This window comes from Levilinea saccharolytica (genome assembly GCF_001306035.1).
GTDB classification, from domain to species: Bacteria; Chloroflexota; Anaerolineae; order Anaerolineales; family Anaerolineaceae; genus Levilinea; species Levilinea saccharolytica.
On the sequence record NZ_LGCM01000047.1, the window covers coordinates 1 to 56,780 of the forward strand.

Consider the following 56,780-nt stretch of genomic DNA (forward strand, 5'->3'; position numbering starts at 1 on the left):
AGCCCAGCTCACGGCGGGCGCGCTGGTTGCTGATTTCCGAATTGCTCTGCACCGTCTCCAGCGAATAGGGCGTAAAGCGCGGGCGGGTATGCGTCAGGCGGTAATACCAGGGGGTCAAATGCGCCGCCGAAAGTCTGCGCGGGCTGCAAATCACCTTCATGCACCCGTTTTACGCCGATTCCGCGGCGGCCCTGGCGTCCCTGACGGATGAATTTAACCAGACCAACGTCTGGGGGCTGCATGTCAAACTCCAGGCCCCCGGCAGCGCAGGGCTGATGAATCAGGCCGCGGCCGAAGCCCGCCAGGACGGCTCCCTGCCTCAAATTTTGGCCGCCGAAAGCGCGCAGTTGGCCGCCTGGGAAGCCGCCCAGCCTACCTTCGCCGACCTCAACGACTACATGCAAGATCCCAATTGGGGCCTGACCGCCGAGGAACGCGCCAGCTTCTTCCCCAATTTTTGGGAAGCAGACTCCGCCGCGGACGGTACGCGCCAACTGGCTCTGCCCGCCCTGCGCACCACCCGCCTGATGGTCTACAACCAGACCTGGGCCGAAGAACTGGGCTTTGCCGCTCCGCCTGCCAATGAAAAAGAGCTGGAGCTCCAGCTGTGCGCCGCCCTGCAGGCCAATTTGGCCGACGCCGACCGTGCCAATGACGGCACCGGCGGCTGGATTGTGGACAACGACCCCTATACCATCCTCACTTTCCTGGCCGCTTTTGGTGAAGACCCCGCCCAGATGGGCGGCCGCGCCTATTCCTTTAACACCGCTTCCAACCGCGACGCCTTCGCCTACCTGCGCGGCCTGTTTGACCGCACCTGCGCCTGGAACAGCCGCCAGCCGGAACCGCAGGAATATTTCAGCACCCGCCGTACCCTGCTCTACACGGCTTCCCTGCAGGATCTGCCCCGTCAGGAGCGCATTCAGACCCGCCTGAACCCCAACGACAGCTGGACGGTGCTGCCCTTCCCTGCTGTCGCCGCTGACCCGCTGGTGATCGCCTCCGGCCACTCCTACGCCGTCAGCCTGGCCAAGCCCGAAGAGCAGTTGGGCGCCTGGCTCTTCATCCGCTGGCTCAGCCTGCCCCGCCACCAGGCGCGCCTGGCCCAAACCGCAGCCGCCTGGCCGGTTTCGCAGGCCGCCCTCGACCTGATGCAGGATTACGCCGCCAGCCATCCCCAATGGGCCGCCGCCGCACAATGGATCCCCCAGGCTCGCCCCGCCCCCCGCTCCGGCGATTGGGCACGCACCCAGTTCGTATTGCAGGACGCCGCCTGGCAGCTTTTCCAGGCTAACCTCACCGCCGAGCAGATCCCCGACTTGCTCTCCCAGTTGGATGACACCATCCCTGACGTGCTGCAGCCCACGCCCTAAGAACAAAAACGGGGCAGCCGGTGCGAAAAATCACCTCGGCTGCCCCGCTCTTTTTTCCCTGTTTCGACTAACGATTGTCCATCCAGCGCGCAGGGCCCCCGCTCTGCCAGCCGCAGCTGGGGCAAGGCTCAGCGCTGTCGGCCCGCCGCATGGCTTCAATCAGCACCCGCCCCACCCGCGGCGCGTTGTGATTATAAAACTCGCGCAGCTGCGCCTCCGGCCAGTCCGAGCCGGAGTCTTCCGCCAGGTACGCCACCAGATTCAGCACCGCGATGCACGCGCCGATGGCCCGCGCATAGGTCACGTCCGGTGTCACGCTCTGCCCCACGATATCCCCGCCCCAGGCGCGCAGCATGTGCACTTCGGCGCGGGTGGCAAAACGCGGCCCCTCCGTCACCACCGTGGTGCCCCGCCGCATCACCCGCGGGAACACCTTGCGCGCCTCTTCCAAAAGCGCCTCGCGCAGCCCGCCGCAGAAAGGCGCGCCCATGCGCATATCCTGGCCGCCAAAGGTTTCCGCTCGCCGCGTGCGCGCCTCAATGAAGTCGTCCGGCAGGATCACATCCCCAATTTCCAGCAGCGGGTTCAGGCCACCCACCCCCGCATCCGAGAGGATCTTCTTCACGCCTGCTTCGCGCATCAGCCAGAACACCTGATCGCTGCTCTGCTGGTGGGTAATGTGCGGCGCGTTCAGGTGCCAGCCGTGCATGGGGATCACCAGGGCGTCCTTGGGCTTCTCACCGCCCAACCGCACCACTTTCAGCGGCACGGTCTTGCCGTAGGGCGTGTCAAACACCGCGCCCTCTGCAAGCACCTCCACGCCTTCCACGCCGCAGTCCTCTGGAAAACGGCAGGCCCAGGTCGCCGATCCGTTCAAAAACGCATAGGCTGCCCGCGGTATCTTGGTTGCCATGTCTCCTCGCTTTCCCGGCCTACCCTAGAGCACACGCAAAACAGGCAGTCCGGCCTCCTCCAGTGCGTCTCCCGCCCCCATCACCACCACCGGCGTGTCCGCCAGGGCCTGTTCCAACAGCGCGCCAAACGCCTGGAAATCCTGCGGACTGCTGTTCAGCAGCCCGTCGCGGATGCGCTGACGCAGTTCATCGCTCACCCCCAGCAAATGCCGCACCAGGCCGGTGTAGCCTTTGGCGTCCGGCAGTTGGTACGCGTCCAAATCCCCTGCCGCCCCAATGATGGCCTTCACCCGCTCGGCCTCGTCCAACGCCAAATTTTTCAAGAACTCCGGCGTGCGCCGGTAGATATCCAAAGTGGCCTTGAGATTAGGATCGCGGTAGGAAAGCAGCGAGAACACCCCCGAATAGGGGTCAAAGGAGGCAAAGCCGCCGTAGGCCCCGCCCTGCACGCGCACCTTTTCCCACATCCAGGTGGCGTTGAGGTACTGCAGCACCGCCAGGGTGGAACCTTGCCAGGTGTAGCCGTGCGCAAACAGGTTTGCCGCCGCACCCACATAGTTCACCTGAGCCGGAATGGCCAGGCCCTCGTTGGCCGGATACACCGGCGGCTGCCAGCTTTCCGCGCGTAATTCGCGCAGCGGCAGCCCATTCAGGAAATCTTCCACCGCCGGGCGCAGCCCGCCCCAGCGCGCCGCTTCCAGGGTCACGTTGCTCATCATGCCCCGCCCGTGCAGCAGCCGTTCGCGCATGCCTTCCAACACCGCCAACACGCCCGTCCAGTCGCGCTCCAGCCGTTCGGTCAGCTCGCGCAGGAAGAACAGCCAGCTCACGCCCCCTATCGTCTCTGAAACCCAGCCCGCTTCATCAAAACGCGCCCGCAGGCGGGAATTCACCACGCGGTGGCCCACATCCGCCAGCCGCCCCTCCAGCGAAGCCCGCGCCTCCAGCACCATCTGACGGAAACGCTCGCGGTTGTCAAAATTGACCTCGGTGAGCACATCCCGCAAAATATCCAGCAGCTCGGCGCTGCGTTCGGCCATCACCTTGCCGCGCAGGAACAGCCAGGCTGCCGCCGGGCCGCCCCCAGGCCGCGCCGAAAGCAGCACCTGGGTGTGCACGCCGCCGGTGCTGCGTCCAATGCGCTGCAAGAGCTGCACATAGCTCTCGCGTTGGGTACCCATCTCGGTCAGCGCCCGCCCAAACAGCGGCACAAACGGCAGCCATTCCTGCGGCAGCTGGTGCAGATCAAAACCCACGTCAAAATACAAAATGCCGTTGGTGAACAGGTCGTGGTACAGCAGCTGCCCCTCGCCCACCGCGCTCAGCTCGCCGGGGATCTTCTTGGCCAGCGGCTCCAGGTCGCTCAATTTCAGGGTGGGGATGGCCGCCAGCGCCTCGGGGCTGTCGGGGGTCTCCTGACGGCGCTGCAATTCCTCCGCCGCGGCCGCAACCGCCGCCAGCGCATCCGCGTCCATGCCCGCCGCCGCCCGGTCCAACCGCGCGCGTTCATCCTGCGCGCGGCGATCTGCCAGATGGGCGTCCGGTTCCAAAATCACCGTCACGCGGTGGGGGTTATCCACGAACAATTCCCGCGTCAGGCCTTCCAGCACACGCTCCCCCTGCGCCAGCCGCGCCTTGAGGGCTGCCAGCGGAGCTTCCAGCCGCAGCGCCCCAAAGGGGTCTTCCCCATACAGCCACAGATCCATCGCGCGCAGCATCACCGCCAATCCGCGCGGATAGGAGCCGGTGTTGTTTTCACGCAGCGCAAATTCCACGCTGTTCAAGGCCGCACCCACGGTATCAGCATCAAAACCCTCTTCTGCCAACCGGCGCAGCGTATCCAAAATCAACGTCTCCACTGCATCCACATTTTCGGCGCTGACCCCTTTCAGCCCTACCGAATAAAACGGCTGGCGCAGGCCCATGTCCAGCCCGCGGCCGGTCAAATCTTCGCCTAAGCCCGATTCGATCAAAGCGCGGTAGAGCGGGTCGGCGGGGGTGCCGGTCAGCGCCCGCTCCAACACGGCCAAATCCACCATGCCCTGCGGCGTTTTCAGCGCCTCCGGCAGCATCCAGTTCACCGTCAGCATGCGTTTGTTTTCATCCTCGGCAGCCTCATAGCCCTGCACCAGCCGTCGGGGCTGTGCAAAGCGCGTCTGCGGGGCAATCTGGCTGTCCACAGCCTGCCAATCAAACTCGTTCAAAAACTCAGCTAGTTTTTCCAGACGGCGCTCTTCGGGGTCGTCGCCGTAAAAGAAAATGCGCGCGTTGGATGGGTGGTAAAAGCGCCGGTGAAAGCCCTCAAACTGTTCCCAGGTCAGCCCAGGGATGGCCGTCGGGTCGCCGCCGCTGTCGAAGCCGTAAATAGCCTCCGGAAAAACCGCATGCTGGCTGACCTCGTCCAACACCCCATCCGGGGACGAATAGGCCCCCTTCATCTCGTTGAACACCACCCCCTTATAGCTCAGCGTGCCGTCCTCTTCCACCTCATAATGCCAGCCCTCCTGCATCAGCGTGGACGGAGTTAAGTTTGGGAAGAGCACCGCGTCCAGATACACATCCACCAGATTGTAAAAATCCTGCAAATTGGCGCTGGCCACCGGATAGGTGGTTTTGTCGGGGTAGGTCATGGCGTTCAGAAAGGTGTTCAGCGAGCCTTTCATCAATTCCACAAACGGCTCCCGCACCGCGTACTTGCGCGAACCGCACAGCACCGAATGTTCCATGATGTGCGCTACCCCGCTCGAATCCGGCGGCGGCGTGCGAAAGGTGATGCCAAACACCTTGTTCTCGTCATCGTTTTGAATCGTCAGCACTTCCGCGCCCGTTTTAATATGACGGTAAAATCGCCCCACGGCGTTCAATTCTTCAATCGCTTCTTCTCGCAGCAGCTCAAAACCGTGCGTATGGGTCATTTGCGCTTGCCTCCCAAAAAAAGAATACCTGCTTCACAGGCTTGATTATACCCCGCCGGCCTGCGGATGCAAAATCGGCCGCCCTTCCCATCATTTGCGATACAATAAACCCATCCCCGCTTGAACCCCGGTGCGCTCCCATGATTCCAAACCCTCCCCCCACATCCTGGCTCGAAATTGACCTGTCCGCCGTGGCCCACAACACCCGCGTCATCGCTCAGGCGGCCGGGGTTCCTCTGATGGCCGTGATCAAAAGTGACGGCTACGGTCACGGGGCGGTGCCCGTGGCGGAAACCTTCCTCAAGTCCGGCGGCCTGTGGCTGGGCGTGGTGCGTGTAGAAGAGGCCCTGGTTCTGCGCCGCGCCGGAATCCAGGCCCCCATTCTGCTGGTGGGCAGCCTCATCCCGGAACAGTTAGACGCCGCCATCGCCGCCCAGGTCACCATCGCCGTCGGCAGCCTGGAACTGCTCCAGGCCGCCCAGCAGCGCGCCGCCGCCCTGCAAACCCCCGCCCTCGTCCACCTGAAGGTGGATACGGGTATGGGCCGCCTGGGCGTTTTTCCCCACGAGGCCGGGGCATTTGCCGCCCTTGCCCAGGGGTCGCCCTGGGTGCGTTTGGACGGCGTGTTCAGCCATCTGGCCAGCGCCGGGGATGACCCCGCCCTCACCAACCTGCAAATCAGCCGCTTCGAGGCCGCTGTGGCCGCCGTGCGCGCCGCAGGGGCCAACCCCACCTGGATTCACCTCTCCAACTCCGCTGCCATCGCCCTGGTTCCCGAAGCTCGCTTCAATCTGGTGCGCGCGGGCGGCATCCTCTACGGTATCACCCAGGAACTCCCTGCCCCGTGGATCGCCTCCCTGCGCCCCGCCATGACCTGGAAAGCCCGCCTGCTGTCGGTCAAAACCATGCCAGCCGGTTGGACGGTCTCTTACGGCGCGCGCTACCGGTGTTCTGAAGGCGAACGCATCGGCGTGCTGCCCGTGGGCCACGGCGACGGCTACCGCCGTTCGGAGGATAATCAGGTGTTGGTCGGCGGTCGGCGCGCCCGCGTGGTGGGCCTCAACTGTATGGATCTCTCCATGGTCTCCCTGCCCGCCCCCGCAGCCGCCGGGGATGAGGTCGTGCTGCTGGGCCGGCAAGGTTCGGAGCAAATCACCGTGGAAGAGCTGCGCAACCGTTGGCGTTCCAGCTATTCCGGCGTGTGCCTGATCCACCCGCGCATCCCGCGCGTCTATTTCCCCGCCGGGGATTAGGCCGTTTCTCGCTCTGGGGCGCGCCGCCCCAGCAGGGCCTTCACCCGCGGCCAAAAGAGTTCATACAACCGCAGCACCCGCCAAAACGCCACCGCCGCCATCCCGTGCGCCAAGACGGCGAAAAACGGCGGGGTTTGCCGGGTGTAATACGTCCAGCATTCGCGCGTGGTGCCCCAGCGCTCCAAAAAGTAACCCAAGCCCGCCCCCGCCGCGAACACCAGCACCATCGCGCGCCGGTCTACCGGCGTGAGGATCAGGAACACGCACAGCACCAGGGCCATCACCGTCAGCGAACGATTTAGGGTGGGCGCTACAAAGATCACCATCAGCCCCAGGAAAATGCCAAACACCGCCCAATAGCCCCAGCGGAACACACCCTCCGGCCAATTCTTCGTCCAGCGCGCCAGCAGGCGGTACAGCCGGTCAATAGACAGGCTGGCGATCGGCCAGGCCGGGATAATCCACAGCGGCGGACGCTCCGCCGTGTAATACGTCCACAGGCTGGTCTGCGTCCCCCAGCTTTCAATCACCAACCCGCCCGCCAACCCAATGGCAAAGATAGGGAAATCCTTGCCCAAATGCGCGTTGGCCATGATCAGCAACGTCATCGCCAGGAAAATCCCCAGCAGCAGCCAGTCGAACTGCACCCAAAACGGATAATCGGGATTGTAGGTGTCCAGATAGGCCTGCAGCAGCGGCCACCACACATACCCTATCAAGAAAATGAGCACCATAAACACGCTCAACAGGGCATAGCTGGCGCGCGTCCAGCCCAGCCGCGCCCCCAGGCTGCGCTTGCGCGGTTTTTCTTCTTCAGCCGCTTTCTCCATGCCTTCCGCCGCCCTTTCGCTCCTGCCGATAAAAGCGCAGGCGTGTTTTCGCACGCCCGCGGTGAATTTTGATGCTATATTTTAATCACAATTACGGTGCGCCATGCAAATTCAGGTCGTTCTTCATGCCGTCTTACGTGAAAAGCTGCCCCCCCAGGCGCGCGGTCGGGCTGTGCTGACCCTTCCCGAAGGCGCAGCTCTCCGCGATGTTTTGGCCCAGCTGAACTTAGACCGCCATGTCACCTGCGCCGTTAATGGGCGCGTCCAACGCGATCTATCAACCCCTCTGCGCGACGGCGATGAGGTGCACTGCTTCCGCGCCGCGGGCGGGGGCTGTTTGTCCCTCTAAGGCGCGGTCTTAATCACCCGCACCCCGCTGACATTCGAAAGTTCTTCCGCCACCTCATCCAACTGTTTGCCGTCTTTCAGCTTGAACACAGTTTCGATCTTTATGCGTTTGGTGCGCACATGCTTGCTGATGGTGAACGGCTCGTTGCCGGTTGCAAAGTGCGTTAAGATCGCCCGAATTTCCTGCTCAATCCCCGGGCGGTAATCCACCGTCAGGGTCAGCGCCACCACCAACCGCGGGCGCACGAAACGCGTCTCAAACACGTTTAACAGGGAGAGCACCACCAAAAGAGTCACCGTGGCTCCCAGCGCTGGGATATAATACCCCGCGCCCACCACCAGGCCCACAATCGCCATGGTCCACAGCGACGCCGCCGTGGTCAGCCCTTTCACCGAGGCTCCAAAACGCAGAATGGCCCCCGCTCCCAAAAAGCCGATACCCGAAATCACCTGCGCTGCCAGCCGTGCCGGGTCGCCGTTGGGCGCAAATTCACGAAACTGCATAGCCAGGTTGATCGAAAGACTCATCGCCAGCGAAGCGCCCATCACCACCACAATATGGGTGCGCAGCCCCGCCGGCTGGTTTTGCCGCTCGCGTTCAAACCCCACCAACGCCCCCAACCCTGCTGCTGCCAGTAAGCGCAAAACAATCTCAATATCAGCAACCATCTGTGCCCTTCTTTCATGGATAATTGGTCCTCCAAACGTCAGTTTCAGGCGTTCAGAGAAAATTCCTGGTATTCATTCTCACACGGGTTGCCCCAGGTAGCGTACATCTTCAATTCCGTCAGATCCATAATCAAGGCCGTGATCGTTTTTTCACGGTCTAAAGGGTCCAACGCTGTATCATCATGATTACAGATTGAATCCGGATAATTCACATGATCGCGCTGGATGGCTTTCAGCGTCTCCAGCGTGTGCTGTTCCGTTTCGTGCAGCAGCCGCCATGCGCGGTGATAACGCACCCGCGTGGCCACCAGTTCGTCCGGTTCGCTCTCCACCTGCTGCATTTCCCAGGTCAAAAAATGGTTGGTATGCACCATCGACCCATCTTCGCCGTACAACAGGGCGAATTTTCTTGCCGAAACTTCCACGCTGTACAGTTCTCCGTTCGCATCCGCCAGCAGGTGATTATACCCCGCAGCGCGGTGCGGAACCAGCGTGCGGCGGATGGCTTCACCGGGGGTTTGTGCCGCCAGTACCGCCCGCGAAGCCACAATTCTGGGGATGCCGATGCGCGAATCGGTGGGATAGACCGAATCACAGCACTGTGCGATCCCATAAGCGTTAAAACCAATATTCGGCAGCAGCCCCCCATAGGTCATGGCCAGCATCGGCGGCTCATCATCCGTGGTCACATGGATAATTGCCAAATCATCTTCGTCTTCAGGAACCCAGTCTTCATTATGAGCCACCAACACATGCCCATTGGCCGTGCGCCGTTGATTCACGGCCAGACTGGTGCATTTGGTTAAATGCAGCGCGTCAACCGTCACCGCCTCCATCGCGTTCAGCACCACGATATCGTCAAAAGACACATTGGCCCCTTCTGCAATCCCGCGCATTTCGTCCACATACTGCCGGAAGCGTTCTTCTGCAAAGGGCAAATATTTGCGCGATTGGTTGATCGCCCCTGTCCAAGAGAGCTGCAGCTGATCGTAGGCTTCTTGCAGCAGGTGATGAGCATTTTCAATGCTGTGGGCCACCTGTTCCCGCCGGGCCTCCCCCATCTGCCGCCCGATTTCAAAATGGGAGCCTTTTAAGACCAGCATTTCCAGTTGTCGCATTGGTTTTTTTAATTCTTTGCGGATCATGGTTTTCTCCTGCGCTTTTCTGTCCTGCGCCGGTGTTGCTCTAAAATTTCACACACATGCTGCACCTTTTCGGCCGCGGCAGCCTCCAACCACAGCCGCCCTTTCTCGGCGGTGCCCAAACTGCCGGCCCCATAAGCGCCCGTGGCGGTGTCATCCTCCCAGGGTGGATTGGCGATCAGCGCGCCGCCCTCCACCCAGTCCATCCGGTACGATTCGGTTTCAATAAAATCTACCTCATCCACCACCCGTTCCATGTGCACATCCGTCGGGTTCAAATACAGGTACAGCGAGGTTTCCAACTCACAGGCATGCCCCATGCCCCCCGGCCGCGACTGGCGATGGCGTTCCAGCTCAGCAATGCCCTGCGGACCGGATAAATACAGCCAGGCCGTGGCGGCAAACCCATTGGGGTGGCGTTCGCCCACCGCCTTGACTGCGTTCACCAGGTAAGAACAGCTGCCGCCGTGCCCGCTGAGGAAATACAGAGTCTCAAACCCGCGTGCGTTCAGCACATCCGCCGCCGCAATGCAGAAATCTTCAAAGGCGCGCCCGCCGCAGTTCAGTGTACCCGCGAAGCTGCTGCGGTGCGTGCTGACCCCATACGGCACCACAGGCAGGCAGGCTGCCAGCTCCGGCACAGCCGCTGCCGTGCGTTCGGCCACGGCTTCAATCAAACGCGTGTCCACGTCCAGCGGCAGGTGATAACCGTGCTGCTCGGTGTGTCCGAAGGGGATCAAAATCACCTTGCCGCGCTGCGCATCCTCCGGCAGCGGGCGGGCGGGTTCGCGCGGCGTTTTCAGGTACAAGCCGTACTCGCCCACATCCACGCCGCAGCCCGCCGGAAGCAGAGCATAGGCGCGAGTAAAGCCGTCCTCACGCAAACTGCCCACCAGGTTGCGCACCACCTCCCCCAAAACCGCCGCTGGCAGTTCCAGCCCGCTGCCGCGCCAGCCGTAGGGAAAAATCGGCAGCAGCCCCACCCGCGCAGGGTAGCCCAGCGCCTCGGCCAGCCGCTCCAGCGGATACCCGCCCCCCAAAGGCAGCACCAGCGGCGTATCCCGCGCCAGATCCGCCGCCTCCGGCCAGGTCAGGCGTTCGTAGGGGAAGAACAGGGTCAGCATGGATTCAAAGTAGCGCTCCTGAAAATCCACCGCCTGCAAAATTTCTTCCGCCGTCAGCCGCGCCGCCGCGGGCGTCACCACCAGCTTGTCTTCCACATCGTCCAGGCGGTGAATTACCCCCACACACACGCCCTCAAAGTGCTCCAGGGGTTCTTCCACCCCCAGCACATAAGCGTCCAGCGCATCCCCATCCGGGGCCAGCGTTCCCGGCACATAACCGTAATTCACCGGGTACAGAAAACCGTGCTGCGGGTGGTGTGAACCTTTCGGGCGGTCAATTTCCACCCGCACCGCGCGCCCCAGGCTGCTGCTGTCGATCCGCATCTTCATCCGCCCACCTCACCTTCAGGGTTTTGGCATCAGCCACCAATCTAAAAAGCGTTCAATGCGCTGCCCCACATCCATCAGCACCTCCCACTTGAGAAACCCGTGGGATTCTCCCGCGTAAGTTTTGTATTCAAAGGTCTTGCCCGCCGCCCGCAGCGCCTCTACCCACTCCTGTGAAGCCTGCGGGGGCACAACCTCATCCTCCAGCCCGTGCAGAATCAGCACCGGCTTCTGCACCTGGTTCACCTGCAAAATGGGTGAGCCAGCGCGGTACACCTCCCGGTTCAGCGCCGGATGGCCCAACTGCATCTCGGTATACAGGCGCGTGCCGCGTTCACACAACGCCCACGAGCTAAAAATGTCCGCGTCGCCGTACAGACACACTCCGCAGGCGAAGCGGTGCTCTGGGTCGCGCGACAGACTGCACACGGTCATATAGCCGCCGTAGCTGCCCCCCATGATGCCGATGCGCTCCGCGTCCACCCCAGTCAACCCGCTCAGGTATCGCGCTCCATACAGGCAGTCCTGGGTGTCGCCGATGCCCCAACTGTCCTGATTGAGCAGCTCAAATTCGCGCCCATAGCCGCTGCCGCCGCGGTAGTTGATCGCCAGATAGGTGTAACCTTTGGCCACCAGATACTGCACAAAGGGGTCCCAATCATACACGTATTGGTCTCGCGGCCCGCCGTGCGGGTGCAAAATGGCTGCGCCGTTAGGTTTTTCCGGGCGGAACAAAAGGGCCGGGATGCGCAGCCCGTCAAAACTGGGGTAACTCACCGCCTCCGGCATCACCCGTTTCAGCCCCTCCATCGCCTCCGGCAGCGAAACGGTCAGCGCCCGCACGGTCCCGGCCTCCAAGCGTCCCTCGGCCCCCGCTCGCAGGGTCATACGGTAAATATCCGGCGGGGTGAGCGGATCCGTGTATTCAAAGGTCAAAAAATCGCCCTTCGGGCCCCACTGCGGGTGCAGGTGGCAGCCCAGCCGTTCGCGCAGCAGGTGCAGCCCGCCGCTGACCGCATCCACCAGCCCCAGGTGAAACGCCCCATTATCGTTCACCGTCACCGCCAGCCAGCGCCCATCCGGCGACCAGGCCAGATCCGCCAGGTCCTTGCCCGCCTGGGTCAGGCACGTCGCCGGGCCGCCCGCGCTATCCGCTGTCCAAACCTCATAAAACCCGCTGCGGTTGGATAAAAAGGCAATTCGCCCCCCATCCGGCGACCAGCGCGGTGAGGCGTCGCGCGTACCGGGCTGGCCTTCAATGCGCCGCTCATGCCCGCCCCCCAAATTCACCAGGCGTAGCTCCCAGCGGTTTAGATCGGCCAGGGGTGCAAACACCGCCGCCGCCCATTTTCCGTCGGGCGAAGGCCGCACCTCCAGATAATCCCCTGCGCCGCTGGCCGCCAGCCGCGGCCAGCCCCCCTGCCGGTCGCCCAGTACAATCTGGGTCATTTCGTCTCGCTCCACGCTCATCAGCAGGCCAAAGCTGTCCGGCATCCACACGGGCGAGCCGGCCCGTGCAGTGAAATCGCTCACCGGTTTGGCCAAAGCTCCGCGCGCCGCCACCTGCACCACGCCGTCTACGGTGAAAGCCAGATATTGGCTGTCCGGCGACCAGCGCGGGGTCTCTTCCCACCAATACTGATAGGCTGGCCGTCCCACGCTGACCCGCTGCGGCCACCCCCCAGCAGCAGGCATGCTGTACACTTCGGTAAAGCCGTCCCGATCCCATAGGAAGGCAACGGTCTTCCCATCTGGCGACAGGCTGTGATTGTAAATCCGGTTAACGCTGTGCACCAATCCCAGGCTCCACCCCGGCGGCGGCTTCAAATCTGGCCGCGGCAAAGACGGCCAGCCGCTGCGCTCATCCGTCACATTCACCTGCGGACGATCGTTTTTCATACATCCTTCCTTTCACTCATCCGAACCGCCCCCCGAAACCAGCCAGCAGGCTGCCTGGTGGCTGCCCGCCCCCACAGCCGCCAAAACCGGATCTTCCACCCGGCAGCGCTCCATCACCTTGGGACAGCGCGGATGAAAACGGCAGCCCGCGGGCACATGCACCGGGTTAGGCGGCTGCCCTTGCAGAATGATCCGCTCGCGCCGCTTGCGCGGATTCGGCACCGGAATCACCGACAGCAGCGCCTGGGTATAGGGGTGCGCCGGGCTTTCCAGCACCGCCTGCGTCTCCCCCAGTTCCACAATGCGCCCCAAATACATCACCGCCACCCGGTCTGCCAGGTAGGCCGAAGTGGCCAGGTCGTGGGTGATCAGCAGCACGCTGATGCCGCGCCGCTCGCGCAGCTCGGCCAACAGATTCAATATCTCCGCGCGGATGCTCACATCCAGCATGGACACCGGCTCATCCGCCAGCAGCACTTCCGGCTCCAACACCAAAGCCGCCGCAATCACCACGCGCTGCCGCTGCCCGCCGGAAAGCTCATGCGGCAGGCGGTTCATAAAGATGTGGGCGGGCTTCAGCCCAGCCTCTTCCAGAGCTTTTTCCACCCGCCCCCGGCGCTCTTCGCGGTTCTGCGCCAACCGGTGCACATCCAGCGGCTCCGCCACGATTTCGCCGATGGTCATCAGCGGGTTCAAGGATTCATACGGGTCCTGAAACACCATCTGAATCTGGCGGCACAGACGCTGCCGTCCGGCGCGGCTCTGGCGGGTGACATCCTCACCTTCGAACCAGATCGTCCCCTGGGTGGGTTTTTCCAGGCCCATCAGGGTCAGCGCCAGGGTAGATTTTCCGCAGCCGCTTTCCCCCGCCAGAGCCAGGATTTCGCCTTTTTCCAGGCGCAAATCCACCCCATCCAGCGCATGCACAAATTCACTGGTGCGCGCCCAAATGCCGCTCCGCCCAGCGGGGAAAAGTTTACGTAAATTGCGCAGTTCCAAAACCGCAGCCGTCTCGCTCATACCTTGCCCTCCACTAAAAAACAGCGCGCCGTATGTCCCTCTTCAACCGTATACAGCCCCGGCGTTTCCTGATGGCAGCGCTCAAAAGCCGCCGGGCAGCGCGGCGAAAAGCGGCAGCCGGAGGGTAGAGCGTCCAGGCGCGGCGGGTAACCTGGAATGGAAATCAGCCGCGCATTGGGCTGGCTCAGGTCGGGGAAGGCTTTCAGCAGATTCTGCGTATATGGGTGAACAGCGTGGTTATACACGCGATCCACATCAGAATATTCCGCCGTCATGCCCCCATACATCACCAAAACCGTGTCGCAAATTTCTGCCACCACGCCCAGGTCGTGCGTCACCAGAATCACCGCCAGCCCCAGCCGCTCGCGCAGTTCCAGCAGCAGTTCCAGAATCTGGGCCTGAATCATTACATCCAGCGCCGTGGTGGGTTCATCCGCAATTAAAACCTGCGGGCGGCAGGCCAGGGCCATGGCAATCATCACCCGCTGGCGCATCCCGCCTGAAAATTGGAAGGGGTACTGATCTTTGCGGTTGGCGGTAATGCCCACCATTTCCAGCAGCTCTTCCACCCGCCGGGTAGCCTGCGCCGCGCTGACGCTGGCGTCGTGACGGCGGATGGCCTCGCTGATCTGCTGTTCCACCGGCAGCACCGGGTTCAGCGCGTTCATCGCCCCCTGGAAAATCATGGCGATATCGCGCCAGCGCACCTGGCTCATCTCCGTCTCGCTCAAATCCAGCAAATCCTGCCCGCCAAAGCGCACTTCCCCGCGGGTAATACGCCCCGCCACCGGCAGCAGCCGCAGCAGGCTGAGCATCAGAGTGGTCTTGCCGCAGCCGCTCTCCCCCACCAGGCCCAGCACTTCACCTTCGCGCAGATCAAAATGCACATCCTCCACCGCAGGCAGCAGTTTCCCTTCGCTTTCATACCCCACGCTCAAATGGCGCACGCTGAGCAGCGTTTTTTGGCCGGTCACAGGTTTCATGGCCGCTCCTCCTTTGCCCCGCGGGCCACCATCTTCGGCCCCACAGACAAATGGTGCCATTCCAGGCGCGGGTTCAGCACCTGCTCCAGCCCCTGCCCCAAGAGGGTACAGCCCAACACCACCCAAACAATCCCCAAACCGGGCATAATCAGCGCCCACCAGGCCCCCGCGCTGACCCCACCGCGGGTGAAGGCGAAATTCAGCATTTGCCCCCAGCTCAGCGTGGTAGGGTCGGCCAGTCCCAAGAAGCTCAGTGTGCTTTCCTCCAAAATGGCCAGCGAGATCACCAGCACCGTGTTGGCCACCAGCAGCGGCAGCACCAGGGGAAAGATGTGCCGCCGCAAAATGTGAAAATGCCCGCATCCGATGGCCTTGGCGCGCAGCACAAATTTGCGCTCCTTCACCGACAGCGTCTGACTGCGCACCAGCCGGGCCGTCCCCGTCCAACCCAGCAGGCCGATCACCAAAATGATGTTCATCAGGCTGGGCTTGGTCAGCGCCACCAGCACCACCGCCAGCGGCAGATCGGGGATCACCAGCATAATGTCGGTGATGCGCATCAGGATGTTTTCCACCCGCCCGCCAAAATACCCCGCGGTGATGCCGATCGTCCCCCCGATGAACACCGAAATGAAAGAGGCAAAAAAGCCCACAATCAGCGAAACGCGCGCCCCATAGATGAAATTGGAAAGCACATCCCGCCCGGCGTCATCCGTCCCCAGCCAATGCGCTGCGCTGGGCGGCGCGTAAATGTCGTCAATGCTCACCTTGAGGTCCGCCTTGGGGTCATAGGGCGCGATCAGCGGCGCAAAGACGGCCACAATCACCGCCGCCGCCAGCATGCTCAGCCCCGCCAGCGCCATCCAATTGCGCCGCGCGCTGCGCCAGATCGTCCCGAAAGAAGTGGTGGTGACGGCGCTCATGATTGACCTGCCTGAATGCGCGGATCGAGGTACGAATACAGCAGATCCGCGATGAGATTAGCCGTGATCACGCTCACCGCGATCAGCAGGAAGGCCCCTTGCAGCATGGGGTAGTCGCGCCGCCCCACCGCGTCAAAAATGGCCAGCCCCAGCCCTGGCCAGGAAAACACCGTCTCAATTTGAATGGCCCCCGCCACCGTGAAGCCCAAATTCAGCGCCACAATTGTCACCATCGGCAGCAGCGCGTTGCGCAGGGCGTGATCTTTGAGAATTTGAAAGGTGCTCAGCCCCTTGGCCTTGGCCGTCAGAATGTAATCCTCCGAAAGCACATCCAGCACCGTGCTGCGCATCACCAGCATATATTCCCCCAGCACCACAATGGTGAAGGTCAGCGTGGGCAAGATCAAGTGCCGCCCCAAATCCGCCGCTTTCGCCCCCCAATGGGGGTAGGCCATCCCTGGGGTCAGCTTGCCCACCACCGGCAAGCCAAGCCAGGTGCTGCCCGCAAAAAGCAGCACAATCCCCAGCCAGAAGGTCGGCAAACTCCACGCCACCAGACTGGCGGTCAGCGCCGTAAAGTCCACCGCCGTGTGCGACTTCCAGGCCGCCACCAGCCCCAAAATGATGCCAAACACAATGGAAAACACCTGCGCCGCCCCCACCAGCAGCACCGTGTTCAGCAATGCCTCCCCCAACATTGAAGACACCGGCCGATTGGTGTGGTAGCTGGTTCCCAGCTCTCCTCGCAGCAAATTACCCACATAGATGAAAAACTGGGTCTCCAGCGGGTTCACCCCGCATTTCCCCAGCTTCAGCGGGTTCAGCGTCTCAAAGCAGTTGATCACCGGCTTATCCAGCCCAAAGCGCTCACGAATGGCCTGTTGGGCCTGCGCCGTCAGCCGCGGATCGCGGATTCCGGCTCGCGCCGGGTCGCCGGGCAGGACGCGGAATAAGAAGAAGTTGAGCGTGATCACAAACAGGATCGAAAGCAGCGCCCATTGCAGTCTGCGAAGCAGATATGTCAATCGTTTCAATGGGGGACCCTCCCAATAGCGCGTTCACTTGAAATCATCAGGCACAGGGGGCTGTACACCCGCCCCCTGTGCCTGTAGCTGCGGTTCTCGCCGGCCTGCCGTCCTAACGCACCGGTTCCACCACCATCAAGGAGGTCACATCATCCAGGGCCAGTTTGGGCTGGTCTACAATCCAGCCCTTAAAGCGGTCTGTGCGGTAGGCCTGCACCGCCTTGGAATAAAACGGCACAATGTAGACCACATCCTCATGCAAAATTTCCTGCATCTTCCAAACGATCTCTTGGCGCTTGGCGGGGTCCAACTCTCGGGACTGCTGAATGAAGAGATCGTCAAATTCGGGGTTAGAATAGCCCGTCTCGCTCATGCCCGTGGGAATTTGATCCGTCAGCATGACGCTCAGCAGGAAGCTGGGATCGGGATCCGAGCCCCAGCCCCAGATGAGGATGTCGTAATCAAAAGCCGGGCAGCAGATGGAAGTCAGCGCATCCGGATCCAGGGCCTGCATCTCCAGCTTGACGCCGATCTGCCCCCAGGTCTTGCCCAAAAGCTCCGCCAGGCGCGGGGCCACCGTGCTGTCGCTGGGCCAATTCAAACGGAAGGTCAAATCGCGCGAACCATCCGGCATCTCGCGCACCCCGTCGCCGTTGCTGTCTTTATAACCGGCGTCCTCTAAAATCTGGTTGGCCTTGACCAGGTCAAAGGGGTAATCCGCGATCTTGTCGTTATACCAGGTCCCCAGGCTGTCGGGGATCAGGGTCAGCCCCGGCGTGCCCAGACCCAGCAGGATGATGTCAATCAGCTCCTGCTTGTTGGTGGCATGGGCCAGCGCCAACCGCACGTTGCGGTCGGCCAAAGCCGGGTGTCCGCTGCACACCCCGCCCTCATCTGTGGGGCAGTTATCGCCGCCCGCCTGGTTAAGGATGATATCCGTCACATCCGGGGCCAGGGGCGCGCCCGTCACCACGGTCACATTCTCCGCGTTGCGCAGCGTGGCCACCGCCGTGTTGGGCATCTCGGTGATCATATCCACCTGGCCGGTCTTGATCGCCTGCACCAGGGCGTCGAGATTGGAGAAGGTTTGGAACACCACCTCATCCACCTTGGGACCGGTGCGGTAGAAATCGCGGTTGGCCTCCAGATGCACAAATTCGCCCTGGGCGTATTGCTTCAGTTTGAACGGCCCGGAACCGATCAGCTCCAGGTTCTCAAATTCAGTCGCGGCTGCGCCCTCGGTGTGATCCTTCCAAATATGCTCCGGCAGGATATATAGGAACACAATCTGGCTGAACAGGTTGGGGATGGCTTCGTTCAGGGTCAGCACCACGGTGGTGTCGTCCGGCGCTTCCACCGATTCAAAGGCCGTGGTGTAGCCGGTCATGTAGGGGAAATCCTCGTGGTCTTTATAGAAATTAAACGAAAAGACCACGTCTTTGGCCGTCAACGGCGTTCCGTCGTGGAATTTGGTGTTGGGCACCAGCTTAAACGTCCACACCAGGCCGTCCTCGCTGTGCGTCCAGCTTTCCGCCAGATCGGGGGAATATTCGCCGTCCAACTCCAAATCCAGCAGGGCGCTGTAAGCCAGTTCGTAGATCACGAACGACTCGCTCAGCAGGGCCGCAGCCGGGTTCAGCGTGTCGGGGCTGCCCGCCCAGCCCACGCGCACCACCGCCGGACTTTTCTGCTCGGCCGGGGCAGCGGCTGTGCCTGCCCCGCTTTCGCTGGGACTGGCCGCCGGGGTGGGCTGCCCGCCGCAGGCGCTCACCATCAGCGCCAACATCACACACACCATCCAAAAACTTCTGTGCGTTCTCATCCTTCTCCTCCTCGTCTAGGCAGCTTATCCCCCCGCGCTGCGCAATTCTGGAAACCGGACGATCCCAACATTTGCAGCCCTCGACGATGAAGATGGGGAATTGGAGGCCGCATTCGTGTCATTGAATCGTCCGTGCAAGATGGTTTCAATCGCCGTTCAGCCGATATAAAATAACACCGCCATTGAGGACGGCGGCGGCCCTTTCAACCCCTTAATGTTTATAAAAAATATAGCAGAATTAGACAATTAATACAAGCAAAAGCCCCCTGGGTTTCACCAGCCCGCTCAGTCCTCGGCTTTCTCCGCGGGGTCCGGCGGGCTGCCGCTTTCTGGCGCATCCTCCGGCTGCGCCCATTTACTCCCCCCCGGCTCGGCCGAGTCCACCCAGGTTCCCGGAGGCCCCGCAAAGGCGGTGGGCACCGAACGGCCCCGGTAGCCTTCTTTACCTCCCAGGCGCGCCATCGCATCCTCATTCAGCATGGAGCGCTGAAGCTCATCGGTGTCTGCGGCCGGAACATACTCCAACTGATCCAGATCGGTTTTCTGCTGCTCCAGGTTGGCCTCGCGCATCAGGTCGTAGGGCATTTCGCGCATCTCTTCCCACCACGCGCGCAGTTCTCGCCATGTGGCCGATTTGGTAAAGCGCGTATACTGACGCGCCGCCCAGCGCATCCCCTCGCGCGTTCTTTCCGGGCCAAAAACCACCATCACCACAATGGCAATCAGCAGCAGTTCGGTGAAGCCGACGTTCAAGAATTCCATGAGTCTATTCCCAGCCGCCCAGGGCAAGCCCCCTGGCCCCGCTCAGGTTACGGCTGCGGTTTGGTCTCGTCGTCGTTCTTCTTCTCGTCATCTTCGCGCAGTCCCTTGCGGAAAGCGCGGATCCCCGAGCCCAATTCGCTGGCAATTTTCGTGATGCGCCCCACCCCAAACACCAGCAGGACAATCACCAGCACCACCAACAGTTCCGGCCAATCTAATCGGAAAGGCATTGTTCACTCCTTTTTATTAATTATACCGCCGTTGTCCACTTTGTCTGTTTTCTTGCGGCCAAACCATCTGCGCCGCGCCGGTTTGGGGGGCCTGGGGGGTTTGGGCGCGCGCGGCTGCACCAGGGCCGCCAGGCCGATGCTGATCCCATACAGCACCGTCAGCGGCAGCATCAAAATCGCCATGTTCACCGGGTCACCGGTGGGCGTCACCACCGCCGCCAGCACCGCAATCACCACAATCGCCACGCGCCACCCGCGCAGCAGCGTTCCCGCTCGCACAATGCGGAAGCGCGCCAGGAACATCACCGCCAGGGGTGTCTCAAAAGCGATGCCCACCCAAAACATCAGGTTGGTGATAAAAGAAAAATAACTGGCCGGACGCGGGCGGGTCTCAATGCCCATAAACTTCAGCAGCACCTCCAGGGCTGCGGGCAGCATCACCAGGTAGGCAAACGCCACCCCACCCACGAACAGCACCAGCGCCAGCGGGATGATCACCCACACCCAGCGCTTCTCTTTGGCGGTCAGCCCCGGTGCGAAAAACCCCAAAATTTCACCCACGCCCCAGGGCAAGGCCAGGGTAAAGGCGCCCAGCAGGACGATGCGCATGAACACGCTCAGGTTTTCGGTGACGTCAATGGAAGCCAGGGTCTCCAGCCCGCCCACCGGTCTGGCCAAAAAGTGTGCAGCCGGCTCGGCAATAAACAGGCTGGCCGCCACCCCCACCACCATCCAGGCCAAAAACCGCAGCAGCCGAGTGCGGATGTCGGTTAAATGCTCCGTGATTTCCATCTGGTTCGGGTCTTGCGCGGCCTTCATATGCTGCGATTATACCCCATGCCTTTTCAGCGCGCATCCAGCGCCGGAAGAAAATTCCCGGCAGCCCTCGCGGGCCGCCGGGTTTCAGCAGAAAACATACCGGTAATCTACCATTAAGTCGCTAACGCAGGCTCTGCGCTAACTTCTGCTCCAAACGGCGCTCAGCGCTTGCCGCCTTCCCAGGTGATGAAGGGCATGTTGATCACCACCCCCGGCTCGCTCACTTGCACTTCACCCGCGGCCTGGGCGGCCTCCACCTCTTGAACGGATTTCAGCACGCGCGCCTTAGCCCCCTCTTCCCAGCGCACCACTACCAGCTTGCGCAGGGGGGTATAGTCCGGGCTGCCGGGCGGGGCGTTGAATACATCCGCCTGAAAGCCAAAGGGTCCGCTGCCCGAAACGCCGTTTTCAAAAACGTACACAGTGGCCAGGTATTCCGCCGGGATTTGCGCCAGGGAAGGCACCAGCAGGACAGGCGACTGCATCATGGCTGTCAATTTCTCCGCCACACCCGCGTCCGAAGCTTCCAGGTGGGCAAAGTAAATCTCCGCTCCCTCGGCGTACCCCATCCCCGCGGGGATGTTGGCAAACGAGCCGCCCCCCGCGCTGCCGCTGCACCCCGCCAACAACCCCAGCAGGGCCGCACCCAGCAGTGTTGCTGCCAAACCGCGTTTCAAATTCAACATAGGCTTCACCTTCTACCCTTAATCCTCGCTCTAAAGTTTCATCTTGCGCAGCCGCAAGCTGTTGCTGACCACAAACACACTGCTGAAAGCCATCGCCGCCGCGGCCAGCGCCGGAACCAGCAGCCCAAAGGCCGCCGCAGGGATGAGCAGCACGTTGTAAAAGAACGCCCAGAACAAATTCTCACGGATCACCCGCAGGGTCTTGCGCGAAAGCTGCACCGCCCGCGGCACACCGCGCAAATCACCGCTCATCAGCACCACTGGCGCCGTAGCCATAGCCACATCCGTGCCCGTGCCAATCGCCATGCCCACGTCCGCCTGTGCCAGCGCCGGGGCGTCGTTGATGCCGTCCCCCACCATGGCCACCACCTGCCCCGCCGCCTGCAGCTTGGCGATCTCAGCCGCCTTGTCGCCGGGCAGCACCTCGGCCAACACGCGGTCCACACCCACCTGCCGCCCAATGGCCTCCGCCGTCTGGCAGTTGTCGCCGGTGATCATGGCCACCTGCAAGCCCATGCGGTGCAGTTGGGCAATCGCCTCGCTGGAGCCTTCTTTGGTCACGTCGGCGATGCCGATCACCCCGGCGGCGGTCTCATCCACCATCACCACCACCGCGGTCTTGGCTTCATTCTGAAGCTGCCGCGCGCGTTCCGCCATCTCGCCCAATGCCAATCCGCTGTTTTCGGCCATGCGCAGGCTGCCCACCCGCACCCGGCGGCCTTCCACCTCAGCGCGCACGCCCTGCCCCACCTCGGCCTGAAAACCGCTGGGGTCGGCCAGTTTCAGCTCACGTTGGCCCGCCTCGGCCACAATCGCCTCGCCCAGCGGGTGTTCGCTGCCTTTTTCCACCGAGGCCGCCAACCGCAGCAGCTCGTCCTCGTCCCCTGCAAAGCTCGGTGCAAGGATCACATCCGTCACAGCCGGCTGCCCGCGGGTGATGGTTCCGGTTTTGTCCAGCACCACCATCGAGATGCGCCCGGCCCGCTCCAGCGCCTCGCTGGATTTCAGCAAAATGCCCATCTCCGCGCCCCGCCCCGTGCCCACCATCACCGCCGTGGGGGTCGCCAGACCCATCGCGCAGGGGCAGGCGATCACCAGCACGGCCACCATGTTGATCAGCGCGCGCGTGAAAGGGCTCACATCCGCGTTGACTGCCAGCGGCGGCCCCCACAGCAGCCAGCCCGCGAAGGTCAGCAGCGCCAGCACAATCACCACCGGCACAAACACCGCCGAAATCTGATCCACCAGCTTCTGCACCGGGGCCTTGCTGCCCTGGGCTTCTTCCACCAGGCGCACAATCTGCGCCAGGGCGGTCTCTTTGCCAATGCGCGTGGCCTCAAAGCGGATCAGACCCACCTTGTTCAGCGTGGCCCCCGTCACGGCGTCCCCCGGCCCCTTCTCCACCGGCAGCGATTCGCCGGTCAGCATGGATTCATCCACCTGGGTGCGGCCGTCCACCACCACGCCGTCCACGGGCACCTTCTCACCGGGGCGCACCAATACCAGATCGCCCACACGAACGTCTTCCACGGCCACGTCCAGCTCTTCGCCGCCGCGCACTACCCGCGCCGTCTTGGCCTGCAGGCCCATCAATTTCTTAATCGCCTCGCTGGTGCGGCCTTTGGCGCGCGCTTCCAGCAGTTTACCGATCTTGATCAGGGTCAAAATCACCGCGGCGGTTTCATAGTAAACATGCCCGCCGATCCACCCAAAGGTCACCGGCAGCGAGTAGAAAAAGGCTGCCGAAGATCCCAGCGCCACGAGTACATCCATGTTGGCGGCTCCGTTGCGCAGCGCCTTAAACGCGCCTTCATAATACTGCCGCCCCACATAGAACTGCACCGGAGCCGCCATCGCCAGCATCACCCAGCGGATCCAACTGCTATGGCTGATGCTCATGGGCAGCAGCCCAAAATCGCCGCTCATGGCCAGCACGAACAGCGGCACGGTGAAGATCAGCCCCACCGTCAGCAGGCGGCGCTGCTGATCAATTTCTGCCTGGCGGGCTTTGGCCTCGGCGTCCTCTCCCGTGCCCCCGCTCTCGACGGCCTCAAACCCGGCCCCCGCCACCGCACGGCGCAGTTCGCTCTGCGACACCAGGGTGGGAATGTAGCGCACCCGCGCCTTTTCGCTGGCGTAGCTCACCTGGGCGTCCAAAACGCCCTCCAAACTCGCCAGAGCCTTCTCCAGGCGGCGCGCATCGCTGTCGTCGCTCATGCGCCGGATGATCAAATCCGCCTCGCCCGCAGCCACACCGTAACCGGCGCGCTCCACCCGGCCCAACAAATCACCCAAGCCCGCCAGTTCGGGGTCAAACACCACCGTCGCCCGTTCGGACGACAGATTCACCATCGCCGATTCGACCCCCTGAACCTTCTTTAAGCTGCGCTCCACCGTGGCCACACAGTTGGCGCAGGTCATGCCGGTGATCGGGAGTGTGATTTGCTTCTCTGCCATGTTGTTTCCGTTCGCTTTCTGGCGGGGGGAGCAGCCAGCGGCCGCTCCCCTTGCCTACCGATAAAGTTTCTTGCTAAAGGTTATTCCGCTGCCGGGTAGTTGATCTCCGCCAGCAGCGCGCGGATTTGCGCCTCGGTCGCCGGGGCGTCAAAGGTGATCACCGCGGTTTTGCTGTCGGCGTTGGCCGTCACCTGGGTCACCCCAGCCAGCTCGCTCACTTCGCTCTGAATGGTGTGGACACAGTGCTTGCAGGAAATATTCGGGATGGAATAGGTCACAGTTGTCATGCTTGTTTCTCCTGATGGTAAATGTGGGACCGCCTACACGCGTGTGGCGGCTTCAAAAACTTCTGCAATCTCTTTCAGCACCCGCTGACGCTCCGCAGGGTCATCCCCCTGCACCGCAGTCACCAGGCAGGAGTTTAAATGTTCGTCCAAAATCTGGGTGCTGACCTTGTTTAAGGCCGCCTGCACCGCCTGAATTTGGCGGATCACGTCAATGCAGTAGGCATCCTCTTCCACCATGCGCTGGATGCCCCGCAAATGTCCTTCCGCGGTTTTCAACCGCAAGATCACGCCTTCGGTATCGTGCATTTTGACCTCGCCTTTCTCCCTGTTGGGGATACCCCCCCCAGGGGGGCAGGGTTATAAGAGTAAGTATAGTGATTTTATCCCCTTTTGTCAACCTTTCTCTTTTCCTTGCCAAATCACCCCCGCTGCGGTATCCTTATCGGTGGGAGTGGATGGATCCCGGTGGGTTCCCCGGTCTTCAAAACCGGTGGCGGGTCGCGTTGCGGGCCGCGGTGGGTTCGACTCCCATCCATTCCCGCCTGCTGTTTATTTGGTTGGAGGTTTCTTTGGATACCCTGCCCCTCATCGACCGTTACACCCAGTTCGACGCGCTGGTTCGGCGCGTTTTTCATATCGAAGACATCACCCTGGGCTCCTCCCGCGATGAATTTCTCGTGCGTTACCGCGGGCATCTGCTGGATTCCGACTCAGCCGCCGCCTATGACCGCCTGGCCGAATCCCTGCGCCCCCATGCCGTCACCCCCCTCTTCCGCTGGGACGGCGACCGCCACGTCATTCTGCTCACCGCCAGCCAGGCCGTCCCCACCCCTTCGAACCCGCGCATCAACCTCATCCTGTTCATCCTCACCCTCTTCAGCGTGCTGCTCACCGGCGGCCTCTACGGTCTGCAGGATGCTCTGCCCGCTGAATGGCTGCCCGCCCTGCTGGTATTCATCCGCAACGGCTGGCCTTTCGCCCTCAGCATGATCCTCATCCTCGGCGCGCATGAACTGGGCCACTATTTTGCCGGCCGCTACCACGGCGCCCACGTCACCCTGCCCTATTTCATCCCCTTCCCCTTCAGCCCCTTCGGCACCCTGGGCGCTTTCATCAATATGAAAGACCACCCCAAAAACCGCCGCGCCCTGCTGGATATCGGCATCGCCGGGCCGCTGGCTGGTTTGGTGGTGGCCCTGCCGGTTTTGTACATCGGCCTGCGGCTCTCCAGCGTATCCGCTTTGCCCGTCTCCATCCCGGCAGACGGAGCCATGCAGATGGAAGGCAACTCGCTGCTTTACCTGCTCTTTAAATATCTAGCCTTCGGTCAGCTGCTTCCCGCCCCCCCATCCTACGAAGGGTTTTCCCCGGTGCTGTACTGGCTGCGCTATTTCTTCACCGCGCGCCCCTTTCCTTACGGCGGCACGGATGTGATGCTCTCCGGCGTGGCCTGGGCGGGTTGGGCGGGTCTGCTGGTCACCGGCCTCAACCTCATCCCCGCTGGTCAACTGGACGGCGGGCACATGATCTACGTGCTCTTCGGCAAGTCCGTGGCCCAGCGCCTGCGCCCCATCATCCTCGTCTTCCTGGCGCTCATGGGCTTCGTCTGGTCGGGCTGGTTCCTGTGGTTCGTGTTGATCTTCTTCCTGGGCCGCTCCTACGCCGAGCCGCTGGATCAGATCACCCCCCTGGACCCGCGCCGCAAAGCCCTGGCCATTTTGGCCCTGGTGATTTTCGTCCTCACCTTCACCCCTGTGCCGCTGACCGTCCTCACCCCACCCCTCCTCCCCTGAGATGGCTAACGCAAAGCGGCGCGCCGGAGTGTTCCGGCGCGCCGCTTTTTTTGATTCACCCATCCTCAGCCGGAAATCCGGCTAATGATTCAGCGTATCCACCCAGCGCCCGTCCAATGTGCGGTAACGCCGCATCACCTGCACCGTCAGGCAGGAATGGGCCGGAAGGATGCACACCACATCCCCCACCCGCAGCCGGGACAGGTCTTCCGCGTCCATGCGCAGGATGCCGTGCTCCTGCGAAAGCCCGCGCACATACGCCCCCGCCAGCGGCGCCCCCCAGCGCTCGCCCTCCGGCAGGCACACCAGGCCAAAAGCGCGCGCCTCACCGTATTGGAAGGTATCCTTTGACAGGTGAATGGCCCCGCCGTAGATCACCGCTTCGCTGCGCTGCGGGTGCAGCGCCACCACCGGGCAGGCCAGCGCCGCCGCCACATCTTCTGCGCGGCAGGCTTCGATCTGCGCCAACTGCATGGCGTCATACAGTACAAAGTTCCCGGGGCGAATCTCATTCACCGGCCCCAAATCTTCCACCAAACTGACCGAAGGGGTGTCCCCCACCGAAATTTCCAAATCGCCCAGGCCCAGCCCCGCCAGCGCCTGGCGCACGCTGAGGATGCGCGCCACGCTTTCGTCATACACCTGCCGCACGGCCGCCCCACCCCGTTCGGCGTAGGTGTGCCCGGCATGAGTCAGCAGGCCCCGCAGGCGCAAATGGCGCCCAGCCCGCGCCGCGCGCGCCACAGCCGCGGCCTGTTCCACCTGGGTCCAATCCACACCCGTGCGGTGCCCGCCCACATCCACCTTGATCCACAGGTCTGCGCCGTGCTGCAAGCCCTTTTCCAAAGCCTCAACCGTCTCCACCGATTCCGCCAGCAGCCCCAAACTCACCCGTTCCGCCAGGGCGTCCATCTGCGGAATCTGGCGCACATTGGCCGGAAAGGCGATGGTGATATCCTTCCAACCCGCCGCGGCAAAGTACTCCGCCATCTCCAGCGAAGAAGCGGTGATGGCCTTCACCCCTTCGGGCCGGAACCATTCGCCCATCTCAGCCGATTGGTGGGTCTTAAAATGCGGCCGAAAGCGCAGGCCCAACCGTTTGGCTTTGCCCGCCGCCCGCGCAATATTGGCCCGCGCCGCGGCTTCATCCAATAGCAGGGTAGGCTGCACAATTTCATCAAAAAGACTCATGGGGTTGCTCCTGTGTGGGTTTTCAATTGCTTTGCAGATTTGGGAAGGTTGGATCTTTGTCTTGCTTATATCTTCAACCTATACTATCATAATCTCATGGAGGGAACCATTCAATCACGGCGAAAACCATGCAGATGAACCCTCTCAGTCTCCTTCTGCTCCCCTCGGTAGGGCTCCTCATCGGTCTGGTGGTGTACACCTGGCGGAAACGGAGTCTCATACCGGCCCGGCTGCTCCTGGCGCTATCGGCGAGCATGCTGGGGTATACCCTCGCCTATGTTCTGGAACTGAACAGCGCGAATCCGGCCCTTATCCAATTCTGGCTGCGTGTGCAAACCCTGGCGGTCATCCTGGCGCTCATCGCCTGGGGCAGCCTGGTGGTCTTTGTGACCGACAGCCAGCATTTGCTCCACCGCACCCACCGGCGGCTGGCTGCCGTTGCCTTGACTCTGGCCTACGCAGCCCTGCTCACTAACCCCCTGCACCGCGCCTACTTCAGCTCAGAAGCCGTGCAGACCTACCAGGGCTTTGTGTACCGCGCCCTGCAGCCCGCTGTGGGCTACTATCTCTTCACGGCTGTTGAAGCCCTGACGCTCATCGGCGGCCTGGCGCTGATCTCCTTCCGCCTGCGCCTGCTGCCGCTCAAATCCCGCCCCATCAATATTGCCATCGTCCTCGGCGCGCTGCCCCCCATCCTGGCGATTGGCTTGAACCTCCTGGGCGTCTTCCCCGGCCCGCAGATGGACTGGACCCCCTTTAGCTTCTTCTTTACCGCCCTGGTCATTGCCTGGGCTTTCAGCCGCATGAACATCCTCGGCTTTCTGCCTTCCGCCCGAGACACCCTGCTGGAACACTTGCGCGACGGTATCCTGCTGCTGAATGGGCAGGATGAAATTTTGGATATCAACCGCAGCGCCGCCGAACTCCTTCAACTGGATCAGCAGGCTGCCCTGGGCATGCCTCTCGCGCAGGCCCTGGCGCAGCAGCCCGCGCTGCTGACCTTCTGCCAAACGGCCCGCACAGCTCAGGATGAAGCGCAAACCCAGTTGGCGGTGAACCAGCGCTTTTTGGAGGTCTCCCTGCGCCGCGTCGCCGAGGGCCAGCAGACTGCCGACAATTTCCTGCTGCTCCTGCACGACATCACCGAACGCTACTCTCGCGAAGAGGAATTGAGCGCGCTCTTCGCCGCCATGACCGATGTGGTTTTGGTGCTGGACCGCGAAGGCCGCTACGTTAAAATCGCCCCCACCCAACCCTCCCTGCTGGTCCGCCCCCCCGATGACCTGCTGGGCAAGACCATTCATGAAGTCCTGCCCCCCGATCTGGCCCTGGAAATGAACAATTACATCCATCGGGCCCTGGACACCGGCGAGACGGTCAACACAGAATACTTCCTGGAAGTCAACGCCGGCCCCTGCTGGTTTTCCGCCACCATTTCCCCCTTTGGCAAAGAGCAAGTTTTCTGGGTGGCGCGCGACATCACCGAAAGCCGCAAGACCCTGGAAGAGCTGCAAAAAGCCAAAGAACGCCTGGAAAAAACCAACCGCAAGCTGCAAACCAGCCTTTCGACCGGCAAAAAGATCAACGAAGCCTGGACCCTGCTCAATTCCATCGTCTCCCACATCGGCCATTCCCTGGCTTCGTTGGGAGGGCTTCCGGAGCTGTTGGAAAGCTTCTACGCCCAGGTGGGCCGTCTGGTGGACGCGGAAAACTTCTTCGTAGCCCTCTACGACCCCGAACAAGAAGAATGGGAATATATTTTGGATATCCGCGAAGGCCAGCGCATCCCCTCACAGCGCTACAAACTGCGCACGGGCCTGGTCGGCTACATCCTGCGCACCCGTACCCCCCTGGTGTTTCACACCCATGAAGATTTTCAAGCCTTCTTCAAGGCCAACGAAATCCTGAGCACTGGCCAATCCTCCAGTTCCTGGCTGGGTGTGCCCCTCATCAGCGCCAATCAGGTCATCGGCGTCCTCGGTGTGCACAGTTACACCCGCCCTCACCTCTATGATGATAACGACCTGACCCTGCTCACCGCCATCGGCAGCCAGTTGGCTGTGGCGGTGGAAAACGTCCGTCTGCTGGAAGACAGCCAACGGCGCGTGATTGAGGCCGAAACCCTGCGCCACGCTGTGGCAGGCTTGGTCTCGTCCGTTGAACAGGGGCAGTCCATTCACATCATTCTCGAAGAGCTGCAGCGCCTCATCCCCTTTGATTCCGCCTCCATCCAGCTCCTTAAAGACGGCCATTTGGAAATTGTGGATACACGCGGTTTTGCCCGGCCTGAAGAAATCATCGGCCTGCGCTTTCTCGCCGATGACAACAACCCTGGGGCGGTGGTGCTTTCACAGCTGCGCCCCATCATCCTCTCGGATATTTCCGGTACCTATCCCAGTTTCGTCCAGTTCGAAAATTCGCGCATCCGCTCCTGGCTGGGCGTGCCCCTCATGCTGCAAGACCAGCCTATCGGCATCATGGCCCTGGATTCGAGCGCCCTGGATTTCTTCACGCCCGAACACGCCCACCTCGCCCGCATTTTTGCTGATTACCTCTCTGTGGCGCTGGAGCGCGCCCGCCTCTTCCGCGAGATGAGGGAAGCCCGCCTGCAGGCGGAAAAAGCCGCCCAGGCCAAATCGGAATTCCTGGCCAGCATGAGCCACGAGATCCGCACGCCCATGAACGGCGTATTGGGCATGGCTAATCTGCTGCTGGATACACCGCTCAGTTCCGAACAGCGCGCCTACCTTGACATCATCAACACCTCCGGCGAGGCCCTGCTCAACATCATCAACGACATTCTCGACTTCTCCAAAATCGAAGCCGGCAAGCTGGAATTGGATCTGACCTCCTTCGACCTGACCCGCTGCGTGGAGGAAACCCTCGATATCGTCGCCCCCATGGCCGCCCAAAAGCACCTGGAGCTGACCTATTTCATCGAGACCGGCGTCCCCGATTACATCATCGCCGACAGCAACCGCCTGCGCCAGATCCTCATCAATTTGCTCAACAACGCCGTCAAATTCACCGAGGCCGGGCACGTGCTCGTCACCGTGCAGGCCCGCCGCATCGAATCCGCCACCGCCTTCCAGGGCGCTGAACTGACCTCCATCCCAGGGGCAGCCGTCGGCCCGGCGTTTGAGCTGCATTTCACCGTCAGCGACACCGGCATCGGCATCGCCCGCGAGAAAATTGACCGGCTCTTCCAGCCCTTTAACCAGTTGGAATCTTCCACCACCCGCCGCTACGGCGGCACCGGCCTGGGGCTGGTCATCAGTAAACAACTCTGTGAGCGTATGGGCGGCAGTTTGTGGGTGGAATCGGAGGGCATCTCCGGCAAAGGCTCCCACTTCCACGCCACCCTCCAGGCCACCGTGGCGCTGGGCACCCGCCCCCTCTCGCTGCGCAACGAGCTTTCCGAACTGCGCGGAAAACACGCCCTGCTGCTCTCTGCCAGCAGCATCAATGTGCAGATCCTGGAACGCTACAGCAGTCATTGGGGCCTGATCCTGACCACGGTGCCTTCCTGCGCCGAGGCGCTGGCCACCCTGCGCACTGCTGCCAAACCCAAACACAACCTGCCCTTTGATGTCTTCATCGTGGACCTCCCGCCGGAGGATCGCCCCCTGGAAGACTTCTGGCGCGACCTGCGCAAGATCCCCGCGGCGCGCGGCCTGCCGCAGATTTTGCTGCTCTTCATCACCCACCGCCCACCGCAAAACACCCAGAACCTCACGGTGCTGACCCTAAAAAAGCCGCTGAAACGCTCTCAGCTGTATGACGCGCTCTACCGTACCACCTGTGATTCTTCCTTCAAATCGCAGATGGATCAAAACGCTGAAACCGAAATTGACGTCTCCCTCAGCGACCGTTACCCCCTGCGCATCCTGGTAGCCGAGGACAACCCTGTCAACCAAAAGGTCACCGATCTTATCTTGAAAAAGCTCGGCTACAAAGCCGAATTTGCCAATAACGGCGAAGAAGCCTATCAGATGGTGCGCGACATCGGCTACGATGTGGTGCTCATGGACGACCAGATGCCCATCATGGACGGCGAAGAAACCGCCTGGCGCATCCGCAACGACATTGATTCCGACCGCCAGCCCTACATCATCGCCCTCACCGCCCACGCCCTTCCCGGCGACCGCGAACGCTACCTCCAGGCGGGTATGAACGACTACCTCAGCAAGCCGGTGCATGTGCAGGATCTGGTGAAAGCCCTGGTAGCCAGCCGCCCCAGCCGCGACAGCAGCGAATTGCCCGAGCTTCCGGCCGAAGAGCCCATCATCGCCCAGCCCTCCGGCCCTGCCTCGTCAGCCATTGATGATAAGACCGTCAACGAATGGATCTACGCCATCGGCGACCCCTCCGCCTTTGCCTCCGTCATTGACATCTTCCTCATCAACACGCCCCCCTCGCTGGATGATATGAACACAGCCCTCATCAGCCGCGACTGGAAACGCGTCAACGTGGTGGCCCACACCCTCAAATCCAGCAGCGGCAACATGGGCGCGCTGACCTTTTCTGATCTGCTGGCCCACATGGAGAATATGGCGATGGTGGCCATGCGCGAACCGCCCGAATCCGTCAACCTCATCCCCTTCCTGGCCCAAAACAGCGAGATCAACGCCGAGTTCCAGCGTGTACACCATGAGCTGACCGAACTGCGCGAAAAACTCGTCAAAAGCGCCTCGCCAGCCCAGCGCCAGGCTCCCACCACCGACCCCAGAGATTAATCCCCCACCCTCGCCAGCCCCAACTGGCCGGATGGCCTATTGACAAAAATAGAATGCTAGTTCTATAATCGAGGTATGGACGCCCTTCAGCAGCTCCAAGAACTCGATACTTACATGGCGGTGGAAGATGACGATTCCGCCGCGTTAGCCCCCGCGAATCGCGCCTGTCCGGTGGAACTGCCCGTGCATATGGCCGCCCTGCCGGGGGGAAAGCGCGTGCCCATCCTCAAAACCGTGCTGACCTCGGCCTGCGAGCGCAACTGTTACTACTGCGCTTTTCGCGCCGGGCGAGATTTCCGCCGCCACACCTTTAAACCCGAACAGATGGCCGAAGCCTTCCATACACTGTGGCAGGCGGGCGTGGTGGAAGGGTTGTTCCTCAGCTCGGGCGTGGCAGGCGGCGGGGTGCGCACCCAGGATCAGCTGCTCGACACAGCCGCCATCCTGCGCGAGAAATACGCCTTCCGCGGCTATCTGCACCTCAAGCTCATGCCCGGCGCCCAGGAAGCCCAGGTGGAGCGCGCTTTACAGTTGGCTGACCGCCTGTCGGTCAACCTGGAAGCCCCCACCAGCGCAGCCCTGGCCCGTCTGGCCCCTCAGAAAATCCTCATGGAAGAGCTGCTGGCCCCCTTGCAGCGCGTGGAGCAGCTGCGCGCATCCCTTTCACCCAGCTTCGGCTGGAACCAGCACATGCCGTCTTCCACCACGCAATTTGTGGTCACGCCCGACGGCGCATCCGACAGCGACCTGCTGCGCGCCTCAGAACACCTCATCCGCCGCCTGCGGCTGACTCGGGTGTACTACGCGGGCTTCTCGCCGATTCGCGGAACCCCCCTGGAAAATAACCCCCCAGAAAACCCCTGGCGCGTGCACCGTCTCTACCAGGCCTCCTTCCTGCTGCGCGATTACGGCTTCCAGGCCGAGGATTTTCCCCTCACCCCCAGCGGCGCCCTGCCCCTCAACACCGATCCCAAACAGGCCTGGGCGCTGCGCCATCTGGCCGAATCCCCCCTGGAACTGAACCGCGCCGATTATCATCAGCTGCTGCGCGTGCCGGGCATCGGCCCGCAGCGCGCCCGCGCCCTCATCGCCGCCCGCCGCCGCCACCGCCTGGTGCAGCCTGAAGACCTGCGCGCCCTGGGCATCCCCATCGAACGCGCCGCCCCATTCATCCTCCTGGCTGGCCGCCGCCCCACCCACCAACCGCGCCTCTTCTGGTAGAATTACGCCAGAAGGCGCCTATGGATCTGATCCCTATTTCTTTTATCGATGAACCCATCCAGGCGGGTTTTGATTCCCCACCCCTGCTGGAAAAAAAGCCCACCTGCCCCCAGCACTTCATCTGGCGCGGCCAAACCTACACCGTGGCCGAATGTTTGGCCGAGTGGGTGGATAACCGCCGCCGCGGTCGCATGGCCCGCAACATGCGCCCCGAACATGCCGAGCGCGCTCAGCGAGTGGGGTCGTGGGGGGTAGGGCGTTACTTCTTCCGCGTGCGCAGCGCAGATCAGCGCGCTTTTGAGATCTACTACGACCGCGCCCCCCAGGACGCCGCGGACCGCAAAGGCAAATGGTTCCTGCGCGCAGAACTGCGCCTGCCCGCCTGAGTCCCATACAAATCCCCTTTTTTGATTTCCTAAAGAACACCTGAGAATATTCAAGTATTCTCAGGTGTTTTCTTTATAATTTCAAAAATAGATATTGACATTTTCAATAATTGCGCTATAATCTGTTTAAAGATCACAAACACACCTTTAGGATTCTGAAAATCCTGCTGTTTTGGGAGGGACGATGTACCAACAACCCGAAAAATGCCCTGTTTGCTCTGAGCCGATCACCGTGACCCGCCTGTACTGCCCGCATTGCGACACCACCATTGACGGTCATTTCAGCCCGGCGGTCAACCCCTTTGGCCGGCTCTCACCCGAACAGCTCCAATTCCTGGTCAGCTTCATCCGCTGCGAAGGCCGTTTCACCGCCCTGGAACGCGAGCTGAATTTATCTTACCCCACCCTGCGCAACCGCCTGAACGAAGTCCTCAAAACCCTGGGTTTTGAACCGGGCCGCGAAGATCCCCCGGCGCGCCTCACCGCCGAAGACCGCCGCCGCATTCTGGAAGACCTCGATCAAGGCGTCATTTCGCTGGCAGAAGCCCAGCGCATGCTGCGCGGCAAAAAAGAAGAATAACCCTCAAAGGAGGCTGCTGTGACCCTCGCAGAAGAACGATTAAAAGTGCTGCAAATGGTAAAAGATGGCAAAATCAGCGCGGAAGACGCCGCCGAACTGCTGGCTGCGCTGGATGTCGCCGCAGAGCGCAAGGCCAACCCCCCCGCTGCGCCCATCCCACCCTACGCCGGAGACCGCCGCAACCGCTGGCTGCGCGTGCGCGTCACCGACACCGACACCGGCAAGGTGCGCGTGAACGTGCGCCTGCCCACCAGCATGATCAAAGCCGGTATGAAAATGGGCATGCGCTTTGCTCCCGAAGTGGACGGCATGGATATGTCGCAGCTCACAGCCTACATCGAATCCGGCGAAGTCGGGCAAATCGTGGACGTGTATGACGAGCAAGACGGCGAGCATGTAGAAGTCTTCATCGAATAACCGTCCAAACCCACCCCCAGTCCTTCAATCCACCCCCTCTCACTCCCAGCGCCTGCGCTGCGGATCAGCTTTGTATTGGAGTAATCACATGGCTTCTTCAACCGCTCTTTCGAAAAACTGGCAGCGCCCCTATTTCACCATCTGGTTCGGGCAGCTGTTCTCGATCCTGGGCTCCATCCTGGTGCAGTTTGCCCTCATCTGGTATCTCACCGAAAAAACTGGCTCCGCCACCATCCTGGCCATGGCCACCCTGGTGGGTTTTGTTCCCGAAATCGTGCTCGGCCCCTTTGTCGGCGCGCTGGTAGACCGCTGGAACCGCCGTAAGGTGCTGATGATCTCCGACGGCAGCGTGGCCCTGGTCACATTGGGACTGGTGGTGCTCTTTTGGCTGGGAATCATTCAAACCTGGCACATTCTGATCGCTCTCTTCCTGCGCTCGCTGGCCGGCACCTTCCACTTCCCCACCTTCCAGGCCTCCACCGCCCTGATGGTCCCCGATGAACACCTGTCGCGCATCAGCGGCATCAACCAGGCCGCCCGCGGCGCGCTGAATATCGTTGGGCCGCCCCTGGGGGCCCTCATGTTAGCCTGGCTGCCCATGCACTTCGTCTTGATGGTAGATATCGTCACCGCCGCCCTGGCCGTGTTCACGGTCTCCCTGGTGGCCATCCCCCAACCCGCCCAGAGTGACACTTCGCCGGTCACCCCGCGCAGTGTGCTTGCGGATGTATCCGTGGGGATCCGCTACGTGCGCGCCTGGCCCGGACTCATGGCGGTCATCCTCATGGCCACCTTTCTCAACTTCATGCTCACCCCCACCGGCGCCCTCACCCCCCTGCTGATCACCAAGCACTTCAACGGCGGCGCGGTGGAACTGGGCTGGATCGAATCCGCCAGCGGCCTGGGCGTGGTGGTGGGCGGCTTGCTGCTGGGGGTATGGGGCGGCTTCCGTAAGAAGGTGGTCACCTCTCTGCTGGGCATTGTCGGCCTGGGTGCTGGTATTTTGATTGTTGGCCTGGCCCCCTCCGCCCTTTTCCCCCTGGCGTTGTTCGGCATGGCCCTCACCGGCTTCATGAACCCCATCACCAACGGCCCGCTCATGGCCCTCATGCAGGCGCGGGTGGCCCCCGAAATGCAGGGGCGCGTTTTCACCCTCATGGGCGCGGGCTGCTCCGCCATGGTTCCTCTCTCCATGCTGCTGGCCGGGCCGCTTTCGGATCTGCTCGGCATCCGCACCTGGTTCTGGGTCAGCGGCGCGGCCTGCATGATCATGGGCCTGCTGGCCTTCACCATCCCCGCCATCATGACGATGGAAGAGCAAAACACCGCCCCTCTGGTCCCCGTCAGCGCAGCTGCCTCCGACTAGCCTTCGTCTTTTTTCCCAAAAGCTATTCCTTCTCCCCTAAAACAGCCGCCCTCCATTGTTCGGGGGGCGGCTGCGGGATTCTTAATCCAAACGCACGCCTAAGATTTTGCCGCCTCTGAAAAGCCCACCATCCTGCCGCGCGCCTCATCCCACAAGGCCAGTTTCACCGTCCGCAGGCTGGCGCGGATGTCCAGGCGTTTAGCAAATTTTTGCATCAGTGCCACATTCTCATAGCACGCCGCCAACTGGTACTCCGGGATGCGCGGGCTGAGGTGGTGAATGTGATGGTAGCCGATATTGCCGGTAAACCAGCGCAGCACTTTGGGCAGATCGTAAAAAGAAGCCCCCGCCAATGCCGACGCCACATAGTCCCAGCGTCCGCTGCGCGCCCAATACATGTCCTCGTATTGGTGCTGCACGTAAAACATCCAGATACCGACCATACCCCCCAGCCACAGCACCGGCAGTTGAATCATCACAAAGGCTTTCCAACCGATCCACCAGCTCATCCCGGCGATCAGCGCCGCCAACACCAGATTGGCCAGAATCACATTGTTGCGTTCCTTGCTGCCGCTGCCCGGCCGCCAAAAGCGGTGGCTGATCACGAACATGTAAATCGGCCCCAGGCCAAACATGACCAGCGGGTTGCGGAACAGGCGGTAGCCCAGCCGCCCCATGCGCCCCATCTTCTGATACTCCTCCACCGTCAGCGTGGTCACATCCCCCCGCCCGCGCTTATCCAAATTGCTGCTGGTGGCGTGGTGCACAGCGTGTTCGTGCCACCAGTGTTCGCTGGGGGTAAACACCAGCAGCCCCAGCCAAAAACCCACGCGCTTGTTCCAGGTGGTGGAGCTGAAAAACGAATTGTGCCCGCAGTCGTGGAAGAAGATGAAAATGCGCACCAAAAAGCCCGCCGCCAGAACGGCCAGCAGCAGGGTCAGCGCATAGGAAACTTTCAGGCTCCACACCATCACCGCCCACAGAGCAGCATACGGGATCAGCGTATTCGCCAATTCCCACAGCGCCCGGCGGTCATTGGCTTTTTGGTAGGGCGCGATCAGGGGGTTAATTTCCCCCATGCGCGGCAGGCGCGCGCCTTGTTCCACCTGGTTTGGTTTTGTTTCAACCGGTATGCTCATCTTGGTCCGTGCCTCCACAGAGAATAGAGTGATCCATTATCTCTCATCATGTCTTTTTTCCGCTGCGTGCGCAAGGGAAGCAAGGCACGTTGCGAGTCATGCCTGGGCTGTGACCCCCGCTGGAATCAAAACCGCGCTGGGGCTGCCAGCGCGGCTGTGTGTATTCTGTTTCGATCAGGCCCAAAGCAGCTGCAAAAACACCAGCCCCCCCAGCACCGCCGCCATGAGGGCACCGGTGGCAAAGGCGCGCCCCGTGTTCGTGTCGCGCAGGCGCAGCTGGTCTCCCCAACCTTCCACCTGGAGCACCGGCCCGGCGAACCACGCGAAAGCCAGCCCGCCCAGCAGCCCGCCCAAATGTCCCCAGTTATCAATGCGCGAGGACAACCCCAACACCAGGTTCAGGCCCAAAATCACCAGCAGGTTGGTCAGCATCGGTTTCATGCGCTCTCCAAAGAGCTGCCGGTTGCGGTAAATGAACACCGCCTGCGCCGTGATCAGCCCAAACACCGCCGTCGAAGCCCCCACCGAAATGCTGGGCGAGACCACAAAAGAAAGCGTGTTGCCCGCCGCTGCCGCCAGGAAATACAGCGCCAGAAAGCGCCAGTGGCCGTAAAAACTTTCCAGCCCCGGCCCCACGGCGTACAGCGCATACATATTAAACGCGATATGCATAAACGAAGCGTGCAGGAAAACCGGCGTCAGCAGCCGCCAAAACTGACCCGCCAGGATCGCCGAGCGAATCTTGGCCCCAAACACCAGCAGCAAATCCGTCCCCAGAGCCGATTCCAACCCCAGCTGGCCCAAAAAGACCAGAATGGTGACGCCCATCAGCACATAAGTCACCACCGGCCGGGAGGGTTCCACGGCCACGCTCACCATCCGCGGGCGCTCGGGGGGTGGGTAGGATGAGGAAGGGGAATTCGGTTCGTAGCTCATAGTTGAATCCGCCGCGGCGTTGTGCGGTGATGCTCGGCTTCGATGATGGACAGGATGGTTTGGGCGGCGTCATCCAACTGGTTGTGCGCGTTGATCACCACGTAATCAAATTTCTTAGCGTCTTCCAGTTCCTTTTTGGCCGTCTCAAAACGAACCTGAAAGGCTTCATCCGTTTCTGTGTTGCGGGTGTGCAGCCGCAGCAGCCAGGCTTCTTCGCTTTCCGGCGCCAAAAAAATCAGCACCGCGTCCGGGCACATCTTGCGCACCTTTTCAGCCCCCTGCACATCCAGGCGCATGATCACATCTTTGCCGCTGGCCAGCGCATCGCGTACCTGAGATTTATGAATCCCTTTAAATTGATTGTACACGGTCGAATATTCCAGCAGCTCATCCGCAGCGATCATGCGCTCGAATTCCTGGGTGCTCACGAAGTAGTAATCCACCCCGTGCACCTCTCCGGGGCGAGGCTCGCGGTCGGTGGTTGTCACCACAAAATGAAACGAATAGTTGGTCTGCTTTAAGGCTTTCACCACCGCGTCTTTGCCCGCGCCGGAAGGCCCCGAAATGACCACCAGCAAAGGCTGCGGCTGGTGCAGGTTTCGTAAGTGTACGGTCTCTTCCATCATCATAAAGTGCGCATCCATATTGCTGCGAGATTCTTACGTTTTTTTGATACCACCCTGATTATAATGGATAAATGATCTTCTATCGCCGGAGGCTATCCCTTCATGCCAACTTATGATTTCCGCTGCCTGGATTGCAAAGCTCGCTTTGAGGTGTTCCTCACCTATCAGGAATACAACCAGAAGCCTGTGCACTGCACCCGCTGCGGCAGCGCCAATGTTCAGCGCCGCATCAACCGTGTGCGCGTCGTCCGCTCCGATCACAGCCGGCTGGCCTCCATGGCCGATCCCGCCGCCCTGGACGCCCTGGACGAAGATCCCCGCAGCCTGGGGCGCATGATGCGCGAGATGAGTTCCGAGGTCGGCGAAGAGATGGGCCCGGAATTTGACGAGGTGGTCCACCGCCTGGAGTCCGGCCAAAGCCCTGAGCAAATTGAAAAAGAGCTGCCCGAACTGGCCGATGCCGCCGGGGGCATGGGGGACGACAGCGGCATGGGCGATTTTGGCGGTTTCGACGGCGACCTGTAATCCGCCCGCCTAGGGCTGCAAGGCCTTCTGCAGATCGGCGAATTCGTCCATCCAACTGATCCGATTCAAAAATTCCCGCAGCGATCCGCTCTGCGCGCGCAAGGCCCGCACCGCCGGGCCGACCGGGTCTTCTCCGGCAGCCCCCAGGGGGGTATCCGCATAGGCCCCGTGGAAGGCAAAATAGGCTTGATTCAGCCGCCGCAGCACGTAGCCGTTGGCATAAAATACCTGCCGCCGCGCTTCCATATACGCCTCAGCCTCATCCACCTTGCCATCCGCTAACAGGCGGTCCGCCTCCACCCGGGTGATGTGCATCTCCGCGCGAAAATCGAAGGCGGGGGGTTCCGCGGGCGGCTGCTGCGTCTGGGGGGCCGCCGGGGGGGCGGGTGGCGGCGGCACCAGATCGGGGTAATAGCGCTCCAACACACGCAGGCCAATCTCTTTCCCCGCCAGCGAAGCCGCCGTCTCGTTCATCGAGCGCAGTTCCGGCGAAGCATCATAGAGCATGCCCAGCGGACGCAGGGTCAAATAATTGTGAGTCCATTCATGCGCCACTGTATCCGTCAGGTACACCAGGTTGGTGGTCTCCATCACCATCGCGGGGTACACCGCCACCCCGCCGATCTGCACCACCAATGCTGAAACCCCCAGTTCCTGTTCCACGCGCTGCTCCAACGCGGTGATCTCATCCAATCCCATGTCGGGCAGCAGAGAAATATTGGCGTCCTGGCGGATGACCTCCCGCGGCGAAACCACCAACGCCAGCGGCAGCTTGGAAATGCGGTACAGCACCGAAGGCACCGCCTGTTTGCCGTAGGTCAGGCCCATCTCCGCCAGTACCGCGCGGGTTTGAATCTGGAGAATCTCCTCGCTCAAGGCCCCCAGCCGTGCCTGTTCAGCCTCCCGCGCACGCAGCCTGGCCAGCACAGGCGCGGCGGCGGTCTGTGGGTCGCTCACCGAAGGGTCAGCGAAAATCCGCGCGCTTTCCGCCCGCAAAGCCTGCACCTCGCGGGTCAGCGCGGCCCAATCCTCCACCACCTGCCGTTGGGTTTTCTCATCCCAATAGCGCGGCGCACTCAAGGCCCACTGCTGCCCCTTATCCCACAGGGCTGCCAGCATCCAGCCGGCATAATCAAATTCGACCCCGCGGGTATAAGCGCGCACCTGTTCCAGGCGTTCTCCGCCCGGCACCGTGCTGCTGACCAGCACCAGGATCGCCAGGATCCCCGCGCCCAAAATCCGCAGCGTCTGCTGAACTTGCTTCCATATTCGCTTCATGAGTATGTACAATCTTTATACTTTCAATCTACTGACAATCATTCTATTTTCATCCACTTAGTGCTATCATTCTTACAGCAGAATCCTATCTGCGGAATAGTTTATCATAACGAACGCGAGCCAACGCTCAGGAGCCCACCGTTTTAGAAGGTTTTCCCCGAAAACCTTTGCAAAACGAGAACTCTGACAGAAGCTCAGATTCTGATTTTCATTTCTTAAGGATCGTCTCGTATGAATCGTCGCCTCATCTGGATTATCGCTGCTGTGGTTGTGGTCGCAGCCGTCGTCACCGGTGTGATCTTGTACCGCCAAAACCAGGCCTCCCAAAACACGGCCTACCAGACCCTCACCATCACGCGCGGCGATCTCACCGCCCTGGTGGGCGCCACCGGAACCGTGCGCGCTAACCAAACCACCCTGCTTTCCTGGCAGACTACCGGCCGCATTCAATCCCTGGACGTTCAGGTGGGCGATATGGTGAAAAAAGGCGACGTCCTTGCCCAGCTTGACCCGGCTTCACTGCCGCAGAACATCATCCTGGCCCGCGCTGACCTGATCAACGCCCAGCGCGCCCTGGAAGACCTGCGCAATTCAGACGTATCCCGCGCTCAGGCCCAACTGGCCCTCACCCAGGCCCAAAAGGCCCTGGAAGACGCCCAGGAAAATCGCACGAACAAGGATTACCAGCGCGCCTCTCAATCCACCCTGGATCAGGCCCGTGCCAATTACATCGTGGCCCAGAATCAGATGGAAAAAGCCGAGGAAAATTACAACGTCGTTGCCGACCGCCCCGAAGATGACCCCGTGCGCGCCGCTCTGCTCAGCCAGCTAGCCGCCGCTCGCCAATCGCGCGACCGCGCCCTGGCCAACCTCAATTATTTGCTCTCCGCTCCAGACGAACAGGAACTGGCCGAAGCAGACGCCCGTGTAGAAGTGGCCCGTGCCAATTTAAAAGATGCCGAGCGCAATTGGGAACGGGTGAAAGACGGTCCCAACGCCCAGGATATCGCCGCGGCTGAAGCCCGTGTGGAAGCCATACAAGCCGCCCTCCAGCTCGACAGCCTCACCGCCCCGTTTTCTGGAACGATCTCCGCCGTCAATTCCAAACCCGGCGACCAGGTGACCCCCGGCCTAAGCTCCTTCCGCCTGGACGACCTGTCCACCCTGCTGGTGGATGTGGAGATCCCCGAAGTGGATATTAACCGCGTTCAGCTCGGTCAGCCTGCTAAGCTCAGCTTTGACGCCATCCAGAACAAAGAATACAACGGAACCATCACCGAAGTGGGCCGCGTGGGCAACCCTTCGGCCTCCGGCGTCAACTTCACCGTCACCATCGCCCTCACCGATCCAGATGAAAACGTGCGCCCCGGCATGACCGCCGCCGTCAACATCGTGGTCAGTCAGCTTAAAAATGTGCTCCTGGTTCCCAACCGGGCTGTGCGCCTGCGCGACGGTCAGCGCGTGGTGTATGTGCTGCGCGGCGCAGAAACCGAACCGCGGATGGTGGAAATTGAGATCGGTGCCACCTCCGATGTAAACTCAGAAATTATCAGCGGTGACGTGTTGGAAAACGACCGGGTGGTTTTGAACCCGCCCGTCGAATTCCAGCCCGGCCGGCCGCCCTTCGCCCGCTAAGAGGCTTGCATGCAAACCACCGAGTGCCCCGACTGCGTCATTGAAGTGCAAAATCTCACCAAAGTGTACAAAATGGGTGAGATCGAAGTTCACGCCCTGCGCGGCGTATCTTTCAAAATCTTCAAAGGCGAGGTGATTTCCATCATGGGGCCGTCGGGTTCCGGGAAATCCACCCTGATGAACACCCTGGGCTGCCTCGACCGCCCCACCGCCGGGGCCTACTTCCTTGACGGCGAGTTGGTTTCACGCATGAACGACGACCAGTTGGCCAGTGTGCGCAACCGTAAAGTGGGCTTTGTCTTTCAATCCTTCAATCTCCTGCCGCGCATGACCGCCCTGGCCAATGTGGAACTGCCCCTGCGCTATGCTGGTCAGCGGAAAGGCCGCCTGGATATCGCCCGCCAATCACTGGAGGCCGTCGGCCTGGCTGACCGCATTTACCACAAACCCACCGAGCTTTCCGGCGGCCAACAGCAGCGCGTGGCTATCGCCCGCGCCCTGGTCAACGATCCTGCCATTCTCATGGCCGACGAACCCACCGGCAACCTCGACTCAAAATCAGGCAAAGAAATCATGGAACTCATTCTGCGTTTGAACCAAACCCGCGGAACCACCATCATCATCGTCACCCACGATCCCACCGTCGCCGCTCAAACTCAGCGCGTCATCCGCCTAAGCGACGGCCTGCTGGTGGAGGAATCCGCATGAACTTCTGGCAAGCCATCCTCGAGGCGCTGGAAAGTGTCACCGCCAACAAAATGCGCTCCGGGCTTACCATCCTGGGCATTGTCATCGGCGTGGCCGCCGTCATCGCCATGTTGGCGGTGGGCGACGGCGCCCAGGCCAGCATCACCGGCTCCATCAGCGGCATCGGATCCAACTTGTTGTTCGTCTTCCCCGGCAACCGTCAGGAAGAAGTCCGCTCCGTAGAGCCGCTCACCCTGTCCGATGCACAGGCCCTGGCGGATGTCTTTCAGGCTCCCGCCGTGCAGGATATCGCCCCCGTCATCGCCGATAATTTGGAAGTCTCGTACGGCGGCGAGCGCCGCCGCGTATCCATCAACGGCGTCACCCCTTCCTATCAGCCGGTGCGCAGTTACGACCTGCTGGAAGGCGAGTTCATCAGCGAGGATCAAATCCTCGGCAAAGCCTCCGTGGCCCTCATCGGCGTGGATGTGGCCGACCGCTTTTTCCAGCGCCGCGAGGCCATTGTGGGCGAAACCCTGCGCATCGAAGGCCAGCCCTTCCGCATCATCGGCGTCTTAGCTCCCAAAGGCGGCGGCTCTTTTGGCAGCCAGGATGATGTCGTCCTCATCCCCTACACCACCGCCGAAAGCCGCCTCATCCGCCGCAGCCGCGATCAAGTGGATGTCATCTACATTCAATCGGTGGACGCCGACTCCGTCACAGATGCTGCCGATCAGGTCACGCAAATTCTGCGCGCCCGCCACCGCATCACCATCGGACCCAACGACTTCACCGTTTTCAGCCAACAGGATTTCGTGGAAACCGCGCGCACCATCACCGGCGTGTTCACCATCTTCCTGGGGGGCATCGCCGCCATCTCCCTCCTGGTGGGCGGCATCGGCATCATGAATATCATGCTTGTCTCCGTCACCGAACGCACCCGCGAAATCGGCCTGCGTAAAGCCCTGGGCGCGCGCCGGGTGGATATCCTCATCCAGTTCCTGACCGAATCCTCTCTTCTGTCTCTGTTTGGCGGCATCCTCGGCATCGGCCTGGGTTGGCTCATCGCCTACATCGTCGGTCTGATTGCCCAGGCCAACGACACCCCCTTCACGCCCATCGTCGGCCTGCAAGCCATCCTCATGGCCACCCTGTTCTCCACGGCCGTAGGCCTCTTCTTTGGCATCTACCCCGCCAACCGTGCCGCCGGATTGGAGCCTGTGGAAGCTCTGCGCCACGAATAGCCGCCGCCCGGGGCTTGCCGTACTCTCCTCATAAATTCCTGTGGATCAGCACTTGACCAACGGAACAAATGTACTATAATTGAATTGATTATACCCGCGCTTGTTGTGGGCTGCCGCCCTCTTGGTTCATTAAGGAGAGTATCATGGCTCGTAAATCTTCTGCATCCGCCGCCCAACCCCTTCCTAACGATTCCGGTTCCGGTATGGATGAAGCTCGCCGGGCAATGCTGGACCGCGCCCTGGGCGAAATTGTCAAACGTTACGGCGACGGCGCCATCATGCGCATGACCGACCACCACCTGCATGTCGAAGCCATCCCCACCGGTTCTCTTTCGCTGGATCTGGCCCTGGGCGTCGGCGGCATCCCCCGCGCCCGCATCACCGAAATCTACGGGCCTGAGTCCTCCGGTAAAACCACCCTGTGTCTGCACATTGTGGCCGAAGCCCAAAAAATGGGCGGAACAGCCGCCTTTGTGGACATGGAACACGCCCTCGACCCCGCCTATGCCGCCCGCCTGGGCGTGAATCTGGATAACTTGCTGGTTTCACAGCCGGACACCGGCGAACAGGCCCTGGAGATCACCGAAACCCTGGTGCGCTCCGGCGCGGTAGATGTGGTCATCATCGACTCGGTGGCTGCCCTCGTGCCCCGCTCGGAAATCGAAGGCGATATGGGCGACGCCACCATGGGTATGCAGGCCCGCCTCATGTCGCAGGCCCTGCGCAAACTCTCCGGCGCCATCAACCAGACCAAAACCTCGGTCATCTTCACCAACCAGCTGCGCCAAAAAATTGGCGTGATGTTCGGCAACCCCGAAACCACCCCCGGCGGCCTGGCGCTGAAATTCTACGCCTCCGTGCGCCTGGATGTGCGCCGTATCCAATCCATCAAGATGGGCGCAGAGGTCATCGGCAACCGCGTGCGCGTGCGCGTGGTTAAGAATAAGGTCGCTCCGCCCTTCCGCACCGCTGAATTTGACATCATGTACAACGAAGGCGTCTCCAAAGTTGGCGACATCATTGATCTGGCCACCCAGCTCGATATCGTTATCAAACGCGGCGCTTTCTATTCCTACGGCGATATCCGCCTGGGCCAGGGCCGCGAGAACGCCAAAGAATACCTGCGCCAGAACACCGAGCTGTCCAACGAAATTGAACTGGCCATCCGCCAGCAGTCCCTCTCCGGCGAAATCCCCCTGGTGCTCAGCGGCGGTGAGGAAGAAGACCTCGGCGACGAATAACCCTCTGGCATAAACCTTGCTATAATACGCGGTATGAGGAATCACTCTGCCGCGTATTTGATTCTCGTGACCTTGCTGTGCCTGACGGCTCTGGCAGGCTGTGTCAAACCCACCCTGCCCGCCGACCCCGAGGCTACCCAGCCGCCCTACCGTCCGCCCACGCTGCTGCCTTCTGCCGCCCCGCCCACCGCCACCCCCAACGCGCCCACGGCCGCCTCCCCCGCCAACTGCAGCGATGTGCTGGCCTTCCGCTCCGACCTCACCATCCCCGACGGCACGGTGGTGGCCCCCGGCTCGACCATGGACAAGCGCTGGGAAATTGAAAACACCGGCACCTGCAACTGGAATGAGAATTACACCCTGCGTCTCATCGCTGGCCCCGCCCTCGGCTCTGCTGAGCAGCAGCCCCTCTTTCCAGCTCGGGCGGGTTCCCGTGCCGAAATCCGCATCCTTTTTACCGCCCCCGATGAAACCGGCCCCTACCGCTCTGCCTGGCAGGCGCATAACCCGGCCGGAACCCCCTTTGGCGACCCCATTTACATAGACATTCTCGTCCAGCCGTGAAATCTTCTGCGCCCGCAGCCTTCCCAGGGGCTGTTTTGATCTTGCTCTTACTCGTCCTCTGCCTGGCAGCCGTGCTGGGTCTGGCGGCGGTGTATGCTGCGGGCGGCCTGCCCCTGGCCTTGCCGGTGATCTCCCCCCTGCCGTCGGTTGCCGCTCTCCCCTCAGCTACGCGTACCCCTTTTCAGCCCGATCTGCGCACGCACACGCCCTTCCCCAGCCGCACCGCCACCCCCACCGAAACGCCCACCCCCAGCCATTCGCCCAGCCCCACCCCCACTGAAACGCCCACCGCCACCCCCACGGCGTCTTTCACCCCCAGTCCTCTGCCGCCCACCGCCACCCCCACGCTGCCCCCACCGCCAGAGAGCGCCTCGGTGGGCAGCATCATCGGCTATGCCCAATCCTACACGCTGGACTGCGAAGCCCGCTCGGCAGCCGATTTGGCCGCCTTCTTCGGCCTGCAATTCAACCACATGAGCTTTCAGAACAGCCTGCCGCAGAGCGATAACCCCGAAACCGGTTTCGTTGGCCCCTATTGGGGCGCGCAGGGCCGTCTGCCGCCCGAACCCTACGGCGTGCACGCCAAACCCGTTGCCCGTCTGCTGCGCGAATTTGGCCTGAATGCCCGCGCCCAAACGGGCCTCGACTATACCCGTTTACAGCAGGAAATCGCCGCCGGGCGGCCGGTGATGGTGTGGGTCATCAACCACACCCTCAACGGCTCGGCCGTTTCCTACACGGCTTCGGATGGTGAAACGGTGCTCGTTGCCCCCTTTGAGCATACCGTCTTGGTCATCGCCTACACGCCCGATTCCGTCACTTTGCTGGACGGCGAGATGATCTACACCCGCTCGGTGGACCAGTTCTTGTCCTCCTGGAGCGTGTTGGGCTACCAGGCCGTGCTCGTCCGCGAGCCGCCGCTGCGTTAGCCGCGCAAATACAGCAGGTACATCCCCCCAAAATACAAAAGGATCAGCGCCAGCGCATCCAGCTCAATCACCCACAGCTTTTTCTCCAACTTGGCCAAATTGCCCACTACGCCGATGCCGGTCATCAGCAGGCCTAGCATGGCCACCAGCAGGAAGGATGGGTCAATGGCCGCCAGAAAACGCCCTTGCGTAAAGAACATATCGGTCAACCCAACGGCGAACATATTGAACATATTGCTGCCAAACAAGTTGCCGATGGCCATGTCGGTGGCGCCAATCTTTGCCGCCGCCAGAGTGGTCACCAATTCCGGCAGAGAAGTCACCAACGCCACCAGGGTGGTGCCGATAAAGGTGGTCCCCAGGCCGGTCAGCACTGCAATTTCATTGGCACTTTCCACCATGATGGGCGTTACCACCACCAGAGCGGCCGCCGCCAGCCCAAAACCAATCAAACCTGCGCGCAGGCTGGGCAGTTTCCCATCCACCGGCAGGTCCTCTTCCTGAGTTTGGGGGGCAGGGGCGGCGTTTCCCTGAATGATGCGCACCGCTACCACATAAAACCCTAAAATCAACAGGCTGTCCACCCCCACCCATCCGATGGAGAGGTCCAGATTGGCCAGCATGAAGAAGGCCACCATGCCGATCATCACCATCGCCAGGCTGCCCGTCAGGGCGTGTTTTAGCAGCGCCTTGCGCAGGATACGCTGGTTATGGTTAGCCATATCCAAAACCGCCAGTAAGAACATGTTAAAGGTGTTGCTGCCCAGTAAATTGCCTGCCGCCAGGTTGGGCGTATTTTGCTGCAGCGAGCTAATGGAAGTCAGCACCTCTGGCAGTGAGGTCGCCCCCGCCAGCAGCAGCACGCCGATGAACATCCCGCTCAGGCGCGTACGAATGGCGATCACATCGCCGTATTTGGCCAGTTGGTTGGCAGCCAGCACAATTAAGGCCGCTGTCACGATGAATTTAATCCATACCATGCTCAACCTCGCCTGATGGGATACCCTTCGAGAATGTGATCGGCCAGGCCATCAGGACACCGGTGTTGGGGCCGTTCAAATCGCCCACAATGCTTTCCACCGCCGCCAAACAGGCTTTGACCATACCCTCATTCTGGACCGCCACAAATAAAGTGATATTCCCTTGTTCCACCAGACTCTCAGCATAGGCGTAGCGCATGGGGATATGTTTGCGCCGACGGTGCAGCCCGGTGCTTTCCACAATCGTCGCACCCGTCACACCCTGCTCTGCCCAGGCCTCTAAGACCGCATCCAGTTGATGCGGGTCATCTAAAACAAGCATTACCATAAACATCGTTTCACCCTCCGTGTCGGTCTAGCCCTAATTTCAAGCCCAATTTTACCCCCCTTCCAGGATTCCTTCGTTGACATAAGCCGTCAATTCGCCCACACTCAGGTTATCAATCCCCAATTTATCAATCGTGCGCCCACGCCGCCAGTAATCGGTGCGGTGGATGATGGACGATACGCGGATGATGGAGTCCATCCCGCGCACCGACACGCCGTAGCGCTGACCCAACGAAGCGATGGGCACCAGGCTCATGGGCACATCTTCAAAGATGTAGCGGTGGTTCAACGTGGGCGGGGCTTTGATGCCGTAATAGCCCGGCTGATTGTGGACAGCCTCGTGCAGATCCTCGCCGGTGGCATCGTAGGCCAGTTTCAGCCATTCCAAAGCCGTGCGTGCGCGGATCCCCAGCGAAGAAGCCACCGTCACCCGCTCGCGGTCCAGAGCCTCCAGCACGCGCGCCACCGAAGGAGTGACCCCGTCAATATAGAACTGATAATCCCCGTGAGTGGCCTCAATCCAGCCGGAGTTCAAAATCGTCAGCGCCGGATGGAAGATCGCGCCCATATTGTTCAGCCCGGTCTGCAGGACGTTGCCGCCGTCGATGTACTGCGGGTAAGCCTCGTGAATACGGTCTAAGACCATACGGGTGCGGTTGGCGGGCAGCGCCGCCAGGGGCACCGCCTCTTTGATGCGGAAGATGCGCGCCTGGGCGGGGCCGTCAGAGCGTGAGGCATAGATGAAGGTCTCCGCCTCGGCAATGGTCACATCTGCCGAACAGTTATTTTCGCGCAGGATCTTAGCGAATTCAATCGCCCCGCAGGTGCGCCCCGGGTGCAGCACCACAATCTGCCCGTCGCGCAGGTGCGGCGCGCATGAGCGGGCGATATCGGCATGGGCTGAAGACGGCACCACCACCATGATCATTTCGGCTTTTTCCAAAGCCTCGGCCATGTTGGAAGTCACACCCGCCAAACGGCAAAAACCGCGGATGCCTGCTTCCGTACTTTCTAGATCAAGACCGCTCAATTCTCGAATCGCGTAGATATGATCCGCCGTGCGGTTATACAATGTGGTTGGAAAGCCCATCAAAGCCAAATGAGCAGCCATAGCCTTGCCGCCGTGTCCAGCCCCGATGACTGTATAGTGAGTTTTCTGTGTCATGTCCTTGCTCCTTCCATCCTCAAATTAAACCAGCCAGGCGAACCTCTTCTGAAATCGGCTGGCCGTCATCCCCCACCGCCACACAAGCCCCCTGCACCACGCGGGTCACCACCCGTCCGCGGCCAAAGGGATTGTTTCGCAATTGCGGCGCATCCAGAATGCCCATGCGCACCGCCCGCCCCAGGGTTTCGGGGCAGGTCCAGGCGTCGCTCACGCCGGGCATGGCCGCCGCCTGAATGGCCCGCAGCGTCACCTGCGCCTCATCTGCCAAAAACGCCGCTCGCTCCTGCACCTTGGGGTCCAAGCGCATATCCGGCGCGCCGCGCACAGCGTTTTCGATCGTCCGGCGCGCCATGCGGCAGGCTTCCACCACATCTTCGGCCGTGGCCGCGTGATCGGCTTCCGTATGCCCCACCACATGCACAATATGGGGCTGCAAAGCCATTTGCACATAGATGCTGGCTGCCAGGTGGGCGCGTGCCGCCGCGGGGTCCAGCGGGTAACTCAGCAGGCCCGTGCGCGTCTGCCGCCAGATGCGGAAATCCGGCCCGGCCAGCGGTTCAATCAGGCGCAGCACCGCCAGCATCTTGGCCAAATCCATCGCGTCCGACACCCCCGGCGGGCTGTTGAACATCAACTGGGCGATGTAATCGCGCACCCCGAAGGCGCGTGCGTTGTAGGCCGCCAGGAAGGCCGACACCACATACACCACATCCGGTGCATCGCGCATACCCCAATGGTGGGGCTCATTCAGCTCCACCGGCAGGCCGCGCTGACCGTACCAGGCCATCACCGCCTGATGCTCGCGGATCGAGCCTTCCAAATCCCACGGCCCGCGCCCGTCCATCTGGTTGAACCAGAACAGCGGGATGGCGCACCAGGCGATATGGATGGTATCTATGTACATTTCAGCCAGGCGGATAAAATCATCCGTGCCCGAATAGGTGCGCAGCAGTGGGAAGTTCCCCCGGCGGCTGGCGGCGTACAGGCTGGCGTAATCGCCCGGGCTGCGCACCGGCACGCCGCCCGCCCCCTTGCGCCGCGGGTTTTGGCGTTCGGGCCTAAAGAAGTTCTCCTGGGCATCCTGGTCAATCCCCAGCGAAATCACATCCACCAGCCCACTTTCCGCGATGTGCTCAATCCCTTCGCGGGTGTCCTCCAGGCTGGCCAGGCCAAAGTGATGGCGAATGAGCGGATAGGGCGCCTTCCACAGGATGCGCTCCACCGCAGTTTGCGGCGGCTTTTCCTGTTGGCCGCCGCCCGCCCCCTCACCGCGCAAATACGTCAGCACCGCTTCGTCCGCCTCGCCGCCCTGAAAGATGCGCTCAAAAAAGCCCAGCTTTTCGGCCCGCTCGGCCACCGGCGGCGTGCCCGCAAAAGCAAAGCGCACCCCGCGGCTGTGCAGCTCATCGGCCGCCTCGGCAAATTCACCCAGCAGGCGCTCGCCTGTCTCCGGCGTCAGGCGGTACGACACACCCACCAGCGCCGCGTCCTCTTCTTTAGCAGCCTTCAGCACCACCTCGATGGGCACAGCCGGCCCCAGAAAAACCGTACGCCACCCGGCCAATTCAGCCAGGCGCAGGAAATTGCTCACCCCGGCCACGTGCACACATTCCCCCAGAGCCGCCGCAACAACCGTCTTTTTCATCATGACCTCCTGAATTCAAAAGAGCAGCCACTCACCGGCTGCTCCTTGATCTGCTGCGCTTGCTTCGTCCGTAAGGAAGCGCCTTACCCCCTCAAGCAAGCGTTGAAGATCCAACCGGCAAAAAGTTCATGCGTGCTTCCAGAAAGAGAAGAAACCGCTGCGCACCGCCATAAAACCCGCGTCCGCAGGCCCGGGGTGGGTCTGGAACCCAGGTCATCTGGAGACCTGTACAGCGCACGCCAGCGTGAATCACGGTCTGCATCGTTAGTACCATACTCCCTATTGTATTCGATTTTAAGTGGTACAGACAACCAAATCAAGTCCTCAATTGCAAATTGATAATAAAAATTGGATGCAAAATAATTGAATCAGGGGTATGGTAAGGGTAGGGGCAAGTGCTGCCCCTGAATGGAGGAAACATGCCCAAAAAAGGAAAACTCACCCAATTACTGGCCATCCTCGGCAGCATCTTCGCCTGGCTGCCGCTGCTGGCCCCCGTCTTTTTCTCCCTTGGCCGCCTGTTCAGAGGCGGTTCTTTCCTGTTTGATTATCTCATGCCCGCGGAGTTGTTCCCCGCCGCCCTGCTGGGCGGGGGCTTGCTGCTGTGGGCCGCCATCCGCGCCCGCATTTACCGCGAGTGGATTGGCTGGAGCCTGTTAGCCTCCATCCTCCTTCTGGTGGGCAGCCAGGCTCTGGCGGTAGCGACTGGCATAGCCTCTGGCCGCACGCCCATGAGCAGCCCCTGGTTCTATGCCGTCATGGCCGGGCTGATCCTTTTCATCCTTGCCCTGCTGATCACCGCCGTCAGCGGTGTGCGCCTGGCGCGGGAGTTGTTCAAGAAAGCCTGACGGCCGCAAGCCGCAATGGCCCGATACCCTCTCTGTTATGAGGGCTCGGAAGCACGCAGGTGTTCTTATCGACCTGGCGAAGGACAGAACATCCATCCATGACGAAACCATTTGCACTGGAGTTTGCCCCCCTGAGCACACGGCACGGCTGGATGGACTGCTGGCTGATCATCCACGGTGAGCGGCAGCAGGTGTACACGTCCAGTGTTTTTCCCCCATTCCGAGACCTGTTGAAATTCGCACGGGCGGTTGCGGTCAATCAGCTGCCCCATAAGTTCAACTGGGAGGAAGAAGGCCCCTGGATCGAATTTAAAGCGTTCCCAACGGTAGGCAGCAGCGAGAATTTTCAGTTGGTCATCGAACGAAATCGAACCCCTCTGCTCACAGCCGAACTCAATCGGATGGACACGGTGGAAATACTGGTGGAGCAGCTGCGCCGGGTGGCCCTGGACTGCCCCGGCGCCGAAAGCGAATGGGCATTCCCCTATTTTTTGCTGGAAGAATTTGAACGCGAATGGGCCCAGGGGTTCACACGAGAATCAAGCAGCAGCGCCGTCACTCCGGCGCGGTTTGTGTTTTACCCGTGCGGCGGGTACGGCGGTGTCACGTCTCCCGCTTTTTGTGTATGGTTAGGAGAAGCTCACGCTGTGGTGATGTTGATGGAGGATGACCGCCGCTGCTGGCGGGCATGGTTTGAGATGCTGGCAAGGATCCGCAGCGCAGATTTTCCTTTTGACTACAATTTCTACGACATCCACCATGCCGAAGATCCCCAGGAAATGGCTGCGGAAGAGGATCCCTGGCCGTGGACTTTTGGGCTGACCTTCTGCGCCGAAGCCGCCGACCTGCCAGAGCATTTCCGGCTGCGGGTTCAGACCCAAGGTGATGAAATGGAGCCCACGCTGATCTGTGATGTCACCGCCGACCGTCAGGCTTTTGTGAATGAATTTATCCGTGCTTTCAAAGAATTCTTAAATACAGACTATTTAGGCTTTCTCGAAAATGGGGAGCTGCGGTGCGATTTGCACAGTCTGCTCCCCGAAATAGAGTAAGATGTTCTGCGCTCCTTGCTACGCAGCCCAGAAGCTCAAGTCCATTTTCGCTGCCCTACAAAACGAACAGTCCAGCCAAATCCAGCCAGGGTAAGCCGCCCGCAGTCTGAACTCATTTTCTCCAGCAGCTCTCAACGGTCTGTGCAGGAACAGCACGGATCCACCGAAGCCTGAATAATGGCCATATCGCCCAGCGCCTGGCCGCGCGCCATGGCCCGGATGGCAGGCAGGTTCAAATCAGATGGGGTGCGGATCTTCACCCGCGCCGGGGTGTCAGAACCGTCGCTTTTCAGGTAATACACCACTTCGCCGCGCGGCGCCTCGACCCGCATCATGGTTTCACCCGGCGGGACAACGGTCACCAGCTCGCTGGGGCGGATCGGTCCGCCGGGCAGCTCCAACAGCGCCTTTTCAATCAGCCGGCAGCTTTCCAGCATTTCCAAAGCGCGCACCACCACCCGCGCGGTCACATCGCAGCTGTCCTGAGTCACAATCTGGAATCCCAAATCTTCATACGCCGCATAGGGGAAATCCTGACGCACGTCAATGGCCAGCCCCGAAGCGCGGGCAATTGGTCCCACCACGCCGTACGTCACCGCCTCATCCCGCGTCAGAATGCCTACTCCGCGCGTGCGCCCCAGGATGGTTCGGTTTTGGGTGAAGATGGGAATCACCGTTTTTTGAATGCCCTCGCGAATGGAACGCACCGCCCGAAGAACCCCCTCTGGGTCGGTGATATCGCGGTTCACCCCGCCGATGCAGTTCATGGCATAGTTCACGCGGTTGCCTGAAATGGCTTCCAGCACATCCATCACCTGTTCCCGCAGCGCATAAATCTCCATGAACATGGTTTGAAAGCCAATGTCCTCCGAGCCAATGCCCGCCCACAGCAAGTGTGAATGCAGCCGTTCCAATTCTGCCATGATCGTGCGGATGAAGCGCGCCCGATCCGGCACCTGCATTCCCGCGATCTCTTCGGCGGCCATGCAAAAGGTCAGGGTGTGGATGTTGGAGCAAATACCGCACACGCGCTCCACCAGCACCAAATCCTGAATATAATTGCGCCGCTGGGCCAGCAGCTCGATCCCGCGGTGAACAAAACCCACCTCAATGGTGACGTCTTCCACAATTTCGCCCCTGCTTTGAATGCTGAGTTTATATGGCTCTTCTAAGGCAGGGTGATAAGGGCCAATGGGAATTCGAAAAGGCATCGTAATCTCCTAAACCATCTCACCGCGGGCAGCTTTTCCAGCCGCGCCGCCCGGTTCGCGATAATATCCAGCCGTCAATTTTGACGGGCGCAGCAGCGGCTTTGGATCGGGGTGGCCGTCAAACACCACCGCGTACAGATCCATAATCTCGCGCTCAATCCAATTCGCCGCCGCCGTGATGGGCGTGATCGTGGGCAAATGATTCCCCTGTGTGCAGGTTTTGATATGCAGACCTTGTTTGCCGCAAATCCAATGATAAATCACTTCGGTCTCACCGTTTGGCAGTGCCAGCGCGGTCATGGTGCTCAAACGGGCCTCCGCCGCCAACAAAGCCTGAGCCGCCGCCCGAACATCCACCGCCGGAGCCTGCAGCCACAGCTCATGCTCCGACCGCTGCTCCCATGCTGCTCCTGCGATCTGTTCAATTTGTATCCTCAAGGTTTCGTTCATGGCTTCACTCCAAGCACACAGCCTACCTGCCAGTAAATCCGCGTTTCACCGCCTCGCTGGTCACTTTCTTGCGGCAGCGGGTACATAACCGATTCAAGGCAGCCATCTCCGTCGGAACCGGAAAACCGTACTGTTTTTCCAACACCGCATCCGGCAGCGGGATCATCTCTGCCCCGCAGCGCGTGCAGGGGAAGGTTTCAATCTCATGCCGGGTTAGCTCCAGGCTGTGCACCAACAGCTGAGGGGTCGTGCCAAAAGACAGCGCATCGGTCGGGCAGCTTTCCACGCAGCGCCCGCAGTAGGTGCACTGCAGCATCTGATACTGCCAGGCCGCTCGCCCCAGCTGACTGCGGTCAAACGTGATCGCCCCCGGCGAACACACATAAGCGCAGGTCTCGCAGGCCACACATAGATTGGTCTCATGCACCAGATCAGCCCGAAAATTCTCAGGGACCGGCACCAAATCATCTGGCCGCCGTGTATGTGCGCGCTGCACAAAGTTATTCCGGATCAAATTCCAAATATTCATCTGCGCTTCCTCCCTTATAACAGGGCTGCCAGAACCACGCAGCCCAGGGCAGCCAAAGCGCCCCAGGTCCAATAAAAACGGAACGCGCGGTGAATTTGCAGTCGGGCTGTCGCCGCGGCCAACACACTGGTGATGAGCACCAGCAGCAGTCCAGCGGCCAAATACAAAACCAGGTTTAGGCCTGCGCTGGGCAGCCGCGGGATAAACAGCACGCTGAACAAAGCCCCTACCGCCACAAATTCCAGCCCGTGCGCCAGCTCAAACAGCGCCAATGCCGGGCCGTTGTATTCCACATGCGGGCCAGCCACAATCTCTTGCTCGGCGTTGGGGATGGAAAATGGGTTGCTCTTCAACCGCGCCGGTACGGCCAAAATAAACGCCGCGGCCGCCAAAACATGCACCGGTCCAAACGGCAATGCCAACACATCCACCATCCTGAAACTGTCCGCCTGGATGGCCAAAGCCGAAACCGCCGCAATAAAGGGCAGCGAATAGCCCAGGATCAGGGCCGCCTCTCGCGACGAACCAACCTGCCCGTAAATGGAGCGCGAGGCGAAACCAGCCAAAATATCGCAAAAAGCCGGCATTTCCATCAGGTACAGCACCAGAATGAGATCGCCGGTGAAAGAGGCGTTTAGCCCGCCCGGCAGCGGCATAACAGCCAACGCCAGGGTAATGGAAATCACCGCGGCCAGCGGCAAACCGTAATACAACAGCGGAGCCGTGCCCGCCGGAACCATCGAACGCTTTCCCAGCAGCTTGACGAAGTCAAAAAACGGTTGGTAAAACGGCGGGCCAAAGCGGCGCTGCATCCTCGCGATCAGCGCACGGCTGAGCCACAAATACAGCCAGCCCAACAGCGCCCCCGCCAGCAGGCCCGGCCAAAGGAAATAGGCTGCCAACCCCTGGATCAGTCCGTTACTCATGGTGTTTCTCCTTATGCCAGCGGCCGGTTTTGCCTTCGGCCAGCAAATGCGCCGCTTCCTGCACCCCGGCCAAAATCGCCTGGGGGCGCGGCGGGCAGCCCGGCACAAACACATCCACCGGAACCACATGCAGCACGCCGTCTTCCACAGTGGGGCTGCCGGCAAACACGTTGCCCGTAGCTGGGCACGAGCCCACCGCCACCACCGCCTTGGGCTCGGGGATTTGCGCGTAAATGCTGCGTACTGCATCAGCACTGCGCAGGGTCAGCGGGCCGGTGATGAGGAGGATATCAGCATGTTTCGGGCTTCCCTGCCGCAGCGCCCCGATCTGTTCCATATCGTAGCGCGGTGAAAGCAGCGAACCGATCTCAATGTCACAGCCGTTGCACGACCCCGCGTTGAGCACATACACCCAGGGCGAGCGCCGCCGGGAGAGCTTTAAGATTGAAGAAAAGAGTCCCATCGTGCATACTCCTAAAATGCCAGCAGCCAGGCTGGAAACAACCCCAGCACAATCACCCCAACCGTCAGCAGCACCATCGTCAGACGCACGGCTTTCGGTTCGCCGCTCACCGCCTGGTGCTCATCCGCCGGTCCCAACCAGACGAGGTGGATTGCGCGCACGTAGTACAGCAGGGCTAAAACGGTCGCCGCTGCCATCGCCAGCCCCAGCCAAATGCCGCCCCATGCCACGCCAGATAGATACAGCCGCCAACGTCCCGCGAAACCGATCATGGGCGGCACTCCAATCATCCCCAGCGCCCCCACCACGAAAGCCGCCGCTGACCGCGGGAACCGGCATCCCAAACCGCGGTCAGCGAGTGTGACGGCGTGCCCCAACCCATTCTCGGCCGTGCCCACCGCGCTGAACAGCAGCAGCTTAAATAAGGCGTGCGCCGCAGCCCCCAACAGCGCGCCGCTGATGCCAATCTCTGACCCCACTGTTACCCCCAACAGCAGGTAGCCCATGTCGTCCAGGGTGGAAAAAGCCAGCAAACGGCGCAGGTTTTTCTGTCCCAATGCCAGCAGCGCGCCGACGAACATTGAAAGCAGCGCCGCTGCCAACCACACGGCCTGATGCTGCTCAAACACCCACGGCATCGCCTCGCGGAAATGCACCAGCTCGCGAAACGCGGCAATATCCACCACCGAGATAATCAACACCAGGCTCATCGGCGCCGCATTTTCAGCCACCATTGGCAGCCAAAAATACACCGGAACCAGGGCCAGCTTCAACGCAAACCCCACCAACAGCAGGGCGCTGACCACCTGATCCAACGGGTAAACCGGTTTTACCCCGCCTGCCAAACGCTCAGCCAGCAGCAAACAAAGCACGGCTGCC

Annotated in this window: 53 protein-coding genes and 1 tRNA gene (1 of these 54 running past the window's edge); 20 read left to right on the forward strand and 34 right to left on the reverse strand. The window is 61.3% G+C overall.

From position 1 onward, the window contains the following. The first annotated feature begins 158 nt into the window (after positions 1-158). A complete protein-coding gene (locus ADN01_RS14090; protein WP_075071216.1) occupies positions 159-1,373 on the forward strand; it encodes an extracellular solute-binding protein in 1,215 nt (404 codons plus the stop codon). 67 nt (positions 1,374-1,440) lie between these two features. On the opposite strand, the gene ADN01_RS14095 is transcribed toward ADN01_RS14090, so the two are convergent. Together ADN01_RS14095 and ADN01_RS14100 are read right to left on the reverse strand one after the other, a co-directional pair. Then, a complete protein-coding gene (locus ADN01_RS14095; protein ID WP_062417827.1) occupies positions 1,441-2,286 on the reverse strand; it encodes a phosphorylase family protein in 846 nt (281 codons plus the stop codon). 24 nt (positions 2,287-2,310) lie between these two features. Next, positions 2,311-5,202, reverse strand: coding sequence for an insulinase family protein (locus ADN01_RS14100; RefSeq protein WP_062417826.1), 2,892 nt, complete (start codon positions 5,200-5,202; stop codon positions 2,311-2,313). Positions 5,203-5,342: 140 nt separating this feature from the next. Here ADN01_RS14100 and alr point away from each other — a divergent pair, with 140 nt between their 5' ends. After that, positions 5,343-6,455, forward strand: coding sequence for an alanine racemase (alr, locus tag ADN01_RS14105; RefSeq protein ID WP_062417825.1), 1,113 nt, complete (start codon positions 5,343-5,345; stop codon positions 6,453-6,455). Here the strand turns inward: alr and ADN01_RS14110 are convergent. Further along, positions 6,452-7,285, reverse strand: a complete 834-nt coding sequence (locus tag ADN01_RS14110; protein ID WP_062417824.1) for a hypothetical protein — start codon at positions 7,283-7,285, stop codon at positions 6,452-6,454. The two genes, alr and ADN01_RS14110, sit on opposite strands and share 4 nt — an antisense overlap. Positions 7,286-7,388: 103 nt before the next feature. Between ADN01_RS14110 and ADN01_RS14115 the strand changes: the two genes are divergently transcribed. Then, a complete protein-coding gene (locus ADN01_RS14115; RefSeq protein WP_062417823.1) occupies positions 7,389-7,634 on the forward strand; it encodes a MoaD/ThiS family protein in 246 nt (81 codons plus the stop codon). Here the strand turns inward: ADN01_RS14115 and ADN01_RS14120 are convergent. The 16 genes from ADN01_RS14120 to ADN01_RS14195 form a co-directional block, all read right to left on the reverse strand. Then, on the reverse strand, positions 7,631-8,302 hold the full coding sequence (locus tag ADN01_RS14120) for an MgtC/SapB family protein (protein ID WP_062417822.1): 672 nt from the start codon (positions 8,300-8,302) through the stop codon (positions 7,631-7,633). The two genes, ADN01_RS14115 and ADN01_RS14120, sit on opposite strands and share 4 nt — an antisense overlap. A 44-nt stretch (positions 8,303-8,346) precedes the next feature. Next, positions 8,347-9,420 carry a C45 family autoproteolytic acyltransferase/hydolase gene (locus tag ADN01_RS14125; RefSeq protein ID WP_160318433.1) on the reverse strand — a complete coding sequence of 358 codons (1,074 nt, stop codon included), beginning with the start codon at positions 9,418-9,420 and terminating at the stop codon, positions 8,347-8,349. Positions 9,421-9,443: 23 nt separating this feature from the next. Beyond that, positions 9,444-10,898: a creatininase family protein gene (locus tag ADN01_RS14130; RefSeq protein WP_075071217.1), complete on the reverse strand. Its 1,455-nt coding sequence runs from the start codon at positions 10,896-10,898 to the stop codon at positions 9,444-9,446. A 15-nt stretch (positions 10,899-10,913) separates the two neighbouring features. Continuing rightward, positions 10,914-12,794 carry a S9 family peptidase gene (locus ADN01_RS14135; protein WP_062417820.1) on the reverse strand — a complete coding sequence of 627 codons (1,881 nt, stop codon included), beginning with the start codon at positions 12,792-12,794 and terminating at the stop codon, positions 10,914-10,916. 12 nt (positions 12,795-12,806) lie between these two features. Continuing rightward, complete coding sequence (locus tag ADN01_RS14140) at positions 12,807-13,814, reverse strand: ABC transporter ATP-binding protein (RefSeq protein WP_062417819.1); 1,008 nt, start codon at positions 13,812-13,814, stop codon at positions 12,807-12,809. After that, positions 13,811-14,797, reverse strand: a complete 987-nt coding sequence (locus tag ADN01_RS14145; RefSeq protein ID WP_062417818.1) for an ABC transporter ATP-binding protein — start codon at positions 14,795-14,797, stop codon at positions 13,811-13,813. Before ADN01_RS14145 ends, ADN01_RS14140 begins: the two co-directional genes overlap by 4 nt. After that, positions 14,794-15,720, reverse strand: coding sequence for an ABC transporter permease (locus ADN01_RS14150; RefSeq protein WP_075071218.1), 927 nt, complete (start codon positions 15,718-15,720; stop codon positions 14,794-14,796). Before ADN01_RS14150 ends, ADN01_RS14145 begins: the two co-directional genes overlap by 4 nt. Next, entirely contained in the window at positions 15,717-16,754 is a 1,038-nt protein-coding gene (locus tag ADN01_RS14155) for an ABC transporter permease (RefSeq protein ID WP_062417817.1), read from the reverse strand. Before ADN01_RS14155 ends, ADN01_RS14150 begins: the two co-directional genes overlap by 4 nt. Before the next feature lie 103 nt (positions 16,755-16,857). Beyond that, positions 16,858-18,567 (reverse strand): ABC transporter substrate-binding protein, encoded by a 1,710-nt coding sequence (locus ADN01_RS14160; RefSeq protein WP_082142714.1) that lies wholly within the window; start codon positions 18,565-18,567, stop codon positions 16,858-16,860. Positions 18,568-18,852: 285 nt separating this feature from the next. Next, positions 18,853-19,329, reverse strand: a complete 477-nt coding sequence (locus ADN01_RS14165; protein WP_062417815.1) for a Sec-independent protein translocase subunit TatA/TatB — start codon at positions 19,327-19,329, stop codon at positions 18,853-18,855. 47 nt (positions 19,330-19,376) lie between these two features. Beyond that, positions 19,377-19,559 (reverse strand): twin-arginine translocase TatA/TatE family subunit, encoded by a 183-nt coding sequence (tatA, locus tag ADN01_RS14170; protein WP_062417814.1) that lies wholly within the window; start codon positions 19,557-19,559, stop codon positions 19,377-19,379. A gap of 3 nt (positions 19,560-19,562) precedes the next feature. Continuing rightward, a complete protein-coding gene (gene tatC, locus ADN01_RS14175; protein WP_062417813.1) occupies positions 19,563-20,378 on the reverse strand; it encodes a twin-arginine translocase subunit TatC in 816 nt (271 codons plus the stop codon). Between the two features lie 161 nt (positions 20,379-20,539). Then, complete coding sequence (locus ADN01_RS14180) at positions 20,540-21,064, reverse strand: DUF7482 domain-containing protein (protein ID WP_113918846.1); 525 nt, start codon at positions 21,062-21,064, stop codon at positions 20,540-20,542. A gap of 30 nt (positions 21,065-21,094) precedes the next feature. After that, positions 21,095-23,521 (reverse strand): heavy metal translocating P-type ATPase, encoded by a 2,427-nt coding sequence (locus ADN01_RS14185; RefSeq protein WP_062417812.1) that lies wholly within the window; start codon positions 23,519-23,521, stop codon positions 21,095-21,097. 80 nt (positions 23,522-23,601) lie between these two features. Continuing rightward, complete coding sequence (locus ADN01_RS14190; RefSeq protein WP_062417811.1) at positions 23,602-23,808, reverse strand: heavy-metal-associated domain-containing protein; 207 nt, start codon at positions 23,806-23,808, stop codon at positions 23,602-23,604. A gap of 33 nt (positions 23,809-23,841) precedes the next feature. Beyond that, complete coding sequence (locus ADN01_RS14195) at positions 23,842-24,114, reverse strand: metal-sensitive transcriptional regulator (RefSeq protein WP_062417810.1); 273 nt, start codon at positions 24,112-24,114, stop codon at positions 23,842-23,844. A 141-nt stretch (positions 24,115-24,255) separates the two neighbouring features. Between ADN01_RS14195 and ADN01_RS19350 the strand changes: the two genes are divergently transcribed. Further along, positions 24,256-24,349, forward strand: a tRNA-Sec gene (locus tag ADN01_RS19350). A gap of 28 nt (positions 24,350-24,377) precedes the next feature. Next, positions 24,378-25,601, forward strand: a complete 1,224-nt coding sequence (locus tag ADN01_RS14200; RefSeq protein ID WP_152974025.1) for a site-2 protease family protein — start codon at positions 24,378-24,380, stop codon at positions 25,599-25,601. Positions 25,602-25,682: 81 nt separating this feature from the next. Here ADN01_RS14200 and ADN01_RS14205 read toward each other — a convergent pair whose 3' ends face one another. Continuing rightward, positions 25,683-26,792, reverse strand: a complete 1,110-nt coding sequence (locus ADN01_RS14205) for an alanine racemase (RefSeq protein ID WP_062417808.1) — start codon at positions 26,790-26,792, stop codon at positions 25,683-25,685. Positions 26,793-26,920: 128 nt separating this feature from the next. Here ADN01_RS14205 and ADN01_RS14210 point away from each other — a divergent pair, with 128 nt between their 5' ends. The 6 genes from ADN01_RS14210 (at position 26,921) to ADN01_RS14235 (ending at position 35,498) form a co-directional block, all read left to right on the forward strand. Beyond that, the gene (locus ADN01_RS14210) at positions 26,921-31,528 is read left to right on the forward strand and encodes a GAF domain-containing protein (RefSeq protein ID WP_062417807.1); all 4,608 of its coding nucleotides are present in this window, start codon (positions 26,921-26,923) and stop codon (positions 31,526-31,528) included. A 75-nt stretch (positions 31,529-31,603) separates the two neighbouring features. Then, positions 31,604-32,749 (forward strand): radical SAM protein, encoded by a 1,146-nt coding sequence (locus tag ADN01_RS14215; RefSeq protein WP_062417806.1) that lies wholly within the window; start codon positions 31,604-31,606, stop codon positions 32,747-32,749. Positions 32,750-32,769: 20 nt separating this feature from the next. Continuing rightward, positions 32,770-33,135 carry a DUF6504 family protein gene (locus tag ADN01_RS14220; RefSeq protein WP_062417805.1) on the forward strand — a complete coding sequence of 122 codons (366 nt, stop codon included), beginning with the start codon at positions 32,770-32,772 and terminating at the stop codon, positions 33,133-33,135. Positions 33,136-33,319: 184 nt separating this feature from the next. Beyond that, positions 33,320-33,715: a DUF2089 domain-containing protein gene (locus tag ADN01_RS14225; protein ID WP_062417804.1), complete on the forward strand. Its 396-nt coding sequence runs from the start codon at positions 33,320-33,322 to the stop codon at positions 33,713-33,715. Between the two features lie 18 nt (positions 33,716-33,733). After that, complete coding sequence (locus ADN01_RS14230; protein WP_062417803.1) at positions 33,734-34,132, forward strand: SHOCT-like domain-containing protein; 399 nt, start codon at positions 33,734-33,736, stop codon at positions 34,130-34,132. Positions 34,133-34,220: 88 nt separating this feature from the next. Then, positions 34,221-35,498 (forward strand): MFS transporter, encoded by a 1,278-nt coding sequence (locus tag ADN01_RS14235; protein ID WP_062417802.1) that lies wholly within the window; start codon positions 34,221-34,223, stop codon positions 35,496-35,498. Positions 35,499-35,596: 98 nt separating this feature from the next. On the opposite strand, the gene ADN01_RS14240 is transcribed toward ADN01_RS14235, so the two are convergent. The 3 genes from ADN01_RS14240 to gmk all read right to left on the reverse strand — a co-directional run bounded on the left by ADN01_RS14240 (position 35,597) and on the right by gmk (position 38,217). Next, complete coding sequence (locus ADN01_RS14240; RefSeq protein WP_201778688.1) at positions 35,597-36,637, reverse strand: fatty acid desaturase; 1,041 nt, start codon at positions 36,635-36,637, stop codon at positions 35,597-35,599. A 174-nt stretch (positions 36,638-36,811) separates the two neighbouring features. After that, positions 36,812-37,573, reverse strand: coding sequence for a rhomboid family intramembrane serine protease (locus ADN01_RS14245; protein WP_062417801.1), 762 nt, complete (start codon positions 37,571-37,573; stop codon positions 36,812-36,814). Further along, complete coding sequence (gene gmk, locus ADN01_RS14250; protein ID WP_082142713.1) at positions 37,570-38,217, reverse strand: guanylate kinase; 648 nt, start codon at positions 38,215-38,217, stop codon at positions 37,570-37,572. The genes ADN01_RS14245 and gmk overlap by 4 nt, the downstream gene beginning before the upstream one ends. An 84-nt stretch (positions 38,218-38,301) precedes the next feature. Between gmk and ADN01_RS14255 the strand changes: the two genes are divergently transcribed. Continuing rightward, complete coding sequence (locus tag ADN01_RS14255) at positions 38,302-38,724, forward strand: FmdB family zinc ribbon protein (RefSeq protein WP_062417799.1); 423 nt, start codon at positions 38,302-38,304, stop codon at positions 38,722-38,724. A gap of 9 nt (positions 38,725-38,733) precedes the next feature. Here the strand turns inward: ADN01_RS14255 and ADN01_RS14260 are convergent, their stop codons facing one another. Next, entirely contained in the window at positions 38,734-40,002 is a 1,269-nt protein-coding gene (locus ADN01_RS14260; protein WP_152974026.1) for a hypothetical protein, read from the reverse strand. 231 nt (positions 40,003-40,233) lie between these two features. Here ADN01_RS14260 and ADN01_RS14265 point away from each other — a divergent pair, with 231 nt between their 5' ends. The 6 genes from ADN01_RS14265 to ADN01_RS14290 all read left to right on the forward strand — a co-directional run bounded on the left by ADN01_RS14265 (position 40,234) and on the right by ADN01_RS14290 (position 46,302). Beyond that, on the forward strand, positions 40,234-41,637 hold the full coding sequence (locus ADN01_RS14265) for an efflux RND transporter periplasmic adaptor subunit (protein ID WP_062417797.1): 1,404 nt from the start codon (positions 40,234-40,236) through the stop codon (positions 41,635-41,637). 9 nt (positions 41,638-41,646) lie between these two features. After that, positions 41,647-42,345: an ABC transporter ATP-binding protein gene (locus ADN01_RS14270; protein WP_062417796.1), complete on the forward strand. Its 699-nt coding sequence runs from the start codon at positions 41,647-41,649 to the stop codon at positions 42,343-42,345. Continuing rightward, complete coding sequence (locus ADN01_RS14275) at positions 42,342-43,568, forward strand: ABC transporter permease (RefSeq protein WP_062417795.1); 1,227 nt, start codon at positions 42,342-42,344, stop codon at positions 43,566-43,568. The genes ADN01_RS14270 and ADN01_RS14275 overlap by 4 nt, the downstream gene beginning before the upstream one ends. Before the next feature lie 203 nt (positions 43,569-43,771). Next, positions 43,772-44,809, forward strand: a complete 1,038-nt coding sequence (gene recA, locus ADN01_RS14280; protein WP_062417798.1) for a recombinase RecA — start codon at positions 43,772-43,774, stop codon at positions 44,807-44,809. A 33-nt stretch (positions 44,810-44,842) separates the two neighbouring features. Further along, complete coding sequence (locus tag ADN01_RS14285) at positions 44,843-45,373, forward strand: NBR1-Ig-like domain-containing protein (protein WP_082389740.1); 531 nt, start codon at positions 44,843-44,845, stop codon at positions 45,371-45,373. Continuing rightward, positions 45,370-46,302, forward strand: coding sequence for a C39 family peptidase (locus tag ADN01_RS14290; protein WP_075071221.1), 933 nt, complete (start codon positions 45,370-45,372; stop codon positions 46,300-46,302). Before ADN01_RS14285 ends, ADN01_RS14290 begins: the two co-directional genes overlap by 4 nt. Here the strand turns inward: ADN01_RS14290 and ADN01_RS14295 are convergent. The 4 genes from ADN01_RS14295 to ADN01_RS14310 are packed head-to-tail and all read right to left on the reverse strand — an operon-like array spanning position 46,299 to position 50,422. Further along, positions 46,299-47,282, reverse strand: a complete 984-nt coding sequence (locus tag ADN01_RS14295; RefSeq protein ID WP_062417793.1) for a sodium:calcium antiporter — start codon at positions 47,280-47,282, stop codon at positions 46,299-46,301. The two genes, ADN01_RS14290 and ADN01_RS14295, sit on opposite strands and share 4 nt — an antisense overlap. After that, positions 47,269-47,616 (reverse strand): P-II family nitrogen regulator, encoded by a 348-nt coding sequence (locus ADN01_RS14300; RefSeq protein WP_062417792.1) that lies wholly within the window; start codon positions 47,614-47,616, stop codon positions 47,269-47,271. Before ADN01_RS14300 ends, ADN01_RS14295 begins: the two co-directional genes overlap by 14 nt. Positions 47,617-47,661: 45 nt before the next feature. Further along, a complete protein-coding gene (locus tag ADN01_RS14305; protein ID WP_062417791.1) occupies positions 47,662-48,774 on the reverse strand; it encodes an NAD/NADP-dependent octopine/nopaline dehydrogenase family protein in 1,113 nt (370 codons plus the stop codon). A gap of 19 nt (positions 48,775-48,793) precedes the next feature. Further along, entirely contained in the window at positions 48,794-50,422 is a 1,629-nt protein-coding gene (locus ADN01_RS14310; protein WP_062417790.1) for a cobalamin B12-binding domain-containing protein, read from the reverse strand. Between the two features lie 419 nt (positions 50,423-50,841). On the opposite strand from ADN01_RS14310, the gene ADN01_RS14315 reads away from it, so the two are divergent. Together ADN01_RS14315 and ADN01_RS14320 are read left to right on the forward strand one after the other, a co-directional pair. Next, the gene (locus tag ADN01_RS14315) at positions 50,842-51,270 is read left to right on the forward strand and encodes a hypothetical protein (protein ID WP_062417789.1); all 429 of its coding nucleotides are present in this window, start codon (positions 50,842-50,844) and stop codon (positions 51,268-51,270) included. A gap of 98 nt (positions 51,271-51,368) precedes the next feature. Further along, positions 51,369-52,322, forward strand: a complete 954-nt coding sequence (locus ADN01_RS14320; RefSeq protein WP_147239007.1) for a hypothetical protein — start codon at positions 51,369-51,371, stop codon at positions 52,320-52,322. A gap of 131 nt (positions 52,323-52,453) precedes the next feature. Here ADN01_RS14320 and ADN01_RS14325 read toward each other — a convergent pair whose 3' ends face one another. The 6 genes in view from ADN01_RS14325 to ADN01_RS14350 are tightly spaced (at most 22 nt apart) and all read right to left on the reverse strand, a layout consistent with a single transcriptional unit that may run on beyond the window. Next, positions 52,454-53,533: a hydrogenase large subunit gene (locus ADN01_RS14325; protein WP_062417787.1), complete on the reverse strand. Its 1,080-nt coding sequence runs from the start codon at positions 53,531-53,533 to the stop codon at positions 52,454-52,456. Between the two features lie 9 nt (positions 53,534-53,542). After that, on the reverse strand, positions 53,543-53,983 hold the full coding sequence (locus ADN01_RS14330; protein WP_062417786.1) for an NADH-quinone oxidoreductase subunit C: 441 nt from the start codon (positions 53,981-53,983) through the stop codon (positions 53,543-53,545). A gap of 22 nt (positions 53,984-54,005) precedes the next feature. After that, on the reverse strand, positions 54,006-54,512 hold the full coding sequence (locus tag ADN01_RS14335; protein WP_062417785.1) for a 4Fe-4S dicluster domain-containing protein: 507 nt from the start codon (positions 54,510-54,512) through the stop codon (positions 54,006-54,008). A 14-nt stretch (positions 54,513-54,526) separates the two neighbouring features. After that, a complete protein-coding gene (locus tag ADN01_RS14340) occupies positions 54,527-55,438 on the reverse strand; it encodes a respiratory chain complex I subunit 1 family protein (protein ID WP_062417784.1) in 912 nt (303 codons plus the stop codon). Continuing rightward, positions 55,431-55,901 (reverse strand): NADH-quinone oxidoreductase subunit B family protein, encoded by a 471-nt coding sequence (locus tag ADN01_RS14345; protein ID WP_062417783.1) that lies wholly within the window; start codon positions 55,899-55,901, stop codon positions 55,431-55,433. The genes ADN01_RS14340 and ADN01_RS14345 overlap by 8 nt, the downstream gene beginning before the upstream one ends. Positions 55,902-55,912: 11 nt before the next feature. Beyond that, positions 55,913-56,780, reverse strand: partial view of a proton-conducting transporter transmembrane domain-containing protein gene (locus tag ADN01_RS14350; RefSeq protein ID WP_062417782.1) — the 3' portion only. It continues 293 nt past the right edge of the window; only the last 868 of its 1,161 coding nucleotides appear in the window; its start codon lies beyond the right edge, outside the window — the gene reads right to left on this strand; its stop codon occupies positions 55,913-55,915.

Coding starts and splice junctions, on each gene's coding strand:
- ADN01_RS14160 (WP_082142714.1), bottom strand. CDS start 18,567: ATGAGAACGCACAGAAGTTTTTGGATGGTGTGTGTGATGTTGGCGCTG.
- ADN01_RS14235 (WP_062417802.1), top strand. CDS start 34,221: ATGGCTTCTTCAACCGCTCTTTCGAAAAACTGGCAGCGCCCCTATTTC.
- ADN01_RS14090 (WP_075071216.1), top strand. CDS start 159: ATGCACCCGTTTTACGCCGATTCCGCGGCGGCCCTGGCGTCCCTGACG.
- ADN01_RS14180 (WP_113918846.1), bottom strand. CDS start 21,064: ATGTTGAATTTGAAACGCGGTTTGGCAGCAACACTGCTGGGTGCGGCC.
- alr (WP_062417825.1), top strand. CDS start 5,343: ATGATTCCAAACCCTCCCCCCACATCCTGGCTCGAAATTGACCTGTCC.
- ADN01_RS14255 (WP_062417799.1), top strand. CDS start 38,302: ATGCCAACTTATGATTTCCGCTGCCTGGATTGCAAAGCTCGCTTTGAG.
- ADN01_RS14190 (WP_062417811.1), bottom strand. CDS start 23,808: ATGACAACTGTGACCTATTCCATCCCGAATATTTCCTGCAAGCACTGT.
- ADN01_RS14315 (WP_062417789.1), top strand. CDS start 50,842: ATGCCCAAAAAAGGAAAACTCACCCAATTACTGGCCATCCTCGGCAGC.
- ADN01_RS14320 (WP_147239007.1), top strand. CDS start 51,369: ATGACGAAACCATTTGCACTGGAGTTTGCCCCCCTGAGCACACGGCAC.
- tatA (WP_062417814.1), bottom strand. CDS start 19,559: ATGCCTTTCCGATTAGATTGGCCGGAACTGTTGGTGGTGCTGGTGATT.
- ADN01_RS14205 (WP_062417808.1), bottom strand. CDS start 26,792: ATGAGTCTTTTTGATGAAATTGTGCAGCCTACCCTGCTATTGGATGAA.
- gmk (WP_082142713.1), bottom strand. CDS start 38,217: ATGGATGCGCACTTTATGATGATGGAAGAGACCGTACACTTACGAAAC.
- ADN01_RS14135 (WP_062417820.1), bottom strand. CDS start 12,794: ATGAAAAACGATCGTCCGCAGGTGAATGTGACGGATGAGCGCAGCGGC.
- ADN01_RS14145 (WP_062417818.1), bottom strand. CDS start 14,797: ATGAAACCTGTGACCGGCCAAAAAACGCTGCTCAGCGTGCGCCATTTG.
- ADN01_RS14245 (WP_062417801.1), bottom strand. CDS start 37,573: ATGAGCTACGAACCGAATTCCCCTTCCTCATCCTACCCACCCCCCGAG.
- ADN01_RS14225 (WP_062417804.1), top strand. CDS start 33,320: ATGTACCAACAACCCGAAAAATGCCCTGTTTGCTCTGAGCCGATCACC.
- tatC (WP_062417813.1), bottom strand. CDS start 20,378: ATGAAGGCCGCGCAAGACCCGAACCAGATGGAAATCACGGAGCATTTA.
- ADN01_RS14270 (WP_062417796.1), top strand. CDS start 41,647: ATGCAAACCACCGAGTGCCCCGACTGCGTCATTGAAGTGCAAAATCTC.
- ADN01_RS14325 (WP_062417787.1), bottom strand. CDS start 53,533: ATGCCTTTTCGAATTCCCATTGGCCCTTATCACCCTGCCTTAGAAGAG.
- ADN01_RS14240 (WP_201778688.1), bottom strand. CDS start 36,637: ATGAGCATACCGGTTGAAACAAAACCAAACCAGGTGGAACAAGGCGCG.
- ADN01_RS14095 (WP_062417827.1), bottom strand. CDS start 2,286: ATGGCAACCAAGATACCGCGGGCAGCCTATGCGTTTTTGAACGGATCG.
- ADN01_RS14100 (WP_062417826.1), bottom strand. CDS start 5,202: ATGACCCATACGCACGGTTTTGAGCTGCTGCGAGAAGAAGCGATTGAA.
- ADN01_RS14345 (WP_062417783.1), bottom strand. CDS start 55,901: ATGGGACTCTTTTCTTCAATCTTAAAGCTCTCCCGGCGGCGCTCGCCC.
- ADN01_RS14120 (WP_062417822.1), bottom strand. CDS start 8,302: ATGGTTGCTGATATTGAGATTGTTTTGCGCTTACTGGCAGCAGCAGGG.
- ADN01_RS14295 (WP_062417793.1), bottom strand. CDS start 47,282: ATGGTATGGATTAAATTCATCGTGACAGCGGCCTTAATTGTGCTGGCT.
- ADN01_RS14275 (WP_062417795.1), top strand. CDS start 42,342: ATGAACTTCTGGCAAGCCATCCTCGAGGCGCTGGAAAGTGTCACCGCC.
- ADN01_RS14195 (WP_062417810.1), bottom strand. CDS start 24,114: ATGCACGATACCGAAGGCGTGATCTTGCGGTTGAAAACCGCGGAAGGA.
- ADN01_RS14260 (WP_152974026.1), bottom strand. CDS start 40,002: ATGAAGCGAATATGGAAGCAAGTTCAGCAGACGCTGCGGATTTTGGGC.
- ADN01_RS14330 (WP_062417786.1), bottom strand. CDS start 53,983: ATGAACGAAACCTTGAGGATACAAATTGAACAGATCGCAGGAGCAGCA.
- ADN01_RS14310 (WP_062417790.1), bottom strand. CDS start 50,422: ATGAAAAAGACGGTTGTTGCGGCGGCTCTGGGGGAATGTGTGCACGTG.
- ADN01_RS14125 (WP_160318433.1), bottom strand. CDS start 9,420: ATGCGACAACTGGAAATGCTGGTCTTAAAAGGCTCCCATTTTGAAATC.
- ADN01_RS14340 (WP_062417784.1), bottom strand. CDS start 55,438: ATGAGTAACGGACTGATCCAGGGGTTGGCAGCCTATTTCCTTTGGCCG.
- ADN01_RS14110 (WP_062417824.1), bottom strand. CDS start 7,285: ATGGAGAAAGCGGCTGAAGAAGAAAAACCGCGCAAGCGCAGCCTGGGG.
- ADN01_RS14215 (WP_062417806.1), top strand. CDS start 31,604: ATGGACGCCCTTCAGCAGCTCCAAGAACTCGATACTTACATGGCGGTG.
- recA (WP_062417798.1), top strand. CDS start 43,772: ATGGATGAAGCTCGCCGGGCAATGCTGGACCGCGCCCTGGGCGAAATT.
- ADN01_RS14185 (WP_062417812.1), bottom strand. CDS start 23,521: ATGGCAGAGAAGCAAATCACACTCCCGATCACCGGCATGACCTGCGCC.
- ADN01_RS14285 (WP_082389740.1), top strand. CDS start 44,843: ATGAGGAATCACTCTGCCGCGTATTTGATTCTCGTGACCTTGCTGTGC.
- ADN01_RS14150 (WP_075071218.1), bottom strand. CDS start 15,720: ATGAGCGCCGTCACCACCACTTCTTTCGGGACGATCTGGCGCAGCGCG.
- ADN01_RS14115 (WP_062417823.1), top strand. CDS start 7,389: ATGCAAATTCAGGTCGTTCTTCATGCCGTCTTACGTGAAAAGCTGCCC.
- ADN01_RS14300 (WP_062417792.1), bottom strand. CDS start 47,616: ATGTTTATGGTAATGCTTGTTTTAGATGACCCGCATCAACTGGATGCG.
- ADN01_RS14335 (WP_062417785.1), bottom strand. CDS start 54,512: ATGAATATTTGGAATTTGATCCGGAATAACTTTGTGCAGCGCGCACAT.
- ADN01_RS14140 (WP_062417819.1), bottom strand. CDS start 13,814: ATGAGCGAGACGGCTGCGGTTTTGGAACTGCGCAATTTACGTAAACTT.
- ADN01_RS14165 (WP_062417815.1), bottom strand. CDS start 19,329: ATGGAATTCTTGAACGTCGGCTTCACCGAACTGCTGCTGATTGCCATT.
- ADN01_RS14130 (WP_075071217.1), bottom strand. CDS start 10,898: ATGAAGATGCGGATCGACAGCAGCAGCCTGGGGCGCGCGGTGCGGGTG.
- ADN01_RS14220 (WP_062417805.1), top strand. CDS start 32,770: ATGGATCTGATCCCTATTTCTTTTATCGATGAACCCATCCAGGCGGGT.
- ADN01_RS14210 (WP_062417807.1), top strand. CDS start 26,921: ATGCAGATGAACCCTCTCAGTCTCCTTCTGCTCCCCTCGGTAGGGCTC.
- ADN01_RS14305 (WP_062417791.1), bottom strand. CDS start 48,774: ATGACACAGAAAACTCACTATACAGTCATCGGGGCTGGACACGGCGGC.
- ADN01_RS14265 (WP_062417797.1), top strand. CDS start 40,234: ATGAATCGTCGCCTCATCTGGATTATCGCTGCTGTGGTTGTGGTCGCA.